Source organism: Corynebacterium sp. AOP12-C2-36, from assembly GCF_052379185.1.
Lineage (GTDB): Bacteria > Actinomycetota > Actinomycetes > Mycobacteriales > Mycobacteriaceae > Corynebacterium.
Genome location: NZ_JBQSYJ010000016.1, coordinates 1 through 48,978 on the forward strand (window position 1 = coordinate 1; position 48,978 = coordinate 48,978).

At 69.5% G+C, this 48,978-nt stretch carries 50 protein-coding genes, 1 pseudogene and 1 riboswitch; of the genes and pseudogenes, 22 read left to right on the top strand and 29 right to left on the bottom strand.

Features of this window, described 5'->3' with window-relative positions; all coding sequences use genetic code 11:
* Positions 1-48: 48 nt before the first annotated feature.
* From ACT3UN_RS12835 to ACT3UN_RS12860, 6 genes and pseudogenes are all read right to left on the bottom strand, one after another.
* On the bottom strand, positions 49-1,962 hold the full coding sequence (locus ACT3UN_RS12835; RefSeq protein WP_444657233.1) for a CotH kinase family protein: 1,914 nt from the start codon (positions 1,960-1,962) through the stop codon (positions 49-51).
* A 1-nt stretch (position 1,963) separates the two neighbouring features.
* Positions 1,964-2,650: a DUF4956 domain-containing protein gene (locus ACT3UN_RS12840; protein ID WP_301441894.1), complete on the bottom strand. Its 687-nt coding sequence runs from the start codon at positions 2,648-2,650 to the stop codon at positions 1,964-1,966.
* A 47-nt stretch (positions 2,651-2,697) separates the two neighbouring features.
* Positions 2,698-3,612: a polyphosphate polymerase domain-containing protein gene (locus ACT3UN_RS12845; RefSeq protein WP_301441893.1), complete on the bottom strand. Its 915-nt coding sequence runs from the start codon at positions 3,610-3,612 to the stop codon at positions 2,698-2,700.
* A gap of 27 nt (positions 3,613-3,639) precedes the next feature.
* On the bottom strand, positions 3,640-4,824 hold the full coding sequence (locus ACT3UN_RS12850; protein ID WP_301441892.1) for a sensor histidine kinase: 1,185 nt from the start codon (positions 4,822-4,824) through the stop codon (positions 3,640-3,642).
* A 244-nt stretch (positions 4,825-5,068) separates the two neighbouring features.
* Positions 5,069-5,779 (bottom strand): annotated as a pseudogene (locus ACT3UN_RS12855) (siderophore-interacting protein); the annotation flags it as partial.
* 20 nt (positions 5,780-5,799) lie between these two features.
* The gene (locus tag ACT3UN_RS12860; RefSeq protein WP_301441891.1) at positions 5,800-6,807 is read right to left on the bottom strand and encodes an ABC transporter substrate-binding protein; all 1,008 of its coding nucleotides are present in this window, start codon (positions 6,805-6,807) and stop codon (positions 5,800-5,802) included.
* Between the two features lie 63 nt (positions 6,808-6,870).
* Between ACT3UN_RS12860 and ACT3UN_RS12865 the strand changes: the two genes are divergently transcribed.
* The 3 genes from ACT3UN_RS12865 to ACT3UN_RS12875 are packed head-to-tail and all read left to right on the top strand — an operon-like array spanning position 6,871 to position 10,703.
* Positions 6,871-8,208 (top strand): helix-turn-helix domain-containing protein, encoded by a 1,338-nt coding sequence (locus ACT3UN_RS12865; protein WP_441582461.1) that lies wholly within the window; start codon positions 6,871-6,873, stop codon positions 8,206-8,208.
* Between the two features lie 28 nt (positions 8,209-8,236).
* The gene (gene ilvD, locus ACT3UN_RS12870) at positions 8,237-9,943 is read left to right on the top strand and encodes a dihydroxy-acid dehydratase (RefSeq protein WP_301441889.1); all 1,707 of its coding nucleotides are present in this window, start codon (positions 8,237-8,239) and stop codon (positions 9,941-9,943) included.
* Positions 9,944-9,968: 25 nt separating this feature from the next.
* On the top strand, positions 9,969-10,703 hold the full coding sequence (locus tag ACT3UN_RS12875) for a lysophospholipid acyltransferase family protein (protein WP_441582462.1): 735 nt from the start codon (positions 9,969-9,971) through the stop codon (positions 10,701-10,703).
* On the opposite strand, the gene ACT3UN_RS12880 is transcribed toward ACT3UN_RS12875, so the two are convergent.
* The 4 genes from ACT3UN_RS12880 to ACT3UN_RS12895 form a co-directional block, all read right to left on the bottom strand.
* Positions 10,688-11,713: an ABC transporter substrate-binding protein gene (locus tag ACT3UN_RS12880; protein WP_444657234.1), complete on the bottom strand. Its 1,026-nt coding sequence runs from the start codon at positions 11,711-11,713 to the stop codon at positions 10,688-10,690. The two genes, ACT3UN_RS12875 and ACT3UN_RS12880, sit on opposite strands and share 16 nt — an antisense overlap.
* Positions 11,710-12,477 (bottom strand): ABC transporter permease, encoded by a 768-nt coding sequence (locus tag ACT3UN_RS12885; RefSeq protein ID WP_301441886.1) that lies wholly within the window; start codon positions 12,475-12,477, stop codon positions 11,710-11,712. The genes ACT3UN_RS12880 and ACT3UN_RS12885 overlap by 4 nt, the downstream gene beginning before the upstream one ends.
* Positions 12,477-13,250 (bottom strand): ABC transporter ATP-binding protein, encoded by a 774-nt coding sequence (locus ACT3UN_RS12890; RefSeq protein ID WP_444626457.1) that lies wholly within the window; start codon positions 13,248-13,250, stop codon positions 12,477-12,479. The genes ACT3UN_RS12885 and ACT3UN_RS12890 overlap by 1 nt, the downstream gene beginning before the upstream one ends.
* A riboswitch (TPP riboswitch) is annotated at positions 13,240-13,337 on the bottom strand. (Overlaps the previous gene by 11 nt.)
* 30 nt (positions 13,338-13,367) lie before the next feature.
* Positions 13,368-14,102, bottom strand: coding sequence for an AraC family transcriptional regulator (locus ACT3UN_RS12895; RefSeq protein WP_301441884.1), 735 nt, complete (start codon positions 14,100-14,102; stop codon positions 13,368-13,370).
* Between the two features lie 55 nt (positions 14,103-14,157).
* Here ACT3UN_RS12895 and ACT3UN_RS12900 point away from each other — a divergent pair, with 55 nt between their 5' ends.
* Positions 14,158-15,423 (top strand): MFS transporter, encoded by a 1,266-nt coding sequence (locus ACT3UN_RS12900; RefSeq protein WP_441582463.1) that lies wholly within the window; start codon positions 14,158-14,160, stop codon positions 15,421-15,423.
* On the opposite strand, the gene ACT3UN_RS12905 is transcribed toward ACT3UN_RS12900, so the two are convergent.
* A complete protein-coding gene (locus ACT3UN_RS12905) occupies positions 15,328-16,470 on the bottom strand; it encodes a calcium:proton antiporter (protein WP_441582464.1) in 1,143 nt (380 codons plus the stop codon). The genes ACT3UN_RS12900 and ACT3UN_RS12905 overlap by 96 nt on opposite strands.
* Positions 16,471-16,603: 133 nt before the next feature.
* Entirely contained in the window at positions 16,604-17,929 is a 1,326-nt protein-coding gene (locus ACT3UN_RS12910) for an SLC13 family permease (protein ID WP_301441881.1), read from the bottom strand.
* A gap of 226 nt (positions 17,930-18,155) precedes the next feature.
* Here ACT3UN_RS12910 and ACT3UN_RS12915 point away from each other — a divergent pair, with 226 nt between their 5' ends.
* Positions 18,156-19,199 (top strand): alpha/beta hydrolase, encoded by a 1,044-nt coding sequence (locus tag ACT3UN_RS12915; protein ID WP_301441880.1) that lies wholly within the window; start codon positions 18,156-18,158, stop codon positions 19,197-19,199.
* Between the two features lie 82 nt (positions 19,200-19,281).
* Here ACT3UN_RS12915 and ACT3UN_RS12920 read toward each other — a convergent pair whose 3' ends face one another.
* The 3 genes from ACT3UN_RS12920 to ACT3UN_RS12930 all read right to left on the bottom strand — a co-directional run bounded on the left by ACT3UN_RS12920 (position 19,282) and on the right by ACT3UN_RS12930 (position 20,965).
* A complete protein-coding gene (locus ACT3UN_RS12920) occupies positions 19,282-19,812 on the bottom strand; it encodes a GNAT family N-acetyltransferase (RefSeq protein ID WP_301441879.1) in 531 nt (176 codons plus the stop codon).
* 35 nt (positions 19,813-19,847) lie between these two features.
* The gene (locus ACT3UN_RS12925; RefSeq protein ID WP_301441878.1) at positions 19,848-20,144 is read right to left on the bottom strand and encodes a PLD nuclease N-terminal domain-containing protein; all 297 of its coding nucleotides are present in this window, start codon (positions 20,142-20,144) and stop codon (positions 19,848-19,850) included.
* A 95-nt stretch (positions 20,145-20,239) separates the two neighbouring features.
* Positions 20,240-20,965, bottom strand: a complete 726-nt coding sequence (locus tag ACT3UN_RS12930; RefSeq protein ID WP_444657235.1) for a class I SAM-dependent methyltransferase — start codon at positions 20,963-20,965, stop codon at positions 20,240-20,242.
* A 156-nt stretch (positions 20,966-21,121) separates the two neighbouring features.
* On the opposite strand from ACT3UN_RS12930, the gene ACT3UN_RS12935 reads away from it, so the two are divergent.
* Entirely contained in the window at positions 21,122-21,445 is a 324-nt protein-coding gene (locus tag ACT3UN_RS12935) for an ArsR/SmtB family transcription factor (protein WP_301441877.1), read from the top strand.
* Entirely contained in the window at positions 21,442-22,605 is a 1,164-nt protein-coding gene (locus ACT3UN_RS12940; RefSeq protein WP_301441876.1) for an MFS transporter, read from the top strand. The genes ACT3UN_RS12935 and ACT3UN_RS12940 overlap by 4 nt, the downstream gene beginning before the upstream one ends.
* On the opposite strand, the gene ACT3UN_RS12945 is transcribed toward ACT3UN_RS12940, so the two are convergent.
* Entirely contained in the window at positions 22,586-23,635 is a 1,050-nt protein-coding gene (locus ACT3UN_RS12945; protein ID WP_444657236.1) for a glucose 1-dehydrogenase, read from the bottom strand. The two genes, ACT3UN_RS12940 and ACT3UN_RS12945, sit on opposite strands and share 20 nt — an antisense overlap.
* An 18-nt stretch (positions 23,636-23,653) precedes the next feature.
* Positions 23,654-24,532, bottom strand: coding sequence for an SMP-30/gluconolactonase/LRE family protein (locus ACT3UN_RS12950; RefSeq protein WP_301441874.1), 879 nt, complete (start codon positions 24,530-24,532; stop codon positions 23,654-23,656).
* Positions 24,533-24,608: 76 nt separating this feature from the next.
* On the opposite strand from ACT3UN_RS12950, the gene ACT3UN_RS12955 reads away from it, so the two are divergent.
* A complete protein-coding gene (locus tag ACT3UN_RS12955; protein WP_444657237.1) occupies positions 24,609-25,256 on the top strand; it encodes a YczE/YyaS/YitT family protein in 648 nt (215 codons plus the stop codon).
* Here the strand turns inward: ACT3UN_RS12955 and ACT3UN_RS12960 are convergent, their stop codons facing one another.
* Genes ACT3UN_RS12960 through ACT3UN_RS12970 form a run of 3 tightly spaced genes read right to left on the bottom strand, consistent with a single transcriptional unit; the run spans position 25,257 to position 27,402 of the window.
* Positions 25,257-26,054 (bottom strand): SCO1664 family protein, encoded by a 798-nt coding sequence (locus tag ACT3UN_RS12960; protein WP_444657238.1) that lies wholly within the window; start codon positions 26,052-26,054, stop codon positions 25,257-25,259. It lies immediately after the preceding gene.
* Between the two features lies 1 nt (position 26,055).
* Positions 26,056-26,640, bottom strand: coding sequence for a DUF3090 domain-containing protein (locus ACT3UN_RS12965; RefSeq protein ID WP_301441871.1), 585 nt, complete (start codon positions 26,638-26,640; stop codon positions 26,056-26,058).
* Positions 26,641-26,694: 54 nt separating this feature from the next.
* Positions 26,695-27,402, bottom strand: coding sequence for an MSMEG_4193 family putative phosphomutase (locus ACT3UN_RS12970; RefSeq protein WP_301441870.1), 708 nt, complete (start codon positions 27,400-27,402; stop codon positions 26,695-26,697).
* Positions 27,403-27,613: 211 nt separating this feature from the next.
* On the opposite strand from ACT3UN_RS12970, the gene ACT3UN_RS12975 reads away from it, so the two are divergent.
* From ACT3UN_RS12975 to ACT3UN_RS12985, 3 genes are read left to right on the top strand one after another with little or no spacing between them, the layout of a single operon-like run.
* Complete coding sequence (locus ACT3UN_RS12975) at positions 27,614-29,128, top strand: DUF3375 domain-containing protein (protein WP_301441869.1); 1,515 nt, start codon at positions 27,614-27,616, stop codon at positions 29,126-29,128.
* Positions 29,125-29,772 carry a DUF4194 domain-containing protein gene (locus tag ACT3UN_RS12980; protein ID WP_301441868.1) on the top strand — a complete coding sequence of 216 codons (648 nt, stop codon included), beginning with the start codon at positions 29,125-29,127 and terminating at the stop codon, positions 29,770-29,772. The genes ACT3UN_RS12975 and ACT3UN_RS12980 overlap by 4 nt, the downstream gene beginning before the upstream one ends.
* 2 nt (positions 29,773-29,774) lie before the next feature.
* Positions 29,775-33,131 (top strand): ATP-binding protein, encoded by a 3,357-nt coding sequence (locus ACT3UN_RS12985; RefSeq protein WP_441579523.1) that lies wholly within the window; start codon positions 29,775-29,777, stop codon positions 33,129-33,131.
* A gap of 89 nt (positions 33,132-33,220) precedes the next feature.
* On the opposite strand, the gene ACT3UN_RS12990 is transcribed toward ACT3UN_RS12985, so the two are convergent.
* The 7 genes from ACT3UN_RS12990 to ACT3UN_RS13020 all read right to left on the bottom strand — a co-directional run bounded on the left by ACT3UN_RS12990 (position 33,221) and on the right by ACT3UN_RS13020 (position 39,004).
* On the bottom strand, positions 33,221-33,691 hold the full coding sequence (locus ACT3UN_RS12990) for a universal stress protein (protein WP_301442948.1): 471 nt from the start codon (positions 33,689-33,691) through the stop codon (positions 33,221-33,223).
* A 78-nt stretch (positions 33,692-33,769) separates the two neighbouring features.
* Positions 33,770-34,240 carry a universal stress protein gene (locus ACT3UN_RS12995; protein ID WP_444626468.1) on the bottom strand — a complete coding sequence of 157 codons (471 nt, stop codon included), beginning with the start codon at positions 34,238-34,240 and terminating at the stop codon, positions 33,770-33,772.
* The gene (locus tag ACT3UN_RS13000; protein WP_444626470.1) at positions 34,237-35,865 is read right to left on the bottom strand and encodes a tripartite tricarboxylate transporter permease; all 1,629 of its coding nucleotides are present in this window, start codon (positions 35,863-35,865) and stop codon (positions 34,237-34,239) included. The genes ACT3UN_RS12995 and ACT3UN_RS13000 overlap by 4 nt, the downstream gene beginning before the upstream one ends.
* Positions 35,862-36,356, bottom strand: coding sequence for a tripartite tricarboxylate transporter TctB family protein (locus tag ACT3UN_RS13005; RefSeq protein WP_301442945.1), 495 nt, complete (start codon positions 36,354-36,356; stop codon positions 35,862-35,864). Before ACT3UN_RS13005 ends, ACT3UN_RS13000 begins: the two co-directional genes overlap by 4 nt.
* Positions 36,356-37,369 carry a Bug family tripartite tricarboxylate transporter substrate binding protein gene (locus ACT3UN_RS13010; protein ID WP_441582468.1) on the bottom strand — a complete coding sequence of 338 codons (1,014 nt, stop codon included), beginning with the start codon at positions 37,367-37,369 and terminating at the stop codon, positions 36,356-36,358. Before ACT3UN_RS13010 ends, ACT3UN_RS13005 begins: the two co-directional genes overlap by 1 nt.
* 125 nt (positions 37,370-37,494) lie before the next feature.
* Entirely contained in the window at positions 37,495-37,806 is a 312-nt protein-coding gene (locus ACT3UN_RS13015; protein ID WP_301442943.1) for a cupin, read from the bottom strand.
* Positions 37,807-37,837: 31 nt separating this feature from the next.
* Positions 37,838-39,004 carry a DNA alkylation repair protein gene (locus ACT3UN_RS13020; RefSeq protein WP_301442942.1) on the bottom strand — a complete coding sequence of 389 codons (1,167 nt, stop codon included), beginning with the start codon at positions 39,002-39,004 and terminating at the stop codon, positions 37,838-37,840.
* Positions 39,005-39,154: 150 nt separating this feature from the next.
* Between ACT3UN_RS13020 and vapB the strand changes: the two genes are divergently transcribed.
* From vapB to ACT3UN_RS13065, 9 genes are all read left to right on the top strand, one after another.
* Entirely contained in the window at positions 39,155-39,388 is a 234-nt protein-coding gene (gene vapB, locus ACT3UN_RS13025) for a type II toxin-antitoxin system VapB family antitoxin (RefSeq protein WP_301442941.1), read from the top strand.
* Positions 39,379-39,798, top strand: coding sequence for a PIN domain nuclease (locus tag ACT3UN_RS13030; protein ID WP_301442940.1), 420 nt, complete (start codon positions 39,379-39,381; stop codon positions 39,796-39,798). The genes vapB and ACT3UN_RS13030 overlap by 10 nt, the downstream gene beginning before the upstream one ends.
* Positions 39,799-39,900: 102 nt before the next feature.
* A complete protein-coding gene (locus ACT3UN_RS13035; protein WP_301442939.1) occupies positions 39,901-40,191 on the top strand; it encodes a hypothetical protein in 291 nt (96 codons plus the stop codon).
* Positions 40,191-41,543, top strand: coding sequence for a tripartite tricarboxylate transporter permease (locus ACT3UN_RS13040; RefSeq protein ID WP_441582469.1), 1,353 nt, complete (start codon positions 40,191-40,193; stop codon positions 41,541-41,543). Before ACT3UN_RS13035 ends, ACT3UN_RS13040 begins: the two co-directional genes overlap by 1 nt.
* A 14-nt stretch (positions 41,544-41,557) precedes the next feature.
* The gene (gene mvk / locus ACT3UN_RS13045) at positions 41,558-42,526 is read left to right on the top strand and encodes a mevalonate kinase (protein ID WP_444657239.1); all 969 of its coding nucleotides are present in this window, start codon (positions 41,558-41,560) and stop codon (positions 42,524-42,526) included.
* Entirely contained in the window at positions 42,523-43,545 is a 1,023-nt protein-coding gene (gene mvaD, locus ACT3UN_RS13050; RefSeq protein ID WP_301443739.1) for a diphosphomevalonate decarboxylase, read from the top strand. Before mvk ends, mvaD begins: the two co-directional genes overlap by 4 nt.
* Positions 43,542-44,669, top strand: a complete 1,128-nt coding sequence (locus ACT3UN_RS13055) for a phosphomevalonate kinase (RefSeq protein ID WP_301443738.1) — start codon at positions 43,542-43,544, stop codon at positions 44,667-44,669. The genes mvaD and ACT3UN_RS13055 overlap by 4 nt, the downstream gene beginning before the upstream one ends.
* Before the next feature lie 13 nt (positions 44,670-44,682).
* Positions 44,683-45,747 carry a type 2 isopentenyl-diphosphate Delta-isomerase gene (gene fni / locus ACT3UN_RS13060; RefSeq protein ID WP_301443737.1) on the top strand — a complete coding sequence of 355 codons (1,065 nt, stop codon included), beginning with the start codon at positions 44,683-44,685 and terminating at the stop codon, positions 45,745-45,747.
* A gap of 176 nt (positions 45,748-45,923) precedes the next feature.
* Positions 45,924-46,184 carry a LapA family protein gene (locus ACT3UN_RS13065; RefSeq protein WP_301443736.1) on the top strand — a complete coding sequence of 87 codons (261 nt, stop codon included), beginning with the start codon at positions 45,924-45,926 and terminating at the stop codon, positions 46,182-46,184.
* A 31-nt stretch (positions 46,185-46,215) separates the two neighbouring features.
* On the opposite strand, the gene ACT3UN_RS13070 is transcribed toward ACT3UN_RS13065, so the two are convergent.
* Positions 46,216-46,950 carry a PIG-L deacetylase family protein gene (locus ACT3UN_RS13070; RefSeq protein ID WP_301443735.1) on the bottom strand — a complete coding sequence of 245 codons (735 nt, stop codon included), beginning with the start codon at positions 46,948-46,950 and terminating at the stop codon, positions 46,216-46,218.
* Positions 46,951-47,099: 149 nt separating this feature from the next.
* Between ACT3UN_RS13070 and ACT3UN_RS13075 the strand changes: the two genes are divergently transcribed.
* Complete coding sequence (locus ACT3UN_RS13075; protein ID WP_441582471.1) at positions 47,100-48,041, top strand: tyrosine-protein phosphatase; 942 nt, start codon at positions 47,100-47,102, stop codon at positions 48,039-48,041.
* 49 nt (positions 48,042-48,090) lie between these two features.
* Positions 48,091-48,564 carry a mycothiol transferase gene (locus ACT3UN_RS13080; RefSeq protein WP_441582472.1) on the top strand — a complete coding sequence of 158 codons (474 nt, stop codon included), beginning with the start codon at positions 48,091-48,093 and terminating at the stop codon, positions 48,562-48,564.
* 26 nt (positions 48,565-48,590) lie between these two features.
* Here ACT3UN_RS13080 and fdxA read toward each other — a convergent pair whose 3' ends face one another.
* Positions 48,591-48,914 carry a ferredoxin gene (gene fdxA / locus ACT3UN_RS13085; protein ID WP_441582473.1) on the bottom strand — a complete coding sequence of 108 codons (324 nt, stop codon included), beginning with the start codon at positions 48,912-48,914 and terminating at the stop codon, positions 48,591-48,593.
* Positions 48,915-48,978: the final 64 nt, after the last annotated feature.

Here is a 48,978-nt window from a genome sequence, read left to right on the forward strand (position 1 = left end):
CCGACCCCTGGGGAGGGGGCCCGGGACTCTTTCTCTGCCGAGGGTGACTCAGGCGTCGGTCTGATCAGTCTGGTCGGTCTGATCTGCCTGGGTGCCAGTGTCGGTATCGGTGTCGTCGGGACGTCCGCCGCCCATGCCACCACCCATACCGCCGCCCATGCCACCACCCATACCGCCGCCCATACCGGTACTGGGCTCGGGGGCCTCCTCGCTGACGGACTCCAGGGTCGAGCGGATCGACTCGGAGAGCGTCTCGGCACCGGTGTCGCCGGCGGCGACCGCCCGCTCCGTGAGCTCGTCGAGGGTGTCGAGCGCGTACCCGCTGGCGATCAGCTGGTCGTACAGGTCGGAGTAGGCGCTGTCGTACATCGCACGGAACTCCTCGTTGTCGAGGAAACGCTCCTTGAGGATGCTGCTGCCACTTCCGCCGCCTGGACCACCGCCGCCTTCGCCGTCCTCGTCACCGCCGCCGGGGCCGCCCATGCCGCCTTCGGGCATCTCGCCCATGTCGCCCATCTCGGTGCCGTCGGGCATCTGCGGCATCTCACCGTCCTGCGGCATGCCCTGCATGCCGCCCTCGGGCATCTCGCCCATCTCGCCCATCTCGCCCATCTCGCCCATTGCAGCACCGTCGGGCATCTGCGGCATCTCGCCGGACGTAGCGGCGTCATCTGCGGTGCCGTCGGCGGCATCGCCCGTCGCGTCGTCCTGCGTGGTGTCGTCCTGCGTGGTGTCGGCACCCATGCCGCCACCCATGCCGCCGCCACCGCCCATGCCGCCGGACAGCGACATGTTCAGGTCCCAGGACAGGATCGTGAACTGCTCCTCGTCGGCGTCGTACCAGAGGTAGTAGTTGTTGCCCGGGCCGTCCATCGCGTCGTTGTTCGACAGGATCTCCTGCATCGCCAGGTACTCCGCGTAGGACTCCGCGTCGATGTAGTCGTCGAGCTGCTCGGCGAACTCCTCGTCGGTGGACTCGTTGAGGAACTTCAACAGGTTCATCACCGGCTGCAGGTCGTACCCGCCCTCGCTGTTGATCTGCTTGAAGGAGTCCTCGTACTCCGTCGGGTCCTCGCCCAGGTAGTCCAGGGAACCGTCGGCACGCGCCTTGTAGAGCACACCGTTGCCCAACTCGTCCGCCCACGGGGCGTCCGGGGTGTCGAGCACGATGCGCGCCACCGAGTCGCCGCCGTTGACCGACACCGAGGTGAAGCTGTAGTCCTGCGTCGTCTGGCCGGCCTCGGCGGTCATCTCCAGGGCGAGCGCCTCGTTCAACGCCACGTCTGAACCGCTGGTGGCAGGACGCAACGCGATCTCGGTCATGCCCTCGTAGGCGCGACCCTCCTCGTACTCGTCGAAGCTGATCAGCCACGGGAGGTCCTCGGGGGAGTCCTCGGAGAGCTGGATCATGCCTCCACCTCCGCCGCCCATGCCGCCCTGCTCGGCGTCGTCTGCCTCGGTGTCAGCGGTGGTGTCGTCGGCAGCAGCGTCATCGGCAGCGGCGTCGTCCTCGTTCTCGCCGGGACCGCCGCCCATCTCGCCGCCCATGCCGCCACCCATGCCGCCGCTGAGCGACGACAGCGTGGAGTTGCCCTTGAGCCGTAGCCCGACGTTCTCGATCAGCGTCCCGTCGATGGTGATGTCGGCACGGATGTACTCCTTCTCACCCTCGTTCTGGAACGTGGAGATCATCTCGTCGTACTCGGTCTGGTTGAAGGTGATGTCGATGGTGTGGTCGCCGCCGTCGTCGAAGAGGTCGGTGTCGCCCTCGATGTTCTGCGTGATCACCGTCTCGGACACCAGGTCCGAGGTGATGTACGGGCGCACCATGCTGGCACCGAAGACCAGGGCCACGACCACGCACACCGCGATGGCGGTGACGAGCAGTTTCCAGTGGTGGCGCAGCCGCACCGGCACCCGGTGCCGTAGCGGCGTGCGCTTGGCGTTGGTGGAGTCCGTCATGTCACATGTCCGTCTGGTCGTACCCGGTCAGGACGGTGGCCTTCTGGCCGGCGTTGACGACCCGGAGCTCGTTGATGAGGTCCGCGGCCTTGACGTCCTTCTTCAGCTTCGCGGTGTAGCTGTACTCCACCAGCGACCCGCCGCGCACGCTCTCGGTGCTGATCAGCTCGTACTCGGTGGTGTTGCGGATCAGGATGTCGTCGATGACCGGGCTGTAGTCGTCACCGTCGGCGGGGACCTGCAGCTTCACGACCTGACGCTGGACGTCCAGGGCGAACCAGTTGAACCGGTGCATCACCAGGATCACCGCGCAGATCACGACGGTGGCCAGGATCGCGAGCGTGTAGAAGCGGGTACCGCAGGCCATGCCGATGCCCATCACCAGGAAGATGAAGCCCACGTCACGGGTCTCCTTGATGGCGTTACGGAAGCGGACCACGGACAGGGCACCCACCAGGGCGAACGCCCGGGCCACGTTGGAGCCGACGACGAGCATGATCAGGGAGATCAGCATGCCCAGGATGATCAGGGTCTGCACGTAGCCCTGGCTGTAGCTGATGTTCTTGTGGGTGTTGCGGTAGACCCAGGCGACCACGAGGCTGCAGACGAAGGCCAGGGTCAGGGAGAGCAGGACGTCAGCGACGCTGAACGTTCCGGAGAGGTCGGTGAGACCGAAATCGAGGTTCATGGGGAAGTCTTTCTGCTGGTGACGAAAAGTTGGTTGGGGGAAGGGGATCAGTGCACGTGACTGTGGCGGGGCACGTACTCCGCCGGTGCATTCTGCTCGGACGGACCCGAGGTGTCGGACGCCTCGGCCGCCTCGGCGCCCAGCGCCGCGGGGTCGACGTGGTCGTCGTCCGGGGCGTGGAACAACGAGCGCGGCGCCATGCCGTGGGCCTCGACGCTCTGGCAGTACTTCGAGATCCGCTGGACCTGCAGGTCGTGGCGGGCGGCCATGTCGGTCACCCAGTAGGGTGCGCGTTCGTTGACCTTGACCTCCATCACCGCCAGGTCCGGGCGGATGATGTAGCGGCTGTCGGTCTCGGCACGCAGGTCGAAGTCGCGGTCGCGGCCACGTACCCGGTGGTCCAGGGTGACCCGCAGGCCGAGGTCGGCGTCCGTTCCCACGTACGGTTCCCGGCGGTAGCCGGTCATCGCCATGGGACGCAGGTCCAGGCGGATGACCAGGTCCAGGACCTCGTCGATGAAGCTCTGGTCGGCGCCGGGGTACTCCACACGCTGGCGGCGGTCGCACAGGTCCAGGGCCAGGTTGTAGGGCAGCATCACCCGGCGTTTCTGGGTGACACGGTTGACCCGCTGCTTGATCTCCACGGAGACCATCGAGTCGGCGGTGAGCGGTTCGTCGGCCCCGCCGGTCTCGCCGTAGCGGCGGATCCGCAGCTTGCGGCGGAACTTCAGGCCCTCGATCTTCTCGTAGTAGAAGCGCAGGTTGTCGGTGTCGTAGTAGACGCTCCACACCCCGTAGCCGCGTTCGCCGGCGTGCGGGTCGCGTTCCATCCGGTCGGTGAGCTCCTGGCGGATCGCCGGGATCTGCTCGGCGGGCACGAGGTACTTCAGCTCGTAGCGGTTGAAGGAGTGCAGTTTGCCCGGGGCGCGCAGTTCGTGGCTGAGTTTGTTCGGCTTCGTCATGGTTGTTCCTTTCCTCAGGTGTCGTGCTCAGGTGTCACTGAGCGGGAGTTCGGTGACGAGGGTGAAGATGTCGTTGTCCTTTCTGAGCGTGACGGTGCCGCCGGCGGCGGTGACCCGCTCGCGGAGCCCGGTCAGGCCCAACTGGCCGCTGGGCGCGTTCGGCTGGTTCGGGTCGGCCCGCGACGTCGGGTTGGTGACGGTGACCAGCACCGAGTCGTCCAGCACGGAGACGCTCGCGTTGGCGGCGCGTCCGGAACCGTGCTTGTGGGCGTTGGTCAGGCCCTCCTGCACCACCCGGTAGGTCACCTGGCCGACGGTGGTGCCGACGCGGTCCGGGTCGCCGTCGGCGCGCAGGGTGACCTTCATGCCGGTGGCGGTCATGGAGTCGACCAGGGCGTCGAGGTCGCGCAGGCCGGGCTGCGGGTGCCGCGTCGCGGCGTCCTCCCGCAGGTAGTTCAGCAGGACGCCGATGTCGCCGAGCACCTCCCGGGAGGCCGCGCGGATGGTGCCGAGGGATTCGCGGGCCTTGTCGGGGCGGGTGTCCAGGGAGCTGGACGCCACGCCGGCGTTGAGGCTGATCACGGAGATCTGGTGGGCGACGGTGTCGTGCAGGTCCTGGGCGATGCGCAGGCGTTCCTCCGCCACGCGGCGGCGGGCCTCGGCCTCACGGGTCTGTTCGGCGCGTTCGGCGCGTTCGGTGGCCGCCCGGGTGAACTCGCGGCGAGAACGTGCGCTGTCGCCGAGTGCGCCGGCGATGGCGATGCCCGCGGCGATCTGGAAGACCTGCGGGTCCAGCGCCATCTGCTCGGTGGTGAACAGGCTGATCACGGCGACGAGGACGGCACCGACACCGCACAGGGTGAAGGACACGGGACGTCGGGTCTGGTTGGCGACACTGTAGGCGGCGATGATCGCGGCGATGCCCGGGCCGAGGGGCTGGATGTCGGCGAGCAGGGTGCTGAGGTAGATGCACAGTGCGGCGAGGAACACCGACACCGGCACGCTGCGGCGCAGCGGGATCTGCAGTGCGGCGATGAGGGAGAGGATCACGGGGGCGAGCGTGGGGAGCAGCTCGGGGAAGGCCGCCCCACCGGGGCCCGCCATCGGCGGACGCGGGCTGGGGAACGCGGAGGGGATCATGACGAGGATCATGAGTGCCACGTCCCCGGCCCACCGCGGGATGCGGTGCTCCGGATGAGGTCGACTGGTCATGTGACCATTCTTTCCCCGGCGGGGCCGGGGCGAATCCCGCAGACGTGGGATTCTGGCGTACCACGTTCGTGGTACGACGGCAGATACCCGCTAGATCTCGATATCGAAATCGTCGGCGTCGCCCCTGCTCCTGGTAGGACGCCGCGGCGCGCAGGCGCGCGAGGTCGGCCTGCGTGCCGGACTTGCCGCGTCGCCAGTAGCCGAAGACCTGGACCTGGTCCTTCGGCAGCTCCAGGACCTTGAGGCAGTGGTGGCGCACGCCGCGGATGTCCTCGCGCTCACCGGCGGCCCAGAAGACCGTCGTGTCGTCCGAGGGGAGCTCGCCGACGAGGTCGGCCAGGGGAGTGCCCGCGGTGCCGTCGGCGAGGCGGACGTCCGCGCCGGGGAAGTCGGCGGCGTAGGCCGTCGGGTCGCCGTCCGGCACGGCCAGGGTCACGGTGTCCACGGCCACCGCGCGGGCGATCGCGCTGGCGGCGGGGTACGCCGAACCGTCCGCCAGCAGGTGGATGCGCTGTTCGGGGGAGGTGCGCGTCGGCGCGGGGTGCGGACGCGGCCCGGCGAAGGGCACGAGGTCGCCGGGGGTCAGACCGCGCAGCCAGCACATCATCGGCGAGTCCTCGCCGTGCACCACCACGTCCACGTCCAGGGTCGCGGTGTCGCGGTCGAAGGCGGCGACGGTGTACACCCGCCGGCACGTGTCGGGCTGGCCGGTCATCTCGCCGATCGCGTCACCGGGGTCCGGGATCGCCAGACGCACCGCCAGGTTGGTGGGCTCCCAGGCGGCGTGGTCGGTGATGCCGGCGACGTGGCCGGTGACCCGCACCAGCCACGGGTGGCGCGGGGTCACCGAGGTGACCTCCATGGCCAGTTCGCTCAGGCCCCGGGTGTGCTCCTCGCTGCTGAGGACCGAGGTCACGACCTCTTCGTCGGTGCTGGTTGTGGTGCTGTTGTTCATGCGGCTCCTTTCCGGGGGCGTCACAGGTTGCTGAAGTAGGTGTCGAGTTCGTCGAGCAGCCACGGGATGGCCAGCGCCGTCGGCGCGCCGAGGGCGGTGGCGGCGGCGGACTGCAGCTCGGCGGCCGTGCCGGCCTCCACGGACGGCAGTGACGACCAGCCGGAGAGCCCGTCGGGCAGGTCGTCCGGCGTCGTGCCGCGCACCCACACGGCCAGCAGGTCCATGTCGAGCAGGCTGATGTTCTCGGCCGACACCTCGATGCCGCGGGCGTTCGCCTCGCCCTCGATCTCGTCGGCGGTGAGGTCCATGCCCAGGTCGGTGAAGAACTTGTTGGCCGCGTCGTCCTCCGAGGACAGCACGCTGAACGAGCCGTCGGTGTAGGCGGCGTAGGCGAAGCTCGCCCCGTCGACCGCCGGGTACTCCTCGGTGACCTGTGCCATGCGCTCGTCGACGTCGGCGACGACCTCCTCGGCCCGGTCCTGTTCGTCGAGGACGCGTCCGGCGGCGGTGGTGACCTCACGCCAGTCGTCGACCTTGCCGGTGCCGACGGTGGCCACCGTGGGCGCGATCTCCGACAGGGCGTCGTAGGTCGCCTGATCGGGCACGTAGCCGGCGAGGATCACGTCCGGGTCCGTCGCGGCGATCTCCTCCAGGCCGAAGGACTCGATGGCGTTGCCGCCGCCCCCGGTGTTCGTGATCGTCTCGGCTGCGGCCCCGGAGGCTTCGGTGTTCCACGGCACGGTGTCGTCGGTGAAGACGGAACTGATGACCTGCGTGGACACCGGGTGGCCCAGTGCGGCGAAGGAGTCCGACCACGCCTGGCTGAAGCTGATGGCGCGCTCCGGGTTCACCGGCACCTCGGTGCTGCCGTAGGCGTGCTCCACGGTCTCGGTGCTGTTGCTGTTCTCGGCGCTTGCCTCGGTACTGGTGCTGCTCTCGTCGTCCGAGGACGACGAGCACGCCGCCAACCCGACCACGCACGCGCACGCCACGAGCACCGACATGCCCCGTGTTCCTGCTGTTCCCACTTCTTGTCCTCCTTGTAGCTAAGCCTGACCTTGTTTACGGGGGACGAGTGTACGGTCGGACGCATGGCCCGGATTGACCGTATGACGCAACCTGTTGAACTCAGGTTCCCCGTGTTCTTCTGGACGCTCACCGGCTCCGCGCACGTGGTCGTCGGCAGGGGGACGAGCGCCAGCCTGCGGCTCGGCGAGGGGCGCGGCGTGTGGGTCAACGCAGGTCAGCGCCTGCACGTCGACCGTGGACCGGACGCCGTGGTGCTCGGCATGCGCTGCCGTGGCGACGACGCCCTGCCCTTCACCGTGGACGGCGGGGCGACCACCGGGGCGGTGGACGCCGCCTGGCACGACCGGCTCGTCGACCAGTTCGCCTCGAGCCTGGGCTACCTGCAGGAGGAGCAGCGTGGCCCCGCCCCGGCGGCGATGCCCACCTCCACCGGCGCGCGCGAGGCAGCTCGCATCCTGCTCGACGACCTGAGCACGCCCGTCGACGTCGCCGACCTGGCCTCCGCCGTGCACCTGTCGGCGGCCACGCTGCACCGCCGCTTCCGGGAGGAGACCGCGTTGAGCGTGGGGCAGTGGCGGGCGCGGGCCCGGGTCGCCGCCGCCGAGGCGTACCTGCGCGAACCCGGGGCCACCCTGGCGAGCGCCGCGCACCGGGTGGGCCTGTCCTCCGCCTCGGCCCTGTCGCGGCTGATGCGCACGACATCCGTCCCGGTCCGGGCCCCGGTGCAGGCCGGTGCGGCACGCTCGACGTGGCCGCGCACCAACCGGATGCACGTGCTGGTCTGGGTGTACCGCGGCAGTGCACGGGTCTCCGCCGGTGAGCTCACCGTGGACCTCGGCGAGGGGGAGCTGACCTGGCTACCGGCCGGGATCCCGAACGTCGTGCGCATGGACGCCGGCAGCCTCGTGCTGCCGGTCGGCGCACGCGTCGGCAGGACGCCGCGGGCCGGTGGGCCGGTCCGCGTCCACCCGCAGGACGCCGCCGCGTTGCTCGCGGCGTCCGCACGCGAGTACGACCCGATCGAACCCACCACCACGGCGCTGGTGGACGGGCTGTTCTACGGTTACCTCGCCCACGGTTCCGAGGACGACCGGCAGGGCTCGCGGCTGATGACGCGGCTGCTCGAAGAGTTCCACCGCCAGCCGTCGTCGGACCGGTCGGTGGGGCAGTGGGCGGAGCTCCTGGGCTGCACCCGGGACGAGCTGGACGAGGCGCTGGACGGGGGATTCCGCCGGTGGCGGACCTCGGCGAGGATGGGCATCGCCCGCCAACTGCTCTTCGCCGGGGTGGACGTGCGCAGCATCGCGAAGCACCTCGGCTACTCCGGCACCAGTTCCTTCAGCCACGTCTTCGCCCGCGAGCACGGCGTGCCGCCGAGCGGCTACCGGGGCTACGTGTGATCGCCGCCGGTTCCATTAGAGTTGTCGTATGGAACACACTGCGAAGCACGACATCAAGCCCCGTTCCCGTGACGTGACCGACGGCCTGGAGAAGACCGCCGCGCGAGGCATGCTCCGCGCGGTGGGTATGGGAGACGACGACTGGGACAAGCCGCAGATCGGCGTCGCCAGCTCCTGGAACGAGATCACCCCCTGCAATCTCACCCTCAAGAAGCTCGCCGGCTTCGCCAAGGAAGGCGTGCACGCCGCCGGCGGCTACCCCCTGGAGTTCGGCACGATCTCCGTGTCCGACGGCATCTCCATGGGGCACGAGGGCATGCACTACTCGCTGGTGTCACGCGAGGTCATCACCGACTCCGTGGAGACGGTCATGTCCGCCGAACGCCTCGACGGCTCCATCGTGATGGCCGGCTGCGACAAGTCCATCCCCGGCATGCTCATGGCGGCGGCCCGCCTGAACCTGTCCTCGGTGTTCCTCTACAACGGCTCGACGATGCCGGGGCAGGCACGCCTGAGCGACGGTACGGAGAAGGAGGTCACCCTCATCGACGCCTTCGAGGCCGTCGGCGCCTGCCGCGCGGGCAAGATGTCCGAGGAAGACGTGGGAATCATCGAACGCGCCGTGTGCCCCGGCGAGGGTGCCTGCGGCGGCATGTACACCGCCAACACCATGGCCTCGGCCGCCGAGGCGATGGGCATGAGCCTGCCGGGCTCCGCCGCCCCGCCGGCGATCCACCGCAACCGCACCGAGTACGCCCGGCAGTCCGGCAAGGCCGTGGTCGGGCTGCTGGAGAAGGGGATCACCACCCGCGACATCATCACCCGCGAGTCACTGCTCAACGCCGTGGCCGTGGTCATGGCACTCGGCGGCTCGACCAACGCGGTGCTGCACCTGATGGCCATCGCCCACGAGGCGGAGGTCGACCTGAAGCTGCAGGACTTCAATGACGTCGGCGACCGCGTGCCGCACTTCGGCGACCTCAAGCCGTTCGGACGCTACGTGATGAACGACGTCTTCAAGGTCGGCGGCATCCCCGTGGTCATGCGCGCCCTGCTGGACGCCGGACTCATCGACGGCAGCTGCCTGACGGTTACAGGCCGCACGGTGGCGGAGAACCTCGCCGAGATCAACCCGCCGGACCCCGACGGCAAGATCCTGCGCAGCCTGGACGAGCCGCTGCACGCCACCGGCGGGCTGAGCATCCTGCGCGGCTCCCTGGCCCCGGAGGGTGCGGTGGTCAAGACCGCCGGCTTCGACGCCGAGGTCTTCGAGGGCACCGCCCGGGTGTTCAACCAGGAGAAGCCGGCGATGGACGCCGTGCTCAACGGCGAGCTGAAGAAGGGCGACGTGGTGGTCATCCGCTACGAGGGGCCCAAGGGCGGCCCCGGCATGCGCGAGATGCTGGCGATCACCGGCGCGATCAAGGGTGCCGGCATCGGGAAGGACGTGCTGCTGATCACCGACGGGCGCTTCTCCGGCGGCTCGACAGGCCTGGTCATCGGGCACGTCGCCCCGGAGGCCGTGGACGGTGGGCCGATCGCCTTCGTCGAGGACGGTGACCCGATCCGGGTGGACATCCCCTCGCGCAGCATCGACCTGCTCGTCGACGAGGAGACCCTGGCCCAGCGTGCCGAGGGGTGGACCCCGCCGCCGAACCCGCGGCTGCACGGGGTGCTGGGCAAGTTCGCCAAGCTGGTGCAGTCCGCCTCGCTGGGAGCGGTGACGAACGTGTGAGACCGGGTTCGATAGGGTACTTACCATGTCGAACGAAATGTCCCGCGTGGCGCGCGCCGTCATCTCCACCGTCGACGGGACACCCCCGGCGCCGCGTCAGCGCCGCCGGGCGCCCTACGACGTCGCCAAGAGTCTGCTGCTGGGGCTGTTCTGGGTACAGAACATCCGGGTGCGCATCGAGGGGGCGGCCAATATCCCGCTGACCGGCGGGGTGGTCCTGACACCCAACCACCGGGCCTACTACGACATGCTCCCGGTACACGGCCCGATGGTGGTGCGCGGGGACCGCAAGCCGCACGCCCTGCTGAAGAAGGAGGCCTTCGCCAACCGGTGGATCACGAAGCTCTTCGTCGAACTCGGCGGCATCCCGGTGGACCGCACGCCCGGCAAGGGCGGACAGTCGCTCACGGAGGCGGCGGACGCCCTGGCCCGGGGTGAGGTCGTGGCGGTCTTCCCGCAGGGCACCATCCGTCACGAGGAGGAGATCGGCGAGCTGAAGACCGGCGCGGTACGGATGGCCGCGCAGTCCGGTGCCGTGATCGTGCCGGTGGGCTGCTCGGGAACACAGAAACTCTGGACCAGGGGGCAGCGGCCCCGGCTCGGCGGACGCCGGGTGACGGTGCACGTGGTCGTCGGTGAACCCTTCACCGCCAGCGGGGACGTGGGGGAGGACAACCGGGAGCTGCAGGAGCGGATGCAGCAGGTCAAGGACAGGGCAGACAGGGCGGACCAGGCGGACAGGAGCTATTCCGGCAGGTAGTCGTTCGTGGTGGCCGCCGCACCGTCCACCAGTGTGTCCAGCAGGCCGTTGTCGCGCAACCAGTCGGCGTAGTCCGCCCAGGTCTGCGGGTCCTGCACACCGAAGGTGGTGTCGCCGTCACTGTTGCCCTCGCGCAGGATGTCCACGGTGGCGTCGACCATCTTGGCCAGCAGGTCCGGGTCGTATGCCCCCTGGGTCACCGGGGTCATGGCGTCGACCGCCAGGTCGGGGTCCTGCAGGGCGGCGTCGTGTCCGGCGGCGGTGCCGGCGAGGAACCGCCGGACGCGGTCGGCGTAGTCGGCGTCCTGCGCCAGGCGCGTGGGGTTGGCGATGATCACCAGCTCCGCGGAGGAGGGGATGCCCATCTCCGTGGCGCTGAGCGTGGTGATGTCGGTGCGTTCGGCCAGTTCCACACCCTCGATGTTGGGGTAGGCGCCGAAGATGGCGTCGACCTGGTCGCTGAGCAGTGCCTGGTTCAGGTTCTGCTGCACGTTCGGGGTGGTGATCGTGGAGCCGTCGAAGCCGGCCTTCTCGGCGATGAAGTCCAGCGAGGCGGTCTGCGAGGGCGAGCCGGAGGTCGCCACCGTCTTGCCCTCCAGGTCCGCCGGGGTGGTGATGCCGGAGGACTTCTTGGTGATCAGTGAGTTCAACGGGGTGGGGATCAGGGCGCCGACGTTGATCACGTCCAGGCCCTCGGCGCGGGCGAGGATGGTCGAGGTCTCGTAGCTGACGGCCAGGTCGGAGCGTCCCAGGGAGACGTCCTTCGCCGCGTCGGCGGTGTTGCCGGGCAGCAGGAACTCCACGTCCAGGTCCCGGTCCTCGTAGGCGCCGGTGTGCTCGGCGGTGTAGAGGGCCAGGTGGTCGGGGTTGGGGTTCCAGTCCAGCAGCACACGGGTCTGGTCTGCGGAGTCGGAGGCGTCCCCGCCGTATGAGCAGGCGGCGAGCGAGAGCACCGTGGCGGCGGTGACGATCACGGCGGCGGGACGGGAGAGCAGCTTGGAGGGGGTCATCGTGAGCCTTTCGGTGCCCAGGGGCAGCAGAGTCGTTCCAGCAGGGTGGCGGTGAGCAGGAGGAGGGCGGACATGAGGGTGAGGACCACGACCAGGGCGAACACGTAGTCGGTCTGCAGCCGGGGGATGGCCTGCATCAGCAGGTAGCCGATGCCGTCGGAGGAGCCGGTGTACTCGGAGAACACCGCGGCGACCGGAGCGTAGGTCACCGCGACGCGCAGCCCGGCGAAGCCGGCGGGCAGGGCGGAGGGGAAGCGCAGCCGCCAGAACACCGAGACGCGGGTGCCGTGCATGCTGCGCATCGTGTCCACCAGCCGGTCGTCCACCCCGCGGATGCCGGCGAGCAGGTTCATGGCGACGGGGAAGAAGCACACCAGCGCCACCACGATCACCTTCGGCAGCATGCCGTAGCCCAGGGCGATGGTGAGGATCGGGCCGAGAACGATCGTGGGGATCGCCTGCGAGGCGATGAGCAGCGGGGTGAACGCCCGGCCGATGACCGGCAGGTACCCGGCGGCGACGGTGACCAGCAGGGCCACGGCCACCCCGGCACCGATACCGAGCAGGGTCTCCGACACCGTCAGCCACGTCGCGGAGGCCAGCCGGTCGGCCCAGTTGACCTGCAGGGCGGTGAACACCGCCCCCGGTGACGGCAGGACGTAGTCCTCCACCCGGTCACCGGCGGTGGCCCAGAGCCACGCCAGTGCCACGAGGACGACGGTGACCACCGGCGGCAGCACGGTGGTGGTGAATCTGCGGACCATCACGCACCCCCGGCGAGTTCGCGCAGCAGCGCCGAGCGGGCGGCGGCGAACCCCGGGTCGGCCAGGACGTCCTCCCGGGCGCGTCCGCGCCGGCGGTCGAACCAGCCCTCGCGGCTGCGTCCGGCAGGCTCCACGCTCCCGTCGGCCACGAGCACCACGCGGTGGGAGAGCAGCAGGGCCTCGTCCACGTCGTGGGTGACCATGACCATGGTGGTGTCGGTGGTGCTGAGCACCCCGTGCAGCCAGTCCTGGATCTCGGCGCGGGTGATCGCGTCCAGGGCCCCGAGCGGCTCATCGGCCAGCAGCACCGGCTTGTCCGCCAGCAGCGCGCGGGCCAGGGCGGCACGCTGGCGCATCCCGCCGCTGAGCTGGTCGGGACGGTGCCGGGCATGGTGCTCCAGCCCGCACCACGCCAGGGTCTCGGTGGCGCGTTCCCGGGCGGCACGGCGTCCCACGCCCCGGTTGCGCAGCGGGACGGCGACGTTGTCGCGCACGCTGAACCACGGCAGCAGGCTGTCGCCCTGCGGCATCAGCGCACAGTGGGCCAGCCGGGCGTCCGCACCGGAGCCGTCGCGCACGCGCACCGTGCCGCGGGCGGGTTCGAGCAGGCCGGCGACGAGATGCAGCAGGGTGGACTTCCCGCAGCCGGAGCGGCCGATGACGGCGACATGCTCCCCGGCAGGGACGGTGAGGTGCACGTCCGTGAGGACGGCGGGTGAATTCGGGTAGGCGACGTCGACATGGTCGAGCGCCACCGCCGGGACTTCCGGCATGGGACATTCCTCCGCTCATGTGAATGAGTTCAGGTTCAGCGGGTGTGATCTCAGCCCCTGCGTGCAGGGACACCCCGTGTCTGTTGATCTGTGTTCAGTTGGTGACAACATCATAGGCTATCGGTACAACGACCCCGGTGTCCGCCCGAACGACGAACGGAACGCGGTGATGAACGCACTGGGGGAGGAGTAGCCGCATGCGGCGGCGACCTGCGTCACCGGGGCCCCGTCGGCCAGCAGGAGAGTGGCGCGGTGCAGCCGCACCTGATGACGCCACGTGGTGAACCCCATCCCGCACTCCGCCCGGAACAACCGCGACAGGGTGCGTTCGCTCGCCCCCACCCGGCGTCCCAGCGCCGCCAGAGGGAGGGTGGCCGACAGGTCCTCCTCGACGACGCGCTGCACGTCGCGCAGGCGTGGGTCGTGCACCGTGGGCAGCATCGTCGGCGGGGCGTCCGTGGCGACCAGCTGGTCGGTGAGCACGCCGAGGAGGCGGTGCTGCGCGGCGGTGACCGGTGCACCGGCGTCGGCGCAGGCCACGGCGAGCTCCCGGAACAGCGGGGTCGCCGGGACCAGGAAGGGCAGAGGGGGTGTGCCGGGGAACTCCGGCACCCCGACCAGGTGCACCGTGGCGCTGCCGTGCACCGTCCAGCTGTGGACCGTGCCGGACGGGACGAACACGGCCCGCACCGACGGTGTGAACCACGTGCCCTCCGGGACGAGGACCTCCAGCACCCCGGAACTGGCGTACACGATCTGGTGGGTGTCGTGGGAGTGCGGGGTCACGTCGGAGCCCGGGCCGAGGCGACGGGTCTCGGTGGGCGCGGTGGCGACGTGGCGGATTCCTGACATTGGTCGTCAGTCTAGTGAAAGCGCGCCGGGTACGGGGTCTGCGACGGTGGACCCCATGACCCCGCACGCCGCCAGTACCGCCGCCAGCCCCGCCGCCAGACGCAGCGTCCGCCTGCTGTCCTACTCCCACGCCACGGTCGACTTCTACCAGGGCGCGGTCGCCGCCCTCGTCTCCTTCCTCGTGCTGGAACGCGGCTACGGCTACGCCGCGGCGGCCGGGGTGGTGCTGGCGTCCTCCCTGGCGTCGTCGGTGGTCCAGCCGCTGTTCGGCGTGCTCGGCGACCGCTGGCGCATGCGCTGGCTGATCCCGGTGAGCATCGCCGTCGCCGGGGCCGGCATCGCCGCGGTGGCGGTCTCGGAGGCGTTGTGGGTGACCGTGCTGGTCGCCGCGGTGTCCGGCGTCGGGGTGGCCGCCTACCACCCGGCCGCGGCGGGACGCGCCCGGCAGATCAGTGGCAACGACCACGTGGTGATGTCCTGGTTCTCCCTCGGCGGCAACCTCGGTTTCGCCGTGGCGCCGGTGGTCGTCGCCGCCACGGTCGGTGTGCTGGGCCTTCGCGCCAGCCCGCTGCTCGCCGTGCCCGCGGTGACCGGGATCGTCGCGGCCGTGTGGGCCGGGCGCGTGCACGCCGCGCAGGACGCACCGGCCGGTGCGTCCGGTACGGCTGGTGCGTCCGCGCTGCCGGAGGACTGGGGGAGTTTCCTGCGCACCACCGTGGCGATCATGTGCCGCTCGGTGGTCTTCGTGGGCATCGGCTCGTTCATCGTGCTGTTCATGCACGAGTACCGGGGCGTGGGGGACGCTCTGGCCTCTGCCTCCCTGTTCGTGTTCTACCTCGGTGGCGCCGTCGGCACCGCGCTCGGCGGCCACCTCGCCCGGCGGTGGCCGCGCACCATGGTGCTGCGGGCGTCCTACCTGGTGGCCACGCCCGTGATCGCGGGCATGCTGCTGATCCCGGGGCCCGTCGCGTGGATCTTCATCGCGCTGACCTCCGTGGTGCTCTACGTGCCGTTCTCCCTGCACGTCACACTCGGGCAGGACTACCTGCCGCGGCACCCCGGCACCGCCAGCGGTGTGACGCTCGGCCTGGCGGTCTCGGTCGGCGGGGTGGCGTCGCCGGTGATCGGCGCGGCCGCCGACACCGTGGGTCTGGAGGTTGCGCTGCTGCCGCTCATCGCCCTGCCGCTGCTCGCCGCCGCGGTGCTGACCGGGGTGCGCGACCCCTCACGAGAACACCGACAGGGCGAAGACCAGGAAGAGCATCAGGTGCGCCGCCCCGTGGATCGCCGTGACCCGGCGGCCGGTGAAGCTCGCCACTGACAACAGCAGCGTGACCGCCAGCAGCACCAGGTTGGTGGGGGACTCGAAGAGCACCACGTGCTGCCCGGTGGCCATGCCGATGACCAGCACCGCCGGGATCGTGAGCCCCACCGTGGACACCAGGGCGCCGTGGCACAGGTTGCTGACCCGCTGGATCTCCCCGGCGTAGGCGGCGCGCACCGCGGTGATCGTCTCCGGCAGGAAGACGACCATGGCGATGAGCACGCCGGACAACGCCACGGGAGCGCCGGCGCGGGCCAGGCCCTCGTCCAGCAGCGTGGCCATGTCGTGGGAGAGCAGCACGATGGGCAGGACGGTGAGCAGCAGGACGACCGAGCGGGCGATGATCTCCGGGCGGTGCCCGGCACCGTCGGCGCGCGGCGCCGGGGCGTCCTGCGTGGTTTTCTGCGTGGTTGTTTCGGCGGTGACCTCCCGGAAGTCGGCGGCCTGCGCGCCGGTCTGGCGGTACAGGAAGTAGGCGTAGAGCACCACGGTGAGCAGTGCGATGGTCACTGCCTGGACGGAGGTGTAGGAGCCGTCCGACCCGATCAGGCCCGGCATCACGAAGGCCATCGTGGACAGCACCACGAGCAGGGCGAGGTAGGACGAGGTGCCCGTCCGGTTGGGGGTGAGGTCGCCGTGGCGTGTGCCGCCGACGAGCAGGGCCACGCCGACGACGAGGTTGAGGATGATCATCGACACCGCCATCACCGAGTCGCGGGCGATGGTGGTGTGTTCGCCGGGGCCGAGCATCACCGCTGAGATCAGGATGACCTCGATGACCACGATCGACAGGGTCAGCACGAGGGTGCCGTAGGGGTCGCCGAGGCGGTGGGCGAGGTGTTCGGCCTGGGCGACCACGCCGAAGGCGCAGACGACGATCACGCCGACGAGGCCGACGAGGACGGCGGTGAGTGCCGGGGTCGACAGGTCGCCGTCGAGGACGGGGCCGGCGAGGAGGGTGGCCAGGAAGGTCCCCCAGCCGAGGACGAGACGCGCGACGACGGACGTTGTGAGGGTCTCGCGCAGGGCGGATGCACTGGTCATGATCATGTACCCGGAAATTTCCGCGGGGCCGTCCCTGCTCATGCGGTGTGCCGACGGGTCGTCCCGCCGGAGTTCATGTTCGTGGCCATGGTAGCACCGGTGCGGCAGTGTGGGTGGGGGTGTCCGTCTCCGGTCAGAACGGCAGGAACACCAGCAGCCAGGCCAGCGCGGGGCCGATGAGGACGACCACCCCGGAGTACACGAGCATCTGGCGGAAGAAGCGGTCGCGGTGGGCGGAGTCCACGTTGGCCAGCACCATCGCACCGTTCGTGGAGAACGGGGAGACGTCCACCACGGTGGCGGCGATGGCGATGGCGGCGGCGGTGCCCGCGATCGGCAGGTCGCCGCTGACCAGGAACGGCGCGGCCATGGTGATGGCGATGCCGATCGTGGCGATCGACGACGCCAGCGCCGACACGATGCCCGAGAGGTAGCACAGCAGGAGCAGCCCGATCAGCGGGGCGCCGAGGGAGGACACCGCGTCGGAGATCACGTCGACAGTGCCGGCGGCCTCCAGCACCTCGATGTAGGTGATCATGCCGCCGACCAGCACGATCGTGGACCAGGAGACGTTCGCCAGGGCCGTGTGCGACGCCGCCGGCTTCAGGATCGCCAGGCAGCCGCCGATGACCAGGGACACCACACCGATGTTCAGGCCGAAGATGCCGGCGCCGAGGACCAGCGCGGCCAGACCGACCATGGTCACCACCTGGTACCAGCCGACGCGGGTGTGACGGCGCGTCGTCTGGTCCGTCCGGTCGGTCCCGCCCGTACCGCCCTCCTCGTCGGCCCTGACGAGCTCGAGGTCCGCGCGTGCCCGTGCGCCGAAGAGCTGGCGTCCGCCGAGGAAGAGGTACACGATGCACCCCATCAGCACGTTGAACCCCAGTGCCATGAGGAACAGCGTCCACTGGTGGTTGCCGAGGTCGTTGCTGCGCAGGAAGTCGTTGACGTAGATGCCGTAGACACTCAGCGGGGAGAGCAGCCCCGCCATGCCGCCGTGCACGACCATCATGCCCATCATCAGCTGGTTGATGCGGTAGCGGCGGGCGAAGGGGATGGCCAGCGGGGAGATCACGCCGATGGCGAAGATCGCGCCGATCGACATGAACGCGCCGGTCAGGGCGAAGAAGATCCAGGGCATCACCGCCCGGTTGCCGCGCACGGCCTTCATCGCCCAGTCGAGGATGATGTCGATCGTCCCGTTCTGCTGGGCGAACCCGAAGAGGTACGTCAGGCCCATCAGCGCGATCATCAGGTCCACCGGGAACCCGGCGAAGACCTGGTCGAACACCCCGTCGGCGCCGCCGCCTTCGCCTTCGCCGTCGCCGAAACCGGGTACCGCCAGGCCGACGATGAATGCACCGACCAGTCCGAGGATGCCGAGGTTGACGTTGCGTAGCGTGCCGATGAGGAAGATCAGCACCAGGACGGTGATCGTCAGGACGTGCGGGCTCACGGGACTCCTTGGCGGGTGGCGACGGGTGGATAACCGGGGTCATGGTACTCCGCTTGGTGAAGCTAACGTTCTCGGGGCCGACGCTGGCGCGGGGGTGGGCTTCGGGTCATTCCGCCCCGCGGATACGTTTGCCCCGGTAACCTGCTTATTCATGACGTTGCCCTCCGCGGGAAGGCCCGCGCACCCCTCATCTCTCCTCCCCATACGATCCACCAGACTGGCCGCCGTGCTCACCGCCGGCGCCCTCGCCGCCGTCGGTACGGTCGCGGTCCTGCCACCGGTGGTGGCGGACGCAGCGGAACGTCCTGCGCCGTCCGGCTGCGAGGCGTACGTCCCGCAGGACGCCGCTGAGTCGTCCACCAGCAGCGGTTCCGGGAGCCTCGGTAGCTCCGGCGCCGGGACGTCGCTACCGCAGGACGCCACCGGCGCCCTGGAGTGCCAGGTCCCGTCCCCGTCGATGGGCCGCGAGTTCTCCGTGATCGTGCGCCCCGCGCACACCGAGCAGAACCCCAAGGTCGCCCTGTTCCTGGACGGCGCGGACTCCGGCGAGGTCAACGGCTGGGTCGACAAGGCCGGTGCGCTCGACCACCTGGCGGAGGAGGACAAGACCCTCGTCTTCCCGGTCACCGATCCGTGGACCTGGTCGCAGAACTGGGACGAGGACGCCCCCGGCGACGCCGACGACGCTCAGTTCGAGACCTTCCTCGTCGACGAACTCCCGGATTACCTCGAGAACTCCTTCGACGTGCCGGACGGCGGGCGGGGGACCACCGGTGTGGTCGGGCTGAGCGCCGGGGCCTACGCCACGATGAACATCGCCTCGAAGCATCCCGAGCAGTACAACTCCGTCTACGCGCTCAGCGGAATCTACGACCCTCAGTCGCCGGGAGGACGCTTCGCCATCGACACCAGCGCCACCCGCCTCAGTGACCGCGGCCGGGCTCCCTGGACGTCCGAGGCCAGCCGTGCGGCGAACAACCCGACCCTCAACCTGGACAATCTCACCATGCCGGTGCTGGTCAACGTGTCCACCGGCATCGTGCACCCCGAGGAGCTGCGGAGTGAGAATCCGTCGGCCGCGATGTTCCTCGGCGGGCCAGTGGAGACGGGGACGTTCGTGATGACCGGGCAGCTCCAGGCCGAGACCGTGCGCCGGGGACTGGACAACTTCGAGTTCCGCTACGACATCTTCGGCGGTCACACCTGGCCCACGTGGCGGCGTGCGGCCTTCGACAAGGGCACGATCTGGACGTTCCTCGACAGGATCTGACGGGGAGGGTCGCCGGGGGACGTCAGCACGGGATCCAGTAGCGGCGTTTGGGTACGCTGTCGCCGGGTTTGGTGCGGAGGTCCTAAAGAACTCCTCCGTTGGCCTCGATGACGGCGGCCGATCCGGCGTTGTCGTCGTCGCACGTGAGTAGTGCCCGGTGAATGTCATGGTCGGCGAGTCGGGCCAGGGACTGGCGCAAGATTTCGGTGGCGTAGCCCCGACGTCGGAAATCCGGTGCCACGGCATATCCGATGTGACCGTCGTAGTTCAGCAGGTTCTCGGTGAGGCCGTAGCGGATGGAGGAACGACCTACGAGGGTGGGCTCGGCAGCAATCCCGGTCTCGGCTCCGTGTACTTCTGCGAGGAGGAAGTCTGCGGGGAGCCAACCTGGGGGAAGCTTGTCGCCCCGGTGCTGACACCGGACGCTCTCGAGGAAGTCCGCCCAGTCGGAACGGACGGCACCTGTTTCATCGGCCGGGCCTGCCGAGGCAGCGTTGGGGCTGAGTTGTCCTGCGCCGGCGAGGAAGTCGAAACTCTCGGTGGAGCAGGTGGCGTTCAACTCACGCACGCGGGCTTCATCGGTGGAGACGGGCAGGCGGAGCGTGAGTGGCATGGTGACCAGTGTATTGACGTTGTTGTCGAGCCCTGTCAGGGAGCGACGTTCTGGGCCCGGTTCGCGGCGACGTCGTTCTGGGTGAACTGCCCCTTGCGTCCCCACAGGAACCACAGTGCCGCGCCGAGCAGCGGGAAGGCGAGGATCAGCAGGAACCAGACCGCCTTGCCGCCGCCGGCGAGTACGTCGCTGGTGACGACGCTGACGAGTGCGGCGATGATGAAGGCCAGCAGGGCCAGGGCGATGACGCCGAGGACGACGAGTAGTGCGATGGCCCAGCCATCGGACAGGCTTCCGTCGGAGTTGGTGACCGCGGCGAGTGTGTACTGCATTGTTTTCCTCCAGAGGTGGTGGGGATGTATTGCCACCATGATGCCGCTGGGGAGGAGGTCTCGTCGTCAGACCACGGGATGATTCACGGTATGACTCACGGGAGTCGGGACGCCTCGATGAGGTGCCGGCTGGAGTACGCGGTGAACGGACGGCCCGCGCGCATGCCGGCGTCCAACTCCCGCAAGGCATCGGCGTAGCGCTCCACCGAGAAGTCCGGCACCCACCACACGCACTTGCGCAGCAGCCACACCACGGCACCGACGTCGAAGAACTGCATCCGGCAGCGGGCCGTCTCCAGGCGTCGGACGCTCAGGCCGGACGCCTCGGCGGCGGCGACCTCCCCGTCCGGCCCGTGCGGGTCCCGCGCCGCGCGTTCCACCGGATGCGGACCGAGGAAGTACTCGATGAGTTCGAAGCCGGACGCCGGACCCACGTGCTGCGCGAGGTAGCGTCCGCCGGGCTTGAGCACCCGGTGGATCTCCGACCAGTCCGGGGACACCGGGTGCCGGGAACTGACCAGGTCGAAGGACCGGTCGGGGAAGGGGAGCCGTTGCGCCCCGTGCGTCCCGACGACCTCCACGCCCCGGGGACCGAGCCGCTCGCGGGCGCGGTCCGCGTTCGGCGGCCAGGACTCCGTCACCGACATGCGACGTGGCAGGACGCGGGCCTCGTCGACCACCTCACCGCCGCCGGTGTCGATGTCCAGGGCGGCGGCACCGGGATTCTGCGCCAGGGTCCCCAACCGCGCGGACAGCAGGCCGGCGTACCCCCAGGGCGGGCGCTCCTCGGTGGCCCTGCCATCGAGCCAGGAAAAACCCAACCGTCCACGTCGGCGGCCCCGGCCTCGGCGACAAGCTCCTCGAATGACCTCATGGGGCCACTCTAACGAACCGGGAAAGCCCAACCGCACCTTGACCGTGCGGGAATTATCGCACTATCATCGTGCGGAAATATTCGAACGAATGAGGAGAAGAGCATGTCCCCATCCAGGACCTACGAACATCCCGACACAGACGACATCACCATCCACCGCGTACTTTTCGCGCTCAGTGAACCACTGCGGCTGAATATGGTTCGCATGCTCTCCGATGGTGGCGAGGTCGACAGTCTCGAGCTCGGACCCGACCTGCCTCGCTCCACCTTGACGCACCACACCAGGCTCCTCCGGGAGTCGGGCGTTGTCTTCGTCCGTGCGGAGGGGCGCAAGTGCATGATCGAGTTGCGTAGCGATGACCTTGAGTCCCGCTTCCCCGGACTTATCGACACCGTGCTCGGCGGATACGAGGAGGTGGACCCTTGATCCGCAAGGTATGGCCGTTGACCGCCGCCGCAGTTGCCCTGGGTATCGACGCCTACGTCCTCGCCGGCGTCCTGCCGCAGATCGCCGATTCCCTGTCCACCACCGCAGCGATGATCGGACTCGGTGTCACGGCGTTCACTGCCGCGTACGCGGTGGCGGGCCCTCTGTTGTCAGGACGGCTGACCCGGGGAAGCACCGCCCGTGCATTGCTGATCGCGCTCGGGGTCTTCAACCTCGGCAATCTCATCACCACCCTGGCACCTGGCGTGGAAGTATTCCTCGTTTCACGGGTCATCGCCGGTGCAGGTGCCGGCATCCTCACCGCTGTCGCCACGGCGACGGCGGCGGCCATGGTGGACGACACCGAACGGGGCCGCGCGATGTCGATGGTGACTTTCGGGCTCTCCGCCGGAACGGTCGCCGGCGTCCCCCTCGGCATGCTGATCGGCGACACAGCGGGCTGGCGGTGGACCATGGCCCTGGTCGTCGCTTTCGGAGTATGCAGCATGGCGGCGCTCGCTTTGCGAGCCCGTCACCTCCCGGTATTGGACAGTGGTGGTGGGCCGGTCTTCAGCGTGCTGCGCTCGGCGAAGACCAGCCTCGGCGTTGTGGCCGCATTCCTTCTCGGTGTCGCGAGCCTGGCGCTGTACACCTATCTCCTGCCGATGGCGGAATCCCGCGGCCTGGACGACTGGGGGTTCGCACTGGTGTGGGCCTGGGGCATCGGTGGGGTCGGGGCAACGGCCCTGATCGGCAAACCACTCGACCGCGTCGGTCCACGACCGTTCCTCATCGCGCTCCCGTTGGTTCTCGCGCTCGGCTTCAGCCTGGCCTGGACCAGTGCGAACCCCATCGTGTGGATCATCGCCGCGGCGCTCTGGGGCGCGGCGGGCTGGGCTACGGTGCCCACACTGCAACAGGCGCTGACGGCCGACCGACCTGCCCAGGCCATGCCGGTCATCGCCTTTCAGATGGCGGCGATGTACCTCGGTTCTGCCGTAGGCGCTGCGGCGGGAAGCGGTCTGCTCAGCGGCGGGGCCGTCGCAGCGGACCTCGCGGGGTGGGCTCTCCTCCCCGCTGGCGGAGCACTGCTGCTCGCCGGTGCCGTCAGCTTGCTGCTAACGCGCGGCGGCGACCCGGTCAGGCCTGCAGGTCGATGAGCACCTTGATGTCGTCGTCCCGGTGGTCGAAGGCCTCCTCGTAGTTCGACAGGGGCACCACGCGGGTGACCAGCGACGACAGCCAGTCGCGGTCGGCGTCGCCGAGGGCCTTGGCCGCGGCCCGCCAGTGGTCAACGTTGGCGTTGACGGAACCGACCACGGCGGTGTTGTTGAGCACCATGCGCTTGCCCGCGGCGGCGATGTCGACCTCCATCGGGTCACCCTCCTGGATGCCGAGCAGGCAGACGACCGGGTAGGGGTGCGCGTGGGTCAGGGAGGCGCCGACGAGCGGGCCGGCACCGGTGGTCTCGATGATGATGTCCGGGTCCACGGTGTCCAGGATCTCCCGGAACTCACCGGTGTGGTAGGTCGCGCCCAGGTCAGCAACCAGCTTCGGCTTGATGCCGTCCTCCACCCGGTCCACGACGTGGACGTCCAGGCCACGCTGCTGGCCGATCAGTGCGGCCAGCAGACCCACCGGACCGGCGCCCGTGATCACCACGGTGGTCGGCTCGTTCCACGCACGGTTGCCGACCCGGTCGACCTGGTCCCAGGCCTTGGCCACGACGGAGGTCGGCTCCAGCAGGGCGCCGGTCTTGCCCAGCGCCCGGTCGACCTTGACCACGAAGTCCTTGTCCACGACCCACTCCTGGGAGCCGAAGCCGTCGATCTCCTTGATGCCGCGCTCGCGGTACTCGCCGTTGCGGCACATGTCGAACTCGCCGCGGGCACAGGCGCCGCAGGGCTCCGGGTCCGGACGGCGCACCACGCCGACGACCAGGTCACCCTCGGCGAAGTCGGAGCCCTCCGGGGCAGAGATGACCTCTCCGAGGGACTCGTGGACGATGATCAGGCGTTTGTGGCCCTCCGGCGCCCAGCCGTAACCGCCGGAGTTCAGGTCGTGGTCGGTTCCGCACACGCCGAGGGCGAGTCCACGGACGAGCAGCTCGCCGGGCCCCGGGGTGGGGGCGTCGAACTCCTCGACGGTCAGGGAGTCGGCCCGACCTGGTTCTACAGTGATGGCTTTCATGGTTCCTCCTGAAATCGACTATCCGGCGTACTGCCGGACGGGTTGTCCCTGGACGCCGGGTTCGGCGACGTAGACCGCCCCGGCGGTGGGTTGGGTGCCGTCGGGGACGCTCTCCCTGGTCGTGGTGATGAACAAGCGGTCCAGGTCCACACCGCCGAAGGTGCAGGCGGTGATGTTCGTGACCGGCAGGTCCACCTGCTCGACCAGGCGTCCCGAGGGGTCCCGGCACTCCACGCGTGAGCCGCCGTAGACGGCGGTCCACACGTTGCCCTCGGCGTCCACGCACAACCCGTCGGGCCCACCGGCCGGGTCGGCGTCGTCGAGGGTGAACAGGGTCCGTCCGTCGTGCAGGCCCTGCTCGGCGTCCCACGAGAACACCTGCGTCGAGCGGGTCGGGGTGTCGTTGTAGTACGCCAGCGTCCCGTCCGGGCTCCAGTCGATGCCGTTGGAGACCGTCACCGCCTCCAGTGCCGTGGTCACGGTGCGGTCGGCGGCCAGCGCCACCAGCACCCCGCCGCCGGACGCCTGGTCGTAGCGCATCGACCCGCCGTACAGCGTCCCGTCCGGCGAGCAGCCGCCGTCGTTGAAGCGCACCTCGGAGGAGGACAGGACGTCCACCACCGGTGCCAGGTCGGACAGGGCCGGGTCGTCCGCGAGGCGGACGGCGTGCTCGGTGGCGACCACCGCTCCGCCGCCCCGGCGGGGGCGCAGGAACGCGGCGACCGGGTCGCCGACGGCGACGGCGGTGACCGATCCGTCCTGCGCGGCGGTGAGGACCCGACCTGCGGTCATGTCGACGTAGCGCAGCGTTCCGGCGACGGACGAACCGTCCTGCGGCCACCACACGGGGCCCTCGGCGTGGAAAGCGACCGGCTCGGTGAACTGTGAGGCTCTCATAAATCTGAGTGTAGGCACGCCCCGAACGCAGTGTGGTAAGGCTACCCCCGCAGGTATCGCGGGGTAGCGTGGCGGCATGGCGAAAACAGGAGACCGGACGACACGGGAGACACTGCTGCGCAGTGGCCATGCATTGTTCGGCGTAATCATAATCGGACTGGGCGCGGCCATCCTCCAGACGGGTGGGGTCGGCGTCGACCCGTACACCGCGATGAACATCGGCATCGCGGCGTCGCTCGGGTGGACACTGGGCGCCTACCAGCTGCTCAGCAACCTCGTGCTGTTCATCCCCGTGCTGATCTGGGGGCGCAAGTACATCGGGCCCGGCACCGTGATCAACATGGTGCTCACCGGGTTCTTCATCGACCTGTTCACCTGGATGCTCAAGCCGCTGAAGCCCGAGGATCCGTCGATGCTGGTGATGACCATGTTCTTCCTCATCGGCATCGGGGTCTTCGCCTTCGGCGCCAGCGCCTACATGAGCGCCGGGGTCGGAACCGCCCCCTACGACGCGATCGCGCCGATGATCGTGGAGCGCACCAAGCTGTCCTACACCTGGGTCCGCGTCCCGCAGGACGTGCTGATCGTGGTCCTGGCGATCCTGTTCAAGGGCCAGGTCGGCTTCGGTACCGTGATGACCGCGTTCTTCAACGGGCCGCTGATCCAGAACTTCACCGAGAAGTTCAACCGGCCCGCCGTGGAACGCCTCGTGGGAAAGAAGTAGTCAGAACACCGGCCACGGCACCGCCGGCATGTGGCCGCCCGGGGCGGGGAACCGGCCCGCGGCGAGCCGCCGGTCGCACCGCCCGGCCAGGGCGGCGACCTCCGCGACGCTGAGCAGCTCGCCGAGCCGCTCGGCCAGTCCGCCGGTGACGTCGCTGGTGAGGCCGTCGCGCACCGCGCGCACCGCGGCGAGTTCGGCGTCCTGCAGGTCCTCACCGACCCAACCCCACAGCACCGTGCGCAGTTTGTCCTCGGTGTGGAAGGTCAGGCCGTGGTCCACGCCGAACAGGTGCCCGCCGGCGGCGGGCAGGATGTGGCCGATCTTGCGGTCGGCGTTGTTGACCAGCACGTCGAAGAGCGCCATGCGCCGCAACGCGGGGGAGTCCTCGTGCAGCAACGACACCGGCTCGTCGTCCTCGTCGACGCCGTCGAGGACGTGACGCCAGCCGTCGGCGACCAGCCGCGGGGCGTCCGGCGTGGCCACCAGTTCGACCGGCGAGGTGTCGGTGACCGGCTCGCACCACAGCTGCACCATGCCCTCGCCGAACGGGCCGTCGCGCAACCAGGTGCGCGGCACCACGTCGAAACCCAGGGCGTCCGACAGGACGTAGGACGCCACCTCCCGGCGTGCCAGGGTTCGGTCCGGGAAGTCCCACAGCGGCTTCTCGCCGATCAGCGGCTTGTACACCACCAGTGTCCCGTCGACGGTGCCACGGAAGGTGGCGTTCGACGCGGCGACGATGCGCCCCTCCAGTTCGAGCTCGCCCTGCGGGAGAGTACCGGTGACGTCGGAGCTCACGTCACAGCCCGTCGGGGATGCCGCACTCGTGGCCCTCGGGGTCCATCGGCTCACCGCAGCGCGGGCACAGCGGACGCCCCGAGTTCACGATCGCCAACGTCCGGTCCACGAACGCCTTCGCCGCACCCACCGGGATGCGCACCGACAGCAGCTCGTCCGGCTCGACCTCGAGCTCGACCGGCTCATCGGCGTCCACCGACGCCTGCAGCTCCTCGAGCTCCTCGGCGTCCAGCTCCGGCGGGGGAGCGGCTTCGATCACCACCTGCGAGGTCTTCGGGTCCCAGCCCAGGCTGAGCACCCCGACCCGGAACTCCTCGTCGACGGGCATGTCCAGCGGATCATCGTCGACGAGCAGCTCGTCGGTGACGTCCGGGACGTTGAAGGGGTTGCCGTCCTGGCTGCGGAGTTTGCCGAGCAGCTCGGCGATCCCCTCCGCCAGCGCGGCGGACTGCTGCTTCTCCAGGGCGACGCTGACCGTGGTGCCACGGTCGCGGGCCTGCAGGTAGAACGTCCGGTCACCGGGCATCCCCACAGTGCCGACGACGAAGCGGTCCGGCCAGTCGAATCCGTGTGTGGTGGTGGGCATGGGGCCCATTGTAGGAGCCTTGGACGTGCCGGTGCAGCAAATAGGTCGCGGAGATCAGCGCGAGTGGCCGGCGCCGCCGCCGACCTGTGCTTCGGTGTCGCCGGTGTTGCTGGCGGCCGTGGCCAGTGCCGCGAGCCAGGACAGGTCGCCGTCGGTGGTGTTCACGCACAGCACGTGCGGCATCGCCGCGGTGTAGCGGATGATCGTCACCGACGCGGGGTCGGCGTGCACACGCTGGAAGTGGTCGAAGGGCATGCCGTAGGCGTCGGCGATGACGGACTTGATGATGTCGCCGTGGCTCACCGCCGCCCACACCGCTCCGGGTCCGTGTCCGGACTCGATCGCGGCATCGTGGCGCCGGACCGCGGCGACGGAACGCTCCTGCATATCCGTCAACGATTCCCCGCCGGGGAACTGCGCGGCGGACGGTTGCTCAATGACCGTCTTCCACAGATCTTCCTTGCCGAGTTCGGCGAGTGAGCGACCTTGCCAGTCGCCGTAGTCGCACTCGACGATGCCGTGCTCGGTGATGAGCTCGGGTGCCGTTGTCTGCTGGTCGATGATGGTTTTCGCGGTCTGTTGGCAGCGCTCCAGTGGGCTGGCGACGACGGAGGCCAGGGGGACCTCGGCGAGGCGTGCGGCGGTGCGGTGGGCCTGGTGGTGCCCGGTGTCGTCGAGGAGGACGCCGGGGGTGCGTCCGGCGAGGACGCCGTCGGTGTTCGCGGTGCTGCGTCCGTGGCGGACCAGGATGACTGTGGCCATGGCGCCGAGGTTAGCCGTGGTGGGGCCGGTCGTGCAGTGGGGCCGATGTCATCTGAGCCATGCCCTGGGGGCATTTTCAGGGCGGGAACTGCCCCGGGGCATGACTCAGGTGACATCGTGGCAGGAGGGGCACGCCACCCCGCCCGGCGCCCACCCACCGCTGACCCCGGCGACTCTGTGGCCCGCGAGCCGGGGGCTACACTCTTCCCCGATGGTAATCATGCGTGCAGAGGCGGCCTATCAGCGGACGGCGGCGGCCTTCAGGAATCCGACGCTTGACCTGCTGCACGGCAGGTACGCGCCGTTCGTCGTCGCGGCGTTGTCGCTGATCTTCACCCCGGACCGTCCCACCGTGGCGATCTCGGACGCCCACGTGGAAGTCGGGGACGTCGTCGACGAGCTGCGTGCCGCCGGCTACGACGAGGACGACCGGGTCGACCGGGGCTCCCGTGGCCTGCCGTCCGGCACCGGCCGGGAGATCTGCCGCTACTGGGTGCGCGTCGGCTGGCTCGTCCCGCAGATCGAGGACGACGTGGAGGTCTACCGGCTCTCCGCGCAGGCCGTCGGCGCCCTGGAGATCGTCGGACGCAGCGGCCTGGGACGTGCGCGGGTGTCGCGCTCGCGTGTGCGCACCCTGCTGGACGCCGTGGACCAGCTCGCCCACGCCGCCGAGACCGACCCGCAGGAACGCATCGCCACGCTGCAGGCCGAACGTGCCTCGATCGACGAGGAGATCGCACGGCTCGAACGCGGCGAGATCGACCCCGTCGACGACGACCAGCTGCTCGAGGAGGCGGAGAACGTCGCACACCTGTCCCGCGAGCTGCCGGCGGACTTCGCCCGGGTGGCGGAGTCGATCAACGCGATGCAGCGCGACGTGGTCGCGGACCTGCGTCAGGACGTCCGGCCCACCGGCGAGGTCCTGCGCGAGTACCTGCACCGTGGCCAGCACGTCATGGAGGCCACCCCGGAGGGCCGGGCGTTCTCCGGGGCGTTGAACCTCATCGGCGACCCGGAGCACATCGACCACCTCACCGACCAGCTCAGCATGCTGATGGCGTTGCCGTTCTCCCGGCACATGGGTGCCGAGCAGCGTCGGGAGCTGCTGGCGATCGCGCGGCGTGTGGAGCAGGGCGTGCAGGAGGTGCTCACGGCGCAGCGTCGGGCGTCGCACGTGATCACCGCGCAGGTGCGGACCCACGACCCGGTGCGTGACCGGGAGGTCGACGACCTGCTGCGCACCGTGATGTCGGGGCTGCAGACGTGGATGCATCAGACCGGGGCGCAGGCGCGCCGGCATGACGAGGTCGAGCCGCTGCGCAGTTTCCCGACCGCGCACCTGGGGCATCTGCGTCAGACGCTCAACGACCTGGAGGTGCCCGGTGGTCCGGAGCCGCTGCGGTCGGACGAGTCGGACGTGGAGTTCCTCCACGCCGACACGCGCGCCTGGGGCGGGCCGTACTACCGCGAGCTGGAGGAGTACGTCGCCGGGTTGGACGGCGACAGCTTCGACCTCGCCGACGCCTTCGCCGCGGTCCCGCAGGACGCCAGACGTCCCGTCGACCTGCTGGGCCTGCTGGAGATCGCGCACCGCAACGGCATGCAGGACGGCGAGGACGTCTCCGTGGTGGAGACCGTGCGCCCCGACGGCACCGTCCGGCGCTTCGCCTTCGGCGCCGTCACAGCAAACACAGCAGCCGACACCGACCGAGGAGCTGAGCAATGACCGAGAACGAGCCGTTCATCGACACCGTGCCGATGGAGCAGGACCCGGACGAGTGCTTCGCCGGCGACCGCGGTGTGCTGGACCCGGAGGTGCGCCGGGTGCTGGTGCGTCTGCTGCAGCGCCGGTTCCTGCAGGCCGACCGTAACCGGGAGGACTGGAAGGTGCTGATGGACAACCAGCAGGTCATCGAGTCGCGGCTGCACGACCTGTTCGTGCGCCTGGTCGTCGACTCCGACCGCGGGGTGGCCTACAAGCAGCAGGTCCGCTCCGACGAGCTGGACGTGCCGATCCTGCTGCGCGATGAGGCCTACACCCGTGCCGAGACGCTGGTGCTGGTGTACCTGCGCACCGTCTACCAGCGCGAGTCCACCGCCGGCGAACTCGCCGCCCGGGTGGACGTCGAGGAGGTCGAGCAGACCGTGATGACCTACTTCACGCAGGCCAACGGGGACGTCGCGCGGCGTCAGAAGCTCATCCGCAACGCCCTCGGCCGCCTGCGCCAGGAGGGTGTGATCGACGAGGAGACCGAGGGCCGCTACCGCATCAGCCCGCTGGTGGAGATCGTGCTCAGCGCCGACCGGCTGCGTGAGCTCGACGAGTGGCTGAAGAAACAGGTTCAGGAAGACGGAGGTACGGAACTGTGACGATGCTCGACACGTTGTTCGGTCTGGTGCCGGCTGAGTCCCGCGGGCAGCAGTGGTTGGCCGACGAGCTGCACCTGGTCAACTGGGGCGGCTACGACGGCGCCCACCGGGTGAAGTTCTCCCCGGAGGCCACGCTGCTGTGCGGCGGGTCCGGTTCCGGCAAGTCCACGCTGATGGACGCCTACATCGCGCTGATGATGCCGCACACCACCCCGTTCAACGGTGCGTCCAACGGGGGAGTGACCGGCCGGCCGCGCGGCGAGGACCAGCGCAACATCCTGTCCTACGGGCGCGGCAAGATCGACGAGTCGCGCACCGACGACGGCACGCAGGTCACCGTGCTGCGCGGTGACGGCTGCGACACGTGGACGGCGGTGTCGATGACCTGGACCGACCACGACGGCTCCCGGTTCACCGCGGTGCGCGCCTGGTACATCCCGGCGTCCGCCCGCGTGCTGGACGACACGGTGAAGGTGCGCGGTGTGGCCGAGGGCGAGTTCGACCCGGCCGTGCTGGAGCAGGCGGCCGAGCGACGGCTGTCGGACGCCGCGGTGCGGGCCGTGGGTCTGGAGACCATGGCCACCGACCGGGAGTTCCTGGCGCGCGTGCACTCGGTGCTGGGCATCGGTGCGGCGGGTGCGGGGGCCAAGGCGATGAGCCTGCTCGCCCGGATCCAGGCAGGTCAGCAGATCACCACCGTCGACGAGCTGTACAAGCGCATGGTTCTCGAGGAGCCGGAGACGATGGCCACCGCCGACGCCGTGGTCGCCCACTTCGACGAGCTGGAGAGCACCCGCACCCGGATGGTTACCGCCCAGAAGCAGGTCCGGGTGCTGCAACCCGTCCGCGGCATCCGGGCGAGGATCGAGGAGTCCGCCGAGCGGCTGCGCCTGCTCGACGAGCTCGGACGCTTCGCCGACGCGTCCTCCCTGGCGTCGTTGTGGCGCACCTCCCGTCGTCTCGACCTGCTGCACGAGGCGGAGACCGAGGTGCGCACCCGCAAGCAGGCCGCGGACGCCGAGGTGCGCGCGCAGGTGGCGTCCGCCGAGGCGGCCGAGGCCGAGCGCGACGGCCTGGTGGACGTCCTGCGCCACTCCGGCGGCGACCGCCTGGACACCGCCGAACGCGAACTCACCCAGGTCGACCGGCGGCTGACCGCGGTGCGGCAGAACCGGGAACGTTTCGAGGAGAACACCGCCTGCCTGGACCTCGACGTGGCCACCGGCGACGACTTCGCCGCGCTGGCCGAGCGGGCGCGCGCCGCGCTCGCCGACCGCGACGCCAAGACGTCCTCCCGCGACGCCTACGCGGAGTCGCGCGCGCAGCTCAAGGACCTGTGCCGGCGGCTCGCCGAGGTCGAGACCGAGCACCGCTGGACGCAGCAGCGTCGCGACAACATCCCCGAGCGCCTGCACGTCGCCCGCCGGCTGCTGGCCGACGCCGCCGACCTGAGCATCGACGACCTGCCCTTCGTCGGCGAGCTGGTGGACGTGGCCACCGAGTACGAGCCCTGGCGCGAGGCGTTCAACCTGGCTCTCGGCGGCTTCGCCACCACCATGCTCATCGACGCCGACGACCTGCCCCGCTTCCGCCGGGCCGTGGAGACCGTGCGCACCGACGTGCGGCTGCGCTACGAGGGCGTGCACACCGGCTTCGAGCAGCGCGACGGCCTGGACCCGCAGCGCCTGCCCGGACGCCTGGACTACCGCGAGACCGCCTTCACCGGCTGGCTGCAGGACCGCCTGGAACGCCAGTTCGGCTTCCACTGCGCCGACTCCGCCGACGAACTCTCCGAACGTCAGCCCGCGCTCACCATCACCGGGCAGGTCTCCCAGGGCGACCGCGGAGCCCACGGCGGGCACGGCGGACGCAACGTGCTGGGCTTCTCCAGCCACCGGCGCCTCGGCGAACTCGAGGAGACCATCGGTGCGTTGCGCACACAGGTCCGCGAGGCGGAGGACGCCGAACGTGCCGCCGGCGCCGACCTCGACGCCCTGGACGCCCGGCACGCCGCCTACTCCCGCGTCACCGACCTGACCTGGGAGGAGATCGACGTCGCCAGCGTGGAGGCCGAACGTGCCCGCTGGTCCGGCATCATCGACGAGATCACCGACGGCAACCCCGAGATCGCCGACCTGCAGCGGCAGATCGCCGAGCTGAAGGTCACCGTCACCCGCCTGCAGGAGTCCACCGGACGCGCCAAGGGCGAGCAGGAACGCCTGGCCGCGCAGTGGGCCGACACCGTCGACGAGGTCGACGCCGCCCAGGAGGCACTCGACGAGGCGGAGAGCGCCGGCCGGGAACTCGACGACGCCCAGGCGTCCTACCTCAACGAACGCTTCGACCCGCCGGAGGCCGCAGACGCCGGCGCCGGTTCTGCGGCGACCGCCAAGCGTCTGGCCAGGTTCGACGCCGCGCTGGACACCGCCTCCAGGCGCCTGGAGGACGACCGGGCCGCCGCGCAGAACACCGTCGCCGAGCAACGCGAGGCGCTGCGCCGGACCATGGAGACCTTCCTCGACGCCTGGCCCAACCCCACGCTGCGCGCCGACCCCGACACCTCCCTGAAGGACTTCGAACGCATCCTGGTCGACCTGGAGACCAGCGGGCTGCACGAACTCGAGGCCGAGTGGCGCGACAGCCTGCTCACCCTCTCCGGCAACGACCTGACCAACCTGGACTCCACGCTGGGACGCTCGCTGCGCGAGATCCGCGAGCGCATCGAACCGATCAACCGGATCATGGAGGACCTGCCGTTCTACGACGACGACCACCGGCTGCAGATCTCCCCGCGGGAGAACCAGTCCGAGGTGCGCCGCCGCTTCCGCAAGGACCTGCGCGACGTGCGCACCCTCATCGCCGAGGCCGGCAACGACGGCGAACGTGAGCAGGCCTACGAGCGCATGGCGCGACTGATCAACCGGATCCGACGCACCGCGCCCGACTTCGCCGACCTGGTGGACGTGCGCAACCACGTGCGCGTCAGTGCGGAGAAGATCCACGCCGGGACCAAGGAGCACGCCGCCCTCTACGACCACATCGGCGAGAAGTCCGGTGGCGAGTCCCAGGAGCTCATCGCCTTCATCGTCGGTGCGGCACTGCGTTACCAGCTCGGCGACGCCGACGCGGCGCGTCCCCGCTACGCGCCGGTGTTCCTCGACGAGGCGCTGATCAAGGCGGACGCACACTTCACCGAACGTGCCATCGGTGCCTGGCGGGGCCTCGGCTTCCAGTTGGTCATCGGCGCGCCGAACGACAAGTACAGCGCGATCGAACCGCACGTGGACGTGGAGTACGACATCCTCAAGGACACCCGCGGGCGCTCCTGGGCTAAGCCGAAGGTGGGGTTGGTGGGGTGAGAGGCACCCCGCGTCGCGTGCAGGATAGGGCCCTCGCGTGCCAAGGAAGGGACGACTCCGGCACGCTACCGGGGGGGGGGGTCGGTGGCCTACTGCTGCGTGGTGTTGACGATGTAGAGGTCGCAGGGCGACTCCGCGGCGACCTTGCGCGCGATGCTGCCCAGGATCCGGGAGAAGCCCTGGACGTGCTTGTTGCCCACCACGATGGTGTCAGCGTCCAGCTCATCGGCCTTCTTCAGCAGGGCCTCGGCCGGGGTACCCTCCACCGCGGCGGCGTGCACGGTGATGGAGGGGTACTTCTCGCGCAGGACGTCCGACACGGAGTCGGCGACCTCCTGCGCGGCGTGCGAGTAACTCTCCGTGAGCCGACGGTAGGCGGCCTGCGTCCCGGCGCTCGGGTTGTTCGCCCGGGCGGCCTCCAGGGTGACCGTGCCGCTGATGCTGAACGCGGAGAGCACGTGCAGCTCCGCACCGGTGCCGGCGGCCAGCTCGGCCGCCTTGTCGGCGGCGGCGAGGGCCGTCTGGCTGGAGTCGACACCGGTCACGATCGTCTTGGTCATGGTGCACCTTTCGAGGGAAGGACGGATACTTTCGTCAGTGTAGTCTGCGTCGGAACAGTGCGTGTCCCGGTACGAGCCTCAGTGCGTGGTGTGCACGATGAACAGGTCGCACGGTGCCTCGGCGGCGACCTTGCGCGCCACACTGCCCAACACCCGGGAGAACCCCTGAACGTGCTTGTTGCCGACCACGATTGTCTCGGCGTCGAGCAGTTCGGCCTGGCGCACGAGCACCGCCGCCGGCGTGCCCTCCTGGGCTGACGCCTCGACGGTGAGCCCGGGGTGCGCCTCTCGCAGCACGTCGGCGACAGCCTCGGCCACCTGTCCGGCGGCCCGGGCCTGCCCCTCACTCAGCCGCTGGTAGGCGACCGAGGTCGACAGTCCGAGGTCCCGGGTCTTGAACGACTGCAGGGTGTCGGCCGTGCTGGTGCTGAAGGCGGAGAACACGTGGAGCTCGGCCCCGGTGCCCTCGGCGAGTTCCGCGGCGCGCATCGCCGCGTTGAGCGCGGTCTGACTGGAGTCCACGCCGGTCAGGATGATCTTCTTGCTCATCGGGGGCCTTCCTGGGGATCGGTCGGTGAGGTGGGTGAAATGGGTGAGGCGGTGGCGGTAGCCGAGGTTGTGTCGTTCTCGGCGGCCTCTGCCTGAGCCTCTGCCTCGTCCTCGGCGCTTCCGGTGCCGCCGTCGGCCAGGCCGGCCTGCTCGATGAGCTTGGGGCGGCGCACGGCCTGCCAGATGGCGAAGGCGATGGAGGCGATGGTCAGGATACCGAGAACCAGTGGGATGGGCTCGAGCATCCAGGTGAAGCTGCCGTTGTTGATGATCATCGCACGGCGGAAGCCGCTCTCGGCGATGGGGCCGAGGATCACGCCGATGATCAGCGGGGCCAGCGGGTAGCCGCCCTTGACCATGATGTAGCCGAGGATCGCGGCGAGGAACATCACCAGCACGTCGAAGACGCTGGAGCGCATGGCGTAGGAGCCGACGACGGCGAGCACGATCACCGACGGCCACAGCAGGCGCGGCGGGACGGACTCGATGAGCTTCACCCAGAAGCTCGTGCCGAACCAGCCCAGGACCAGCAGCACCAGGTACACCAGTGCGAAGCCGATGAACAGGCCGTAGATCAGGTCCGGGCTGCCGGTGAACAGGGTCGGGCCGGGCTGCAGGCCGTGCACGGTCAGCGCACCGATGAGCACGGCGGAGGTCACGTCGCCCGGGATGCCCAGGGTCAGGGTGGGCACCATCGCACCGGCGGTGCCCGCGTTCTTCGACGACTCCGCGGCGGCGATGCCCCGCGGGTCGCCCTTGCCGTACTGTGACTTGTCCTTCGCCGCACGCTTGGACTCGTTGTAGGCAACGAAGGAGCTGATGTCGCCGCCGACGCCGGGGATGATGCCGATGATGAAGCCGATGGCGGAGCCCAGGAGGCTGGACGGTGCCAGTTTGCGGAACCAGGACGGTGTGGCACGGAACTTCTCCGGCTTCATCTTCAGGTTCAGCTTCGTGACCCGCTCGACCTGCAGGAAGGCCTCGGAGACGGCGAACAGGCCGATCATCAGCGGGATGAAGGAGATACCGGAGATCAGGTCGGCGTTGCCGAAGGTCAGGCGGGGGAAGCCCTGGATGGTGTCCAGGCCGATCATGGCGATGCCCAGGCCCAGGAAACCGGCGATGAGGCCCTTGACCATGCGTCCCTCGGAGATCGAGGCGATGATCGTCAGGGCGAACAGGGCGAGCATGAAGTTCGCCGAGGAACCGAAGCCCAGGGCGAAGTTCGCGATCACCGGGGAGAAGAACGCGAGCAGCAGCACGCCGACGAAACCGCCGATGCAGGACGCCAGCACGGAGATCTTCAGGGCCTGCACGCCCTTGCCCGCCAGGGTCATGGCGTGCCCGTCGGCGACGGACGCGGCGGAGGCTGGCGTCCCCGGCGTCCTGATCAGGATGGCGGGGATGGAGCCGGCGTAGACGGCTCCGCCGTAGATGCCGAGCAGCAGCATCATTCCGGCCAGTGGTTCGAAGGCGAAGGTGAAAGGGAGCAGCAGCGCCACTCCGACCGTCGCCGAGATGCCGGGTAGTGCACCGACGACCACGCCGATGAGCACACCCAGGACGAGCATGAACAGGACCTGCACGTCGGCGATGGCGCCGAAACCTTCTATCCAGTTACTCATGGCATGATCCCCTCGATGATGCCGTCGGGCAGGTAGACACCCAGGGCGGCGGTGAACAGGTAGTAGACGACGACGACGGCGACGGCGACCGGCACGAGCACCAGTCGCAGCGGGCTACGGATACCCATGATCAGCAGGCCGACGACCATGAAGACCAGGGTGGAGAGCATGAAGCCCAGCGGTGTCATCGCGTAGGTGTAGGCGATGCCGGCGACCACGATGAGCACCGTGCGCAGCCGGGCGCCCTTCTCCGGCAGGAAGGTGTTCTTCTCCGCGTTGAACAGCAGGAGCACACCGAGTCCGGCGAGGGCGAAGCCGATGAGGCGGGGGAGTGCGGCGGTGCCCGGGTCCTCCGGCTGCCCCGGTTCAGGGAAGCCGGCGGCCAGGACGAGCAGGGCGACGCCGAGCAGCAGGATGATCACCGCGATGATGCGGTCACCCAGGAGTGAGCCCTGCGCTTGTGTCTGGGGTTGTGTCTGTGTGTCGGTCATCATTCCGCTCCCAGTCCTGCATCGGAGACGACGGTCTCGTAGCGGTCGTATTCCTCAGAGAGGAAATCGTCGAAGCCGGCTGCGTCCTTGTACTCCTGGGTGAAGCCCAGGTTGTCCATGTAGTTGGCGAAGCCCTCGCTCTGGCGCGCCTCGTTGAAGCACCTGTTGAGTTCCTCGACGTCCTCGTCCGGGGTGCCGGACGGGGCGAACAGGCCGAGGATGGCGTAGCTCGTCCAGTCCACGCCGGCCTCCTCCACGGTGGGGACGCCGGGAAGCAGGTCGTCGAGGCGCTTGTCGCCGGCGATCGCCAGGGCACGTAGCTGGTTCGACTCGACGTAGGGCGCGATCTCCGCGGCGCCGACGGCGACGGCGCGGGTCTCGTGCCCCATGACCGCCTGCAGGGCGCCGGCGGCGCCGCCGTAGGGGACGTTGCGGATGTTGGGTTGCTCGGCCGCCTGGGCGAGCCCGGCGAAGCCCATGTGGTAGATCGAACCGGTGCCGGAGCTGGCCATCGTGACGTCCTCGTCGGTGGTCAGCAGTTCGTCGACGTCCTCGATGTCGGAGTCCGGCGGCACACCGTAGGCGACGGGCTGTTCGCTGTACTGCATGATGCCGCGGACGTCGTCCGGCCCGATCTCGGACACCCCGAGGTGGGGAAGGATCGAGAGTTCGATGGTCGCCACACCGATGGTGTTGCCGTCCGGGGCGGAGGAGGCGACGGACTGGAAGCCGACCGTGCCGGAACCGCCGGACTCGTTGCGGATGATCACGTCGCGTCCGCAGGTCTGCTGGGCGTAGATGGCGAGCTGGCGGGCGGTGCCGTCGGCGGAGCCGCCCGGGTCGAAGGGGACGACCAGGTTCAGGGGTGCACCGCCGGACGAGGAGCCCTCCGACTCCTCGTCGGTGCCGCAGGAGGTCAGTGCGAGGGCACCGACCAGGGTGAGTGCGGCGACGGCGCGTCCTGCCCTACGGGTGGTTCCTGGTCTCGGTCGTGTTGGGATCTGTCCACTCATGCATGGTCCTCGGGTCTCAACGTCGGTCGCGAGCGAGTGTTCACTGTGCGAACTCTCGTTCGCTTTACGACCAAAACTTACCCGATGGAAAGTGTTCTGCACAAAATCGCCGGTTAAATTTGAGGTCAGTCACTTCCCTCGCGCTCGACGACGAGGATCCGGGCCTCCGGGGCGGGGTGGGCGACATGGGCGTCGCCGACCTCGACACAGCACAGCGAACCCGGGGTGAGGTGCTCGACACGCTCCTCACCGTCCACGGTGTAGTGCATGTCCACCGCACCGTCGAGGACGACGAAGATCTCCGGGCCGTCGTTGACGTGCCACTTGTACGGTTCGTCGGTCCAGTGCAGCCTGGCGGTCGCGGTCTCGAACACCCCGAGGTCGAGGGCGCCCCACGGGCGCTCGGCGGTGAACTCGCTGGCGTTGATGAATCTCATGTGTTGCTCCGTGTTCTTGTCCGGGTTCTTGTCAGGGGTGGACGTGGACGGTCGTCCCGCCGAGTACCCGCCCGTTGACCTGCACCTCGATACGGTGCGGACCGGGGTGGATCGTGCGGATCGACACGTGGGCGAAGGCGTGCCGGCGGCTGAACTGCACGGCCTGACCCGGCGGGAGGTCGCGCACGGTCAGCTTGAACACCTTGCCCGCCTTCGGCCCGCGCGCCCCCTGGTAGTGCACCACGTAGTCCACGGCCGCCCGTGTCGGCGCCGTCGCGGCGTCCGCACGCAGGGTGAAGGACAACGTCGTCGCCTCGCCGATGGCGATCGTCGACGGGGAGCAGGACAGCTCCAGGAGCTCGACCGGGGCATCCGGGTCGAAACCGAGGATCGCCAGGGCGCGCGGATCGCCGCGTTTGATCAGTGTGCGCAGGCTGTGCCGCACCACGAAGTCGCCCTGGGTCGACGCCTCCGCCCACCGGCGGGCCGTCTCCAACGCGAGCTCAGGATGGTCCTTGGCGATGTCGTTGAGGTGGTTGGCCACCGAGCGCCGGACGTATAGGGAGCCGTCGTTGACCAGGCCCTCCAGCAGCTCCAGCGCGTCGGACGGGTCGGCGATGAAGCGGGGGAGACGCCCCGCCCAGGGCAGACGCGGGCGTGTCCCCTCCGAGACCAGGCGTCGGACGTGCTCGTCCGGGCTGTCGACCCAGGTGCGTAGGTGCGCCATGGTGGTCTCGTAGTGGTTCAGGATGAACGGGCGGATCGCGAACTCCGCGGTGTGGTGCGAGGTGAGGTCGGCCAGCAGCGGCAGGGCCACGTCCGGCCGGTCCGCCATCGCCACGGCGACGTAGTCGTTCACCGGCATCCCCGCCCATTCCGGCAACGCCGTCGCGGTGCCGTCCTGGCCGCCGGCGCGCAGGACGCGGCGGACGACGTCTGCGGCGCCCTCGGCGTCCTGCGCGTTGTCTTTGTCGTCGCCGGACGCCGGCAGCGTCGCCGCGAGCGCGGCGGCGATCTGCGCGCTCCGCGCCTTGAGCTCCAGGTCAGCAAGGCCCGAGAGCGCCAGGTTCTCGAAGGCCGCGCGGTCGAAGGTGGGGGATGCCGCGGCGAAGGCGGCCCCGATGCCCGTGACGAGCTCCGGTGACAGGTAGTCCTTGAACGCTGACTTCTGGGGCTTGTCGTTCTGCTCGTCCGTCATAGGCGACAGTTTGCCATGGGCGTGTCAGCCGCTGTTCCCTCCGGCTCCACCATCTGGCAGGGATCCACAAGACCCATCGACGGATGGGTAGCGGACAGTAGGTGAGCGCGATATAGTCGTGATATCACATGATAGTAGGAGGTGGCGGTGATGAGTGACCTGTTGATTCGGAACGTCGACGACGATGACATTCGGGCGATCGATCGTCAGGCCGCGCGGCTCGGGGTGTCGCGTAGCGAATTCCTTCGCCAGGAAGCTCGGAGGATTGCGCAGCAGGCTGCCGCAGCAGAATCCGGACCGCTGACGAGAGAAGACCTGAACCGTGCCGCAGACCTGGTGGAGGATATTCTCGATGACGAGGTCATGGCTCGGGCATGGGGGTGAGCGAGCGGTGGTTGATCGACAAGTCTGCCTACGCCCGGCTCGGGGTGTCGGATGATGCCGACGTGTGGCTTCGCCGCATCGAACGGGGACTGGTTGGCGCCGCGACCGTGACGGTGCTTGAACTCGGGTACTCGGCTCGCTCCGGGGAAGACTGGCACACGATCACGGCGATGCCGCCAGTATCGATGCTGATTCCCGAGCCGATGACCCCGGGGATTGAAAAGCGGGCGGTAGCGGTCCAGGGGCTCCTCGCCGGCCGTGGGCATCACCGTGCAGTGAAGGTCCCGGATCTCATGATCGCTGCGGTGGCCGAGTTGAAAGGCTATACCGTGCTGCATGTCGACAAGGACTTCGAGTTGATCGCGGACGTTACTGGACAACGGGTAGAGAGGCTGCGAGGGGATTTCTAGATCAACGGGGTTCGTCGGGGACCGTATGTCGTGCACGGCTCGTGCCGGCACCGTCCGGGCGGTAATGCGCCACGCAGCACCCACAACGTAAGGTTTGTAGGCATGCCTAACACTGATGCCGACCCCGGGGAGCGGGACGACTACATCGAGGTGTGGAACGACCTCGTCTCCACCCGCGACCTGACCTGGTCACTGGTTATCTGCGGGGTCACCACCGCCCTCGCGCTGCTGGTCGCCACGCTGCTGTCGTCCAGCGAGTTCTTCTGGGGCCTCGGCGGCGCCGTCGTCGGCTTCGCGGTCTGCGTGGCGCTGTTCACGCCGAAACGCGTCGTGCGCATCACCGAGGGGACCGACGGAGCAGGCGCAGAAACCCAGGCAGGTGACCCGACCTGATGGACGCGACCCTGATGCTCCCCATGCTGCTCGCCGCCATCGCGGCGATCCTGCTCTACACCTTCATCGGCTTCATCCCCGGCACCGACGAGACCAGCGTGCTCGTGCCGGTCACCCTCGCCCTGGCGCTGGCCGGCGTGGACCCGGCGGTGCTGCTGACCTTCTTCATCGCCGCGATCGTCACGCTCAACCTCACCAACGCCATACCCACCGCCCTGGTCGGTCTGCCCGGAGGGGTGCTCTCGGCACCGATGATGGAGCACTCGCTCTACCTCAAGTCCCAGGGCAGGGCGGCGGAGACGATCAAGAAGATGGCCGCGGGCAGCGCGATCGGCACGATCATCGCCATCCCGGTCAGCCTTGCCATCGCCACCGCCATCGCCCCCTACGCCGACACTCTGCGCGAGTACGGCAACCTGCTCTTCGTCGGCGGCGCGGTGCTGCTCGCCCTGCTCGGCGCGAACCGGCTGCTGTCGCTGATCTCGATCATCCCGATGTCCCTGCTGTTCCAGGGGCTTCTCTCGCTCTACCGGGACCAGGGGGTTATCCCGGAGGACGGCAACATCTCGGTCTCCTTTTTCCTGGGCATCACCATCGGCCCCCTGCTGGTCTCGGTGCTGGGGCTGCTCAACCGGAGCCACCGGGAGAACCTGCCGGGCCGGCCCGCCACACAGGTGGACATCTCGCGCAAGAGCCTGCGCGGCCAGTCGCTGAAACCCAACAGGATCCTCACCCGCGACGAGACCGCCCGCACCGGCCTGTGGTCGCTGGTCTCCACCCCGTTGTTCTTCCTCAGCCCCGTCGGGCTCACGTTCCTGCTCGGGGAGGGCGCGGCTAGACGCTCCGGGGACCGCACCACCCGGGCGAACCGGGCGGTGGCCGGCATGAACGGCGTGGCGCACGCCAGCTACCTCTCCGGCACGATCATCCCGCTGCTGGCGATCGGCATCCCGTTGTCGCCGGTGGCGATCGGCCCGGCGCAGGCCCTGTTCAACGCCCCGCCGGCGCTGACGCTGGACAACAACCTGCACCACATGCTGAATACACCGACGTTCATCGTGGCCGTGGTGCTCGGCGCGGTGCTGGCCCTGGGGCTGACGTACGTCATCGCGGTGCGCTACTCCTACCGGATCACCTACGTGGTGATGCGCTACATCCCGCACGAGGCGGTGCTGGGACTGTTCATCGGGTTCATCCTGCTGCTGGCCTACCTGGACGCCGGGGTGGCGAACATCTTCGGTGTGCTGCTGGTCGGGGTCACCTGCGGGACGCTCAACAAGTTGGGCGTAGGCTACGGCGTGCAGTTCATGACCCTGTACGCGTCCCCCTGGATCGTGCAGAACCTGCTGTGACACGAAAGGACGCTGTGCAGTCTTCACCCGAACCCCATGCCGAATCCCATACCGGGCACGGCCGGGCGGTGGCGAAGGTCATCCTCCTCGGCGAGCACTCCGTGGTCTACGGGCACCCGGCGGTGGCCGTGCCCCTGCACAGCCTGCACATGAACGCCACGGTCGAGCCGGTCGAGGGGCCCGCACGGCTGACCTGCCTGGACTACGACGGTCCGGTGGACGGCGCCCCGGAGCGTCTGGCGTCGGTGGTCAAGGCCCTGGACGTCGCGTGCGCCTTCGCCGGACGCCCCACTACCGGTCTGCACGTCAGCACGCAGGCGGACTTCCCGCCGGAGCGCGGGCTGGGGTCCTCGGCCGCCGCCGCGGGCGCGGTGGTGCGCGCGGTGCTGGACGCTGCCGACGTCGCGGCGTCCCCCCTCGAGCTCTTCGAGCTGACGCAGGAGGCCGAGCGCATCGCGCACGGGCGTCCGTCCGGACTGGACGCGCTGACCACCGCAGCACCCGGGCCGGTGTACTTCCGCGACGGCGTCGGTTCGACCTTCGAGATGGACCTGGCGGCCTGGATCGTCATCGCGGACTCCGGGGTGACCGGCCGGACGCGGGAGACCGTCGGTGACCTGCGGCGCAGGTACGACGCCGATCCGCAGGGCGTCGGGCCGCTGCTGGACGAGCTGGGCGAGATCGCCGACGGTGCGGTCGCCGACCTGCGCGCCGGCGACGTCGACGCGCTCGGCGACCGGATGGACGCCGCCCAACATCTGCTCGCCGACCTCGGCGTGAGCGACGACCGGTTGGACGCGCTGACCGCCGCGGCGCGCGCCGCCGGCGCGGTCGGCGCGAAACTCACCGGCGGGGGACGCGGCGGCTGCGTCATCGCGCTGGCCCGCACCGCCGGGGACGCCGCGGCGATCGCCGGGGCACTCACGGACGCCGGGGCGTCCGACACCTGGATCCACGCACCACACCTGCAGGAGGAAGCATGACGGCCCCGAGAAGAGCCCCAGGAAGAGCTACAGCGACGGCGCACGCCAACATCGCGCTGATCAAGTACTGGGGCAAGGCGGACGAGGAACTGATCATCCCGCGTACGCCGAGCCTGTCGCTGACCCTCGACGAGCTGTACACGACCACGACCGTGGAGTTCGGCGCGGTAACTCAGGACGCCGCGACACTGGACGGGACGCCCGTCACCGGGCGGGCGATGGAACGCATCACCGCCTTCCTCGACCTGGTGCGCGAGCGCTCCGGTGTGTCGGACGCCGCGGTGGTGACCTCGGTGAACACCGTGCCCACCGCCGCCGGGCTGGCGAGCTCGGCCTCCGGTTTCGCCGCCCTGGCCGGGGCTGCCTCCACCGCCGCCGGGCTGCAGCTCGACGAGCGGGACCTGTCGCGGCTGGCGCGGCGCGGGTCCGGTTCGGCGTCGCGCTCGGTCTTCGGCGGGCTGGCGATGTGGAATGCCGGCCACGACGACGCGACGTCCTACGCGGCCCCCGTGCCGGGCGGGGAGATGGCCGCTGACCTGGCGATCGTGGTGCTCGTCATCGACGACGGCCCGAAGGCGGTCTCCAGCCGCGAGGCGATGCGCCGCACCGTGGAGACTTCCCCGGACTACGCCGGTTGGGTCGAGGCGCACGCCGGGCACCTGGCGGAGGCGTTGGACGCCATAGCCGCCGGCGACCTCGCCCGGCTCGGGGAGGCCGCCGAGGCCAACGCGCTGGGCATGCACGCCACGATGCGCGGGGCCGTCCCGCCGGTCGACTACCTCGGGCCCGGCAGCCGCGCCGCACTGCAGGCGGTGCAGGACGCCCGCGCCGCCGGGCTGCCCGCCTGGGCGACGATGGACGCCGGCCCCAACGTCAAGGTCCTCACCAGCGCCGACAAGGCCGAGGCGCTGGACGCCCACCTGCGCGAGGCACTGGTGGGGAAGGTGCCGGGGCTGCGCACCGTGGTCACCCACGCCGGGCCGGGCATCCAGGTCGACGCAGAGGAGGTGCAGTCGTGACGGCGCCGCGTGCGGTGGAGGTCCGGGCCCCCGGCAAGCTCTACATCGCCGGTGAGTACGCCGTGGTCGAGACCGGTTTCCCCGCGATCCTCGTGGCCGTGGACCGCTACGTGACCGTGCGGGTCACCCCGGGCTCCGGCACCGGCCACATCACCTCCGACCTGTCGACCCAGAGCCGCCTGGAGTGGCACCGTGGGGAGCGGGGCATGATCGTGGAACCCGACCAGGCGCCCTTCGACTTCGTGCTCGGCGCCGCGGGCATCGTCGAGGAGGCCGCCGTGGCGATGGGCACCCCGCTGGAGGTCTTCGACATAGACATCACCAGCGAGCTCGACGACGACTCCGGCCGCAAGTTCGGCCTCGGCTCGTCCGCCGCGGTCACCGTGGCCACCGTCCGGGCCCTGTGCGAGTACTACCGCCTGGACCTCACCCGGATGGCCCAGCTGAAACTGGCCCTGCTGGCCAGCATCTCGGTGCAGTCCTCCGGCTCCGGCGGTGACGTGGCCGCCAGCATGTTCGGCGGCTGGATCGCCTACACCTCCTTCGACCGTGGGTGGGCACGCGAGGAACGCGACGTCCGTCCCCTGGTCGACCTGGTCACCATGGACTGGCCGGGCCTGTCCGTGAAACGCGTGTGCCCGCCGGACCGGCTGCGCCTGCTGGTCGGCTGGACCGGGTCACCGGCGTCGACCTCCCGGCTGGTCGGCGACGTGCAGTCCCACAAGCAGGGTGGGGGCGCTGACAGGGGAGCAGCGCAGCTGGACTACCCGCGCTTCCTCGCCGAGAGCAGACGCTGCGTGACAGCGCTGGTCGAGGCCCTCGGCAACGACGACGCCGACGGTATCCGTGCCGGGATCCGCCGTAACCGGGAGCTCCTGCGCGAGCTCGGGGAGCACACCGGCACCACCATCGAGACCCCCACGTTGCGTCGGCTGATCGAGATCGCCGAGGCCTGCGGCGGGGCGGCGAAGACCTCGGGGGCCGGCGGCGGTGACTGCGGTATCGTGCTCATCGACAGTCAGAGCGGCACCTCGGATTTGGACGGGTTGCTCGCCGCCTGGGAGCGGTCGGACATCCGACTACTCAACCTGCACGAACACCAGCCCGACGGGCTCACGGAATGACGGGAACGAGCGCATGAGCAGCAACCGCAAGGACGACCACGTCCAGCTGGCCGAGGAACTGAACACGAAGAACCGTGCCGCCGGTGGATTCCACGACGTGCGGTTCATACACCACACCTTCAACGGTCTGGCCCGCGACGGGGTGGACACCTCCACCACCGTCGCCGGGGCCCGGTGGGAGGTGCCCTTCTACATCAACGCCATGACCGGCGGCAGCGAGAAGACCGGACGCATCAACGCCGACCTCGCGCGCGCGGCGTCCACCGCCGGGGTGGCGATGGCCAGCGGTTCGGTCAGCGCGGCCCTGCGCGACCCGGCGTTGGAGCCGACGTTCCGCATCGTGCGCGAGAGCGCCCCGCAGTCCTTCCTCTTCGCCAACGTGAGCCCGGAGGCCACGGTGGAGCAGGCGCGCCGGGCGGTGGAACTGCTGGACGCCAACGCCCTGCAGGTCCACGTCAACCCTGCCCAGGAGCTGGTGATGCCCGAGGGTGACCGGGACTTCCGGCACTGGCTCGACCGGATCGCCGAGATCGTGGAGGCGGTGGACGTGCCGGTGGTGGTCAAGGAGGTCGGCTTCGGGCTCAGCGCCGACAGCGTGGCGGAGCTGGCCGCCCGTGGCGTCACCACCGTGGACGTCAGCGGGCGCGGCGGCACGAACTTCATCGACATCGAGAACCACCGGCGCTCGCGCCAGGAGTACACCTACCTGTCGGGGTGGGGGCAGAGCACCCCGGAGTGCCTGCTGGACACGGTGCACGGCCCCGGCGGCGCACCGACGGTGCACGTCCTGGCGTCCGGCGGTGTGCGCACCCCGCTGGACGTGGTGCGCGCCCTGGCGCTCGGCGCGCGTGCCGTGGGCGTCAGCGGGCATTTCCTGCACGTGCTGCTCACCGACGGGCCGGACGCGCTGGTCGAGGAGCTGGATGCGTGGACTGACCAGGTACGTACCCTGATGACGCTGCTCGGGGCACCGGACGTGCCCTCGCTGACCTCGACGGACGTCCTGGTCACCGGGGAGACCGCGGAGTTCGCCCGGCTGCGCGGGATCGACCTGCCGTCGCTGGCGCGCCGGCGTTAGTTGCTGACGTTCCTGCAGGCAGGCAGCTAGGGAACGTCACCCACGAGGCGCGGCTGTGGCATCGGGGTCTGAACCTCCGAGTGCAGCCACACCATGTTGCTAGCCAGGCGAGCGGAATGGGCGTGTTTCGTCTATGCTTCTGGAGTACCCACTCCAACTACCGAAGGGCCTTCATCATGAACGAGGACAACACCGCGCCTGACAACGTGAAGGAACGACGGTCGTCCGTCGGACTGATCGTCACGACGGCGGTCATCGTCGTCGTCGCGATCGCCCTGATCATCCTGATCGGCCAGAACACCGACCAGGTCGACATGGGCTTCCTCGGATGGGAGTTCGCTTTCCCGCTGTCCGTGGGGCTCGTCGCCGCAGCGCTCGGAGGAGCGATCGTCGCGTTCGCACTCAGCGGACTCATCGCCATCCGACGCAGGAAATGACCCCGTCGCCGCTCGGCACAACCGGGCGGACCTACAGCCCGTACCGTCCGAAAGCCACGGCGTGATCCACGCCGGCCCTGGCGCCGGCTTCCGAGGTGACGCCGCCGATGAGGTCACGCGGAGCGGGATGGTCCTCCAGTGCCGCCAGGTAGACCTTGTGCTGTTCCAGCGAAGCGATGCTGCGCTCGACCGAGCCGGGGGAGACCGCCACCGCATGCGTCGGTGCCGACGCCCCGAAGACGAGCAGGTGGTCGGCCTGCCAGCGCTCAAGGACCTCACCGTCGCCACCGGTGATGTCGGGGAAGACCCAGCGGTTGCCCGCATCGCGCGCGGCATCCAGGGCCACGAGCCCGGCCACCCGGTGGTCGGCCTGGTTCAGCCCCCACGGCATCTCCTCGGCCCACCCCAGCGTGACCAGCGTGGTGGGCCGGATCTCACGGATCACCGCGGCCACCGCACGGCGCAAGGCCAGCGAGTACTCCAGCACCCCGTCGGGGAAGTCGAGGATGCGCAGGTCGTCCACGCCGACCTGGGAACAGGCGTTGCGCTGCTCGGCGGCGCGTGCCGGTCCGGTCTCATCCGGGGACATCGAGTCGATGCCCGCCTCGCCGGAGGTCAGCAGCAGGTAGGTCACCGACGCGCCGGCATCCGTCCACTCGGCGACGGCGGCGGAGACGCCGTACTCCAGGTCGTCCGGGTGCGCGACGACGCACAGGACGTGGTCGGCCTCGTCGAGGTGGAGTAGTTCGAGCTGATCGTCGGTCATGGGTCGGCCTCCATACCTGATACATACCTACGGGCAAACGTTCACGGTCAGGATGCGTGGGCGCTGTCGTCCGTCCACCTTGTGGCCATTCAAGCACGACATCATCGGCGGTGACCACCGACAACTCTCCGTGACCGACTGAAGGCCCCATGAACTCACGTCCCTCCCGCCCGCTCCCGACCCACCCCGGGCGTCGTCTGCTCGTCGTCCCCGCGGCGGCCGGATTCCTCGCCACGTCGTTGTTGCTCGTGGGGTGCCTCGCGGACGCCGCCGAAAGTGTGCCCGACGCTGCGGAGTATTCGGAGCAGATACAGGTCGTAGGCCTCGACACGCCACGGTTGTCCTCGGCCGACAACTTCCGGGACGTGGCCGGCGTCGACCGGGCCTACGCCGCGACAGGCGGTCACCTGAAACCTGAGTCGGTCTACCGGTCGAATGCCCTGGACATCACTGACGCGGACCTCGACACCGTGGAGGATCTCGGGATCTCCACCGTGATCGACCTGCGCACCGACAGTGAGATCGAGGAACATCCTGACCGTGTTCCCGCCGGGGCAGACTACGTTCACATCGACATCGTGGGGGGAGGCAGCACCGCAGCGAATCCTACCGAGGAATTCTCGGTCGATTCTCCCGACGACGCAGCGACGATGCTCGGCGACCTCAACCGCAACTTCGTCACCGACGAGGGTATGAGGGCCCAACTCGCACAGGTCATCACCGCCGTCATTGACGCCGACGGCCCGGTTGTCTTCCACTGCACCGCCGGCAAGGACCGGGCGGGGTGGACGAGTGCCGTCCTGCAACTTGCCGCGGGCGTGAGCGAACGCGACGTTATGGACAACTATCTGGCGACGAACGACTACTCGAGCGAGCGGATCGCCGCCACCACCGAGCAGATTCGGACGAGTCAAGGGGATGAGGCGGCGGAGGCCTACGGGGTACTGCTCGGCGTGCAGGAGGGCTTTCTGCGGTCCGGGCTGGACGCGATGAAGGAGTTCTACGGCGACGTGGACACCTACCTCGTCGACGGGTTGGGACTCGAGGTGTCCGCCGTCCTTGCGCTGAAGGACAAGCTCGTGGAGGCGTGAGGCTCCCCGGCCGAGCCACCGGTGGCATCGGCGTGGTTGACTCGGGGACATGATCAACGATGCTGACGCACGCTACGACGACTTCGTCTCGGTGGCCACCGAGGTCCTCGACAAGTACGACATCGCGTTGGACACCCTCGACGACACCACCGTTAACGCCACGCCGGTGCCCGGTACGGTGAACTCGGCCTTCGCCCTGGCCACGCACGTCCACGGCATGGCGCGCTTCTGGGGTGGCGCCTTCATCGGGGGAGAGGAGATCTCCCGTGACCGCGAAGCCGAGTTCCGGGCGATGGGGACCGTGGCCGAGGCACACGCGCTGATCGCCGAGACCCGGGCGAGCCTGCCCGGCTGGGCACGCATTGCCCTCACCGAGGGGATCCGCAACCGGCAGGCACAGGGGACGGCGCGCCGGGACTACACCGAGGCGACGCCCGGCTGGGTCCTCGAGCACATCCTCCACGAGCTCGCGCAGCACCTCGGTCACCTCGAGGTCTGCCGGGACGTGGTGGCGACCCGGTGACGACGGCGGTCAATGGGGGCTGACCGCTACTCCTGGTTCTGCGGCGGCATCGCGGTGATCGACGGGTGGTCGGTGCCGGTGGGGCCTATGCTGTCCGCCCCGCCGGGGGAGCCGATCTCATCGAAGAACGCGGCGTTGTAGTCGATGTAGTCCTCCCACTCGTCCGGCAGGTCGTCCTCGTAGAAGATGGCCTCGACCGGGCAGACCGGCTCACACGCTCCGCAGTCGATGCACTCGTCCGGGTGGATGTACAACGTGCGTTTTCCCTCGTAGATGCAGTCGACCGGGCACTCCTCGACACATGCCCGGTCCATCACGTCCACGCAGGGTTGTGCGATGACGTAGGTCATACGTCAGTTCTTGGCGGCGGCGAAGCGCTCGGCGACGTCGTCCCAGTTGAACACGTTCCAGACA

Bases quoted from the DNA above. Each gene is read 5' to 3' on its own strand.
- ACT3UN_RS12995 (WP_444626468.1), bottom strand. From the start codon at position 34,240: ATGAGCAAGAAGATCATCCTGACCGGCGTGGACTCCAGTCAGACCGCG.
- ACT3UN_RS13000 (WP_444626470.1), bottom strand. From the start codon at position 35,865: ATGAGTAACTGGATAGAAGGTTTCGGCGCCATCGCCGACGTGCAGGTC.
- ACT3UN_RS12990 (WP_301442948.1), bottom strand. From the start codon at position 33,691: ATGACCAAGACGATCGTGACCGGTGTCGACTCCAGCCAGACGGCCCTC.
- ACT3UN_RS12850 (WP_301441892.1), bottom strand. From the start codon at position 4,824: ATGACCAGTCGACCTCATCCGGAGCACCGCATCCCGCGGTGGGCCGGG.
- ACT3UN_RS12935 (WP_301441877.1), top strand. From the start codon at position 21,122: ATGTCCCCATCCAGGACCTACGAACATCCCGACACAGACGACATCACC.
- ACT3UN_RS12980 (WP_301441868.1), top strand. From the start codon at position 29,125: ATGACCGAGAACGAGCCGTTCATCGACACCGTGCCGATGGAGCAGGAC.
- ACT3UN_RS13005 (WP_301442945.1), bottom strand. From the start codon at position 36,356: ATGACCGACACACAGACACAACCCCAGACACAAGCGCAGGGCTCACTC.
- ACT3UN_RS12965 (WP_301441871.1), bottom strand. From the start codon at position 26,640: ATGCCCACCACCACACACGGATTCGACTGGCCGGACCGCTTCGTCGTC.
- ACT3UN_RS12985 (WP_441579523.1), top strand. From the start codon at position 29,775: ATGCTCGACACGTTGTTCGGTCTGGTGCCGGCTGAGTCCCGCGGGCAG.
- ACT3UN_RS13010 (WP_441582468.1), bottom strand. From the start codon at position 37,369: ATGAGTGGACAGATCCCAACACGACCGAGACCAGGAACCACCCGTAGG.
- ACT3UN_RS12895 (WP_301441884.1), bottom strand. From the start codon at position 14,102: ATGTCAGGAATCCGCCACGTCGCCACCGCGCCCACCGAGACCCGTCGC.
- ACT3UN_RS12970 (WP_301441870.1), bottom strand. From the start codon at position 27,402: ATGGCCACAGTCATCCTGGTCCGCCACGGACGCAGCACCGCGAACACC.
- vapB (WP_301442941.1), top strand. From the start codon at position 39,155: ATGAGTGACCTGTTGATTCGGAACGTCGACGACGATGACATTCGGGCG.
- ACT3UN_RS12920 (WP_301441879.1), bottom strand. From the start codon at position 19,812: ATGCCACTCACGCTCCGCCTGCCCGTCTCCACCGATGAAGCCCGCGTG.
- ACT3UN_RS13070 (WP_301443735.1), bottom strand. From the start codon at position 46,950: ATGACCGACGATCAGCTCGAACTACTCCACCTCGACGAGGCCGACCAC.
- ACT3UN_RS12835 (WP_444657233.1), bottom strand. From the start codon at position 1,962: ATGACGGACTCCACCAACGCCAAGCGCACGCCGCTACGGCACCGGGTG.
- ACT3UN_RS13040 (WP_441582469.1), top strand. From the start codon at position 40,191: ATGGACGCGACCCTGATGCTCCCCATGCTGCTCGCCGCCATCGCGGCG.
- fni (WP_301443737.1), top strand. From the start codon at position 44,683: ATGAGCAGCAACCGCAAGGACGACCACGTCCAGCTGGCCGAGGAACTG.
- fdxA (WP_441582473.1), bottom strand. From the start codon at position 48,914: ATGACCTACGTCATCGCACAACCCTGCGTGGACGTGATGGACCGGGCA.
- ACT3UN_RS13065 (WP_301443736.1), top strand. From the start codon at position 45,924: ATGAACGAGGACAACACCGCGCCTGACAACGTGAAGGAACGACGGTCG.
- ACT3UN_RS12845 (WP_301441893.1), bottom strand. From the start codon at position 3,612: ATGACGAAGCCGAACAAACTCAGCCACGAACTGCGCGCCCCGGGCAAA.
- ACT3UN_RS13030 (WP_301442940.1), top strand. From the start codon at position 39,379: ATGGGGGTGAGCGAGCGGTGGTTGATCGACAAGTCTGCCTACGCCCGG.
- ACT3UN_RS13020 (WP_301442942.1), bottom strand. From the start codon at position 39,004: ATGACGGACGAGCAGAACGACAAGCCCCAGAAGTCAGCGTTCAAGGAC.
- ACT3UN_RS13035 (WP_301442939.1), top strand. From the start codon at position 39,901: ATGCCTAACACTGATGCCGACCCCGGGGAGCGGGACGACTACATCGAG.
- ACT3UN_RS12925 (WP_301441878.1), bottom strand. From the start codon at position 20,144: ATGCAGTACACACTCGCCGCGGTCACCAACTCCGACGGAAGCCTGTCC.
- ACT3UN_RS12975 (WP_301441869.1), top strand. From the start codon at position 27,614: ATGGTAATCATGCGTGCAGAGGCGGCCTATCAGCGGACGGCGGCGGCC.
- ACT3UN_RS12950 (WP_301441874.1), bottom strand. From the start codon at position 24,532: ATGAGAGCCTCACAGTTCACCGAGCCGGTCGCTTTCCACGCCGAGGGC.
- mvaD (WP_301443739.1), top strand. From the start codon at position 42,523: ATGACGGCCCCGAGAAGAGCCCCAGGAAGAGCTACAGCGACGGCGCAC.
- ACT3UN_RS12875 (WP_441582462.1), top strand. From the start codon at position 9,969: ATGTCGAACGAAATGTCCCGCGTGGCGCGCGCCGTCATCTCCACCGTC.
- ACT3UN_RS12955 (WP_444657237.1), top strand. From the start codon at position 24,609: ATGGCGAAAACAGGAGACCGGACGACACGGGAGACACTGCTGCGCAGT.
- ACT3UN_RS12905 (WP_441582464.1), bottom strand. From the start codon at position 16,470: ATGACCAGTGCATCCGCCCTGCGCGAGACCCTCACAACGTCCGTCGTC.
- ACT3UN_RS12890 (WP_444626457.1), bottom strand. From the start codon at position 13,250: ATGCCGGAAGTCCCGGCGGTGGCGCTCGACCATGTCGACGTCGCCTAC.
- ACT3UN_RS12840 (WP_301441894.1), bottom strand. From the start codon at position 2,650: ATGAACCTCGATTTCGGTCTCACCGACCTCTCCGGAACGTTCAGCGTC.
- ACT3UN_RS13080 (WP_441582472.1), top strand. From the start codon at position 48,091: ATGATCAACGATGCTGACGCACGCTACGACGACTTCGTCTCGGTGGCC.
- ACT3UN_RS12880 (WP_444657234.1), bottom strand. From the start codon at position 11,713: ATGACCCCCTCCAAGCTGCTCTCCCGTCCCGCCGCCGTGATCGTCACC.
- ACT3UN_RS12865 (WP_441582461.1), top strand. From the start codon at position 6,871: ATGGCCCGGATTGACCGTATGACGCAACCTGTTGAACTCAGGTTCCCC.
- ACT3UN_RS13015 (WP_301442943.1), bottom strand. From the start codon at position 37,806: ATGAGATTCATCAACGCCAGCGAGTTCACCGCCGAGCGCCCGTGGGGC.
- ilvD (WP_301441889.1), top strand. From the start codon at position 8,237: ATGGAACACACTGCGAAGCACGACATCAAGCCCCGTTCCCGTGACGTG.
- ACT3UN_RS13075 (WP_441582471.1), top strand. From the start codon at position 47,100: ATGAACTCACGTCCCTCCCGCCCGCTCCCGACCCACCCCGGGCGTCGT.
- ACT3UN_RS12945 (WP_444657236.1), bottom strand. From the start codon at position 23,635: ATGAAAGCCATCACTGTAGAACCAGGTCGGGCCGACTCCCTGACCGTC.
- ACT3UN_RS12900 (WP_441582463.1), top strand. From the start codon at position 14,158: ATGACCCCGCACGCCGCCAGTACCGCCGCCAGCCCCGCCGCCAGACGC.
- ACT3UN_RS12885 (WP_301441886.1), bottom strand. From the start codon at position 12,477: ATGGTCCGCAGATTCACCACCACCGTGCTGCCGCCGGTGGTCACCGTC.